The following is a 57,671-nucleotide window of genomic DNA, read 5'->3' on the forward strand; positions in this document are numbered from 1 at the left end:
ATGATGGCAAGAAGGACACACCTGTTCCCATGCCGAACACAGCAGTTAAGCTTCTTAGCGCCGATGGTAGTTGGGTCTTTGACCCTGTGAGAGTAGGACGTTGCCACGCGTGTCATATCAAAGTTATTCCGCCATAGCTCAGCTGGCAGAGCGCATGACTGTTAATCATGATGTCGTAGGTTCGAGCCCTACTGGCGGAGTCTTTTTTTTTATAAATATCTTTGCGCCGCCTTAGCTCAGCAGGTAGAGCGCTTCCATGGTAAGGAAGAGGTCGCCGGTTCAATCCCGGCAGGTGGCTTTCATAGTGATGAAACATTCAGATTAAAGGTTTTTTGGATAGGATTTAGTTCTAATTCTTTCCAAGGGGCTTTTTTATTTTGTCATAAAATTAGGAGTATTTTTTATTATTTAAGCCTTTTTATTATTTTAACTTGATAATAAAATGATAAAGAGCTAAACTGTAAAATGGAAATTAAATAACTTTTGAAGGAGTTACAGAATGAAAGAAAGTATCGTAAATGAATCGCAGTTTGTCAAAATCATTGAGTCTTCTGTTAATAAAAAGGTAGGCTTGTTTGAACAAAGTAAAGGCCGTTATTTTGTTCGTTCAATGTTTGCGGGGGCTATGTTAGTATTCGCAACTGCTATTGGTGTTTACGCAGCAGATTATATTAATGTTGGTGCACCAAATCTTGGAAAATTTGTTTATTCGTTCCTATTTGCCTTTGGACTTTTATTTATTTTATTTTTACACCAAGAATTAGTAACATCTAATATGATGTATTTAACAGCAGGCACATACCACAAATTTATTAGTCCTAATAAGACGGTTAAAATTCTTCTTTTTTGTACATTAGGTAATTTAGTTGGTGCAGTTTTAGCTGCTTTCCTAGTTGCTCAAACAGGTGCTTTTAGTCATCTTACCGCAGAAAGCTTTATTGTAAATACTGTAAATGGAAAATTGGGTAAAGATCTAGCTTTGATTTTCATAGAAGGAATCATGGCTAATATATTTGTTAATATCGCAATCCTTGGCTATCTTCTAGCTAAAGAGGAAATTTCAAAAATTATTATTGTTTTTGGTGCAATTTTTATGTTTGTATTTTTAGGTTATGAGCACGTTGTGGCTAACTTTGGATCCTTTAGTTTAGTTGCATTTAGCAATTATCAGGCTGAAGCTATTCAATTACTACCGGTTCTTTCAGCATGGATTGTGGCATGGATTGCTAACTATATCGGTGGAGGTTTAGTAATAGGTTTAGTGTATGCCTGGTTAAACGATGCTGGAATGGTATTACACGATTAATTTAAGCGTTAAAAATCCCTTGAAGCTAGGAAAATTTCTAGCCTCAAGGGTCTTTTGTTTTTTAGCTGTTAGGAATAACTGTGAGATCTTTATTAGCTAAATTAATTACTTCACAGCCAGTTTCAGTTACGATCACTAGGTCTTCAATTCGAACACCCATTTCTCCTGGAAGATATATCCCTGGTTCAATGGAAAAAACATTACCTGCTTGAACAATTTCATTATTATACTGACTGACATCTCCATATTCATGGACATCTTTACCAATAAAATGTCCGGTACGATGAGTAAAGTAGGGACCATATCCAGCATCTTCAATCACTTTTCTAGCTGCTAAATCAATTGAAGCAAAAGAGACACCGGGTTTAACGTGTTTAATTGCTTCTAAATTAGCTCTAAGTACGGTTTGATAAATTTCTTCATGTTTTTTTGATACTGTTCCAAAAAAAATGGTTCGTGTCATATCGGAACAATATCCTTTATATCTGGAGCCGATATCAATAATGACACTTTGACCCACGTGTGGCAAGCTATCGTCTGTGCTGTGATGAGGATCGGCTCCATGGGGTCCATATGCAATGATCGGCTCAAAAGAAAAACCGTCGCATTCATATTCTTTATATAATAATGCAAGATGATCTTTCATATCATTTTCAGTTGTGTGTGCATCTAATTTTTGAATGAGAGCTTGCATTACTTGATCATTGCGATATGAAGCTTCTCGCATTTTGTCAATTTCTTCTTTGGTTTTTATAGCTCGAATTTTATCAATAAGGAAGCTTCCATTAACATAATCATATTTTGGTTGGTGGGCCATAAGTTCAATCAGAAAATGGCTAGGCCAGTTTTTGTCAATACCTATTTTAACAGCAGACAAGTTCTGCGCTAGTTTAGGGATTATTTGTTCTCCATCATGGTAGCGTTGAATGCTTAAATTTGACCTCTCCTCAAATGCTGGGAATAACCCATTTAGGATCAATTCTAGTTGACCATTATGCTTTATGGATAATAAGAGTAGTCTTTCTCCAGGGTCGGTATAATAACCAACTAAGTATTCAATCGACAAGGGGTCTGAGATTAAAAGCTGTGTGATTTTGGTTTCTTTCATTGAAGAAAGCAGCTTTGTAATTGCTAAATCGTTCATTTTCCCCCTCCTACTTGGTATCTTCTACTTAAACTATTATAATAGAAGAGAATGATAATTGTAACGATCGGAGGCAAAAAATGAAAAAAATATTCCTTGCTTTGATTAAATTTTATCAACGAACAATTTCGCCCTTAACTCCTCCCTCTTGCCGATATTCACCCACTTGTTCAAACTATACAATTCAAGCGATCGAGCGGTTTGGTGCTTTAAAGGGTCTGTTAATGGGGATTTCTCGCATACTAAGGTGTCACCCTTTTTGTAAAGGAGGTTTTGATCCGGTCCCAGATCATTTCACTTTGAGAAGACAAAAGGTGGTTAAATAAATATTGCCATTGACCATTGAGACTATGTTAAAATAGTAATTAAGTTGAAAGTAGGTGTGAGCATGTTAGAGTGGCTAAACCAGTTTCTAGGAAATCATCCTTTCGTAAGTATATTAGATATTCTTATTGTCTGGTTTATTATTTATCGATTAATTGGATATGCTAAACAGTCCCGAGCAATGAATCTTTTACAAGGAATAGGTTTAATTATATTTGCTAAATTCCTAAGCCAGGGAATAGGTTTGCAGACCATTGACTGGATATTAGGACAAGTTATTTCATGGGGGGTTGTCGCTCTTATCATTTTATTCCAAGCAGAGTTGAGGAAAGTTCTAGAAAATCTAGGGAAAATCCTTTTTAGAAATAGGCAATCTTCACGTAATCCCAGTGAAGAATTAATTGAAGATCTTAAAAAATCCTTATTATACATGTCTAAGCGTAAGATTGGAGCTCTTATTTCAATTGAAGCGGAGGATTCTTTAGCAGAATATATTGGTACAGGAACAAAATTAGATTCGGAAATTTCTAGTCAATTATTAATTAATATCTTTATTCCTAATACTCCCTTGCATGATGGGGCTGTTATAATTACGGATTTTAGAATTGCATCAGCATCTTGCTATTTGCCACTTTCTGAGAGTAAGTTGATTCCAAAGGAATTAGGAACTAGGCATCGGGCTGCAATTGGATTAGGAGAAAAGACGGATGCTCTGACCTTGATAGTCTCAGAAGAAACAGGAGCCATTAGTATTGTAAAAAATGATTTTCTTCATCGTGACGTAGATAAAGAAGAACTTCATGAATTACTTAATAAGTACCTCTTCACTGAAGTAGAAAAGGATAATCAAGAAAACGAGAATTCGCACATTATTAAAAACCTCCTTACCATGTTACGGTCAAGTAAAGGAGGTAAAAAAAATGAATAAGCTTTTTGAAAAAAATTGGGCTGTAGGAATTATTTCGCTCGTTTTTGCACTATTTATTTATACATTTGTCACCAATGAAAATAATGCTCGTAATGCAGCAATAAATTCACAATTGGCTTCCAGCTTTAATACTTCAGAAACACTTTACAATGTACCCTTGTATCTTGGTGATCGTCCTGATGATATTTATGTCAGTGATCTCAAAGAAAATGTCACCGTTCGCTTAGATGGACCCAAAAATATTTTAAATCAGGTTACACGCGAAAATATTATCGTACAAACAGAGAAGATTACTAAAGGACATATTGGTAATCAGGAATTAGAGTTATTGATTGATGGGCTACCTGACGAAATCACCTATACAATATCACCTGCGAAGGTCAAAGTGGAAGTTCAGCAGCGGAAAGTAGTGACAGCCCCGGTTGAGGTTTCCTTAGAAGCACTTCAATTAGAAGCCGACTATAAAGTAGAATCGGTAGATATTGATCCTAAAGAAGTGAAGTTAGTGGGAAGTCAAAAAGCTATTGATGCAATTGATTTTGCAGGCATTAGTATTCGCTCTAACCAACCGGTTGCGGAATCATTCGCAGGAAATTACCGCTTACAAATTTTAGATAAGGATGGGAAGCTTCTCGACGTCAATTCAGAGACGATGGATATAAAAGCACAAATAAATATCGTTCAAAACTCAAAAGAGTTTCCTTTAAAAATTACTGCCATAGGAGAGGACAATACAAAAAATAATTATCACTATGCAATTACCGGTCAAGATAAGGTGACTCTATTCGGTAGCCAAAAAGTTCTGAATCAGATTAAAGAAGTTGAATTAGTTGTCGATGTATCTAATCAGAAAAAATCGGGGCAAGTAGTAGGTTTATTAAATTTACCAAGTGGTATTTCAAGTGCGAGTTTTAATGATGCGAAAGTAGAAGTTACGATTGAACCTGTTAAGTTAAAACCATAAATGATCAACTATTTATCATATTTAGCGAGAATATTCGCTCAAAAAGAAGAATAAAGGAGAAAACAATGGGAAATTATTTTGGAACTGATGGTGTACGAGGAGTTGCTAATCAGGAATTGAGTCCGGAACTAGCTTTTAAATTAGGGCGATGTGGAGGATATGTACTTTTACAACATGCAGACTCTATTGAAAACCCAAGAGTATTAGTTGCCAGAGATACGCGGATATCTGGACAAATGTTAGAATCGGCTTTAACAGCGGGCCTTCTATCAGTTGGTATTGAAGTCATGCACTTAGGTATTGTTCCGACTCCTGCAGTTGCATATCTAACAAAAACACAAAATGCAGTAGCGGGTGTGATGATTTCCGCCTCACATAACCCCGCAGAAGATAATGGCATTAAATTTTTTGGGTCAGATGGCTTTAAATTATCTGATCAGCAAGAAGAAGAGATAGAAATGCTACTGGATAATGATACAGATGATTTACCAAGACCCTCTGCAGAAGGACTTGGTTTAATCGATGAATTTCATGAAGGGACTATTAAGTATCTCAACTTTTTACAATCAACTATTTCAGTCGAATTGAATGGTTTGAAAGTGGCAGTGGACGCTGCCAATGGAGCGACTGCTCCTTTGATTAATCAGTTGTTCGCCGATTTGGAAACTGACTTTTATACCATGGGTGATCGACCAAATGGTTTGAATATAAACGAGCAAGTAGGCTCCACTCATCCTGAAGCATTGCAAGTGTTTGTTAAAGAGAAAGAAGTCGATCTAGGACTTGCTTTTGATGGGGACGGTGACCGTCTCATTGCTGTTGATGAAAAAGGTAATATTGTAGATGGTGATAAAATTTTATTTATCTGTGGTAAACATCTAAAACAAAAAGGACGCTTAAACGATAATACGATTGTTTCAACCGTCATGAGTAACATTGGGTTTCACAAAGCCTTAGAAGAAAATGAAATGGTTGCTCTTAAAACTAAAGTGGGGGATCGATATGTAGTTGAGGCAATGCGAGAAGGGGGTTATACGCTTGGTGGTGAGCAATCAGGCCATATTATTTTCTTAAGTTTAAATACGACAGGTGATGGCTTGTTGACGGCTGTACAATTGATGGCTGTTATGCGAGAAACTGGCAAAAAATTATCTGAATTAGCTGATGAAGTAACCATCTATCCACAAAAATTGGTAAATGTACGTGTAAGGGATAAATATACTGTGTTAGATGAGCCAAAGGTTAAAGCTGTTATTGAATCCGTAGAATTAGAAATGGCAGGTGAAGGCAGAATTTTGGTCCGCCCGAGTGGGACAGAGCCCTTATTAAGAGTAATGGCTGAAGCTCCTACAGATGAACAAGTTGATCGTTATGTGCATCAAATTGCTGATATCATTCGCGAAGTCAGAGGCGTCGATTAAAAAAGGCTCTTCATGAATTGTTTCATGAAGAGCTTTTGTTATTGATGTAAATTAGAAAATTTACGGCGATACGCAGATGGTGTCATGTGATTGCTTTCTTTGAAGGTTTTAGAAAAATGTGAGGGCGAATGAAAACCAACAATATCTGATATTTTTGAAATCGTAATTGAAGTTTGCGATAAAAGTTTTTCTGCTTCCGATAAACGGACATGAATAAGATAATCAATTGGAGACAAGCCAGTTTGCTGTTTAAATAATCGAATCATATAGTATTTATTAATATTGACAATGTCAGAAAGCTGTTCAAGTGTTACTTTCTCAGAGTAATGTTCACGAATATACTCTTTGATTGTTTCAATTTCTTGGTGACGAACTTGAATAGAAGAGTCTTTTATGGATAATTCGTGATGCCTAAGAACATGGACCATCACACATTCGATTAGTTTTCTTAAGACAAGCTCTGACCCTCTAAAAGGTTGTTTATATTCATATAAGGCAAGGTCAAGATAACTTTTGATCGTTTGAGATTGGTCAGTTACAATGAAGATATTCTCCATCGATTCAATTTCGGCAGAAGATGTAAATAAAATGCCAGAAATTTCAACCCGTATCCATTCTAGCTTTCGAATCGGTTGGATTTCAATGGAATGATTTGGATTTAAAATAATAATGTCCCTTTTTTTAAAACTGCCAATTTTCTCACCGGCTAAAAAGTCAGCTGCTCCTTTATGAACATATATTAAAACCAATTTATCTGAAGAACTAACTGTAAACCTTTGACTAGCTGAGATTCTCTCGGACTTAATACCATCTAACTTAACAGAAGCTGAATTAATATTCGAAATGTACATAGCTACCCTCCTTATAAACTGTTCCTTACAATATATCATTTTAATGATATTATACACTATCTTTTTACCGAATGGTATACTTAGGAAGATAAATTTTTTTATTATATATTAATATTAAAAAGCTTGACCCGTTATGGGTCAAGCTATTATGTATATTAAACTGTAATATTAAACCAAATAGGTAAGTTTGAGAAATAAAGATAATTTATTGATCGTTTAATAATATACAAGGGATAGAGTCATTAAATAAATTTTTTAAAAATTTAATGAGGCTTTCACCTGTTTCTTAACTATGCAAACAAGAATTTAATGAGTTTCGGATTGGATGGAATATTCAATATAATAATTTAGCCAGCGGAGAATTTGATGATCCACTATGCCTAAAATATCTGCATCAGGAATAATTAATAGGTGTCGGATAAGGAAAGCACTTTGATAATAAAAGGTTTGGATAATATTAGAATTTTTGTAAAGCTGGGTAGCAAATTTGCTAACTAGATAATTTAAAGGAATTGCATCTTTTTTTACAACGACCAATTTGCCTGCTTCAATGATAGAACCGTTTTTTGAAGAATGAGGTTTACCTTTAGTAGTTTCGGTTGGAGTCGCTATTTTTTGACTGGTGGTAGTTGGCTCTGGTTTAGAATTATTATCATCTTCTTGTCCGTTACGCTCTCTTGTTGTTACCCGAGTAGTTTCTACTGGTTCATTATCCTTGCTAGTCTGACGACTGGTTTGCGTGGTTTCTTCATTTGGATTAAAAGTAATGGGTGGGGTTGGGGCGATAATTTCGGTAGTTGTAGTGGTTTCCTCACTACTCTCATGTGTATTGGTGGTCTCTTCCTCATCTTTTTCCAATATTTGATCGGAATCAGAAGGTGGTGATGCTTTGGAATAACCAGACGCTTGCACATTATTTACGGGGGAGCCCATTACAAATACAAAAGAAGCAAATATCATTAATAAACATAGAAGAGTCACTGAAAAATTATTAGTCGTATTCGTCTGTTTATTCATTTTGGTACTCCCTCCTTTTCATTGTGTTATGGCTAGTTTATCATTATTTAATTAATCTATGTAGTTTGTTACCTGAATGTTGCCAATTTGAGAAAAATGTCATGTTTCTTGAAACTTTTTTTAATACATTATTAATGATAAAATATTTTAGAAGAAAAAGCATAATACTTAAGGAGGATTTTTATGAGAGTTGAGGTTTATAGAAGCTCAGAAGAGGCATCCTTACGTGCCTTGGAAATATTTAGCAGTAGTCTACAAGAAGGAGCTGATGTATTTGGTATGGCAACCGGCTCTACTCCCGAACGTTTATATGAGTTGTTAAGTCAGTCAGATATCGATTTCAGCAAAGCTGTATCAATCAACTTGGACGAATATGTAGGGTTAGATGAGAGCAATTCACAAAGTTATGCTTATTATATGAAGAAGCATCTTTTTAAGGACAAGCCTTTTAAAGCAACTTATATACCTAATGGGCATACCCAAAGTATTGAGGAGGAGTTAAATCGATATGATCAAATAATTGAAGAAAACCCCATTGATTTACAATTGTTAGGACTAGGTTCAAATGGACATATCGGTTTTAATGAACCCGGAACAGATTTAGATGCGCCAACCTCCTTAGTACAGCTAACCCAATCAACCATCCAAGATAACCAACGCTTTTTTGACTCGAAAGAAGAGATACCAACGCAAGCAATCACAATGGGAATTGGGAGTATTTTAAAAGCAAAAAAAATAATTGTTATGGCTTTTGGGTCTCAAAAAGCGCAAGCGGTTAAAGGAATGATTGAAGGGCCTGTTACGTCAGATTTACCAGCAAGTGTTCTTCAAAACCATCCCAATGTATATGTTCTATTGGATAAAGCAGCAGCTAGCTTGTTAAAGCGCTAACGCTCTTTATATTTTCCAGCTTTTTATAACGCTTGTGTTTTATTTTTAAATTCCCCAAGACACAATTCGTCCATTCAAATTAAGTTTATGTTCACACTTTCTGTGTGATGGCTTATAATGTAAGTAAATGAAAGGAAGTGCTAATGTATGTTTATGTATATTCTATTAGGTTTGATAGTATTAGTGGCGTTATTTTGGGTAGGAGTTTATAATAATTTAATTAAAGCTCGTAATGGGGTTGAAGGATCTTTTAGCCAGATTGATGTTCAATTACAAAGAAGGAATGACCTAATACCTAATTTGGTTGAAACAGTTAAAGGTTATGCAAAACATGAAAGTGAAACACTCGAAAAGGTAACTCAAGCTCGGCAACAACTTATTAATTTACCATCGGATGCAAGTCCTGAAATGATTAATAATAAGTCAAACGAACTAACTTCGGCCTTATCACGTTTACTCGTTGTCTCGGAACAATATCCTGATTTAAAAGCTAATAGTAATTTTCAGGAATTACAGCGAACACTTGAGGACACAGAAAATAAAATAGCTGTTTCACGTCAACTTTATAACTCAAGTGTACAAACCTTTAATGAGAAGGTTCAAGTATTTCCTAATAATTTCGTAGCTGGTGTTCATGGTTTCAATGAAAAAGCTTATCTGGAAGCTCCTGAAGCTGCTCGCCAAGCCCCACAAGTTTCTTTTAATTAAAATTTGATTACCTTCTTTAAAATAAGCCTTTGCATTGAAAATTAAAGAGAGTAGAATGTGAGGTATCGAACTTTGTTGGAAAGGAGGTAGAGAATGAGTCGAATTAATCTTTATGTTCATTACGACGCAGTAACAAATTACTTTATGACTCGTGGAATCACTTTAAAAACGATCGATTTTAATCGTCAATATTTACCCCAGAACATTATTTTAGCAGATGCGCCTGAAGAGTTTGGTCGGTTTGATGTTCAAACCGACTTTAAAATACTTCGCAACCAGACAGAAGTGTTAGACTATTTTGAACTTTGTCAAAAAGAAGGTCGTCGCATGTCTAATTGGATTGATTTTGACAGTATTGAAATGATGCATCAGTTAACTCCTGTTGAAATTTCAGAATTGCTCTACCTTTTTCACGCAAATAAAGCCTTGAGGTCACCTTTCTTTTATAAGTTACAAAATAATTATGTCTACTTAACTATGTCGAATGGCTTGAATAAAACATACTACCGACATATGTCTCATTTTTATGGGCGGTTTGCGCGATCATTAAGTGAGCATGTAGCAAATATGATTAATGAAAATATTCATTGGTTGACAAGACGGAAGAAAATAGTCCAACCCATCCCAATTAACTTGGTTGAAGAGTTGAGTCCTTTATTCATGAGTGGTTTAAAAATTGATTTTAGACAAGCAATTAAGGAAATAGATGCTTGGAGTATTCCACTATATATAATTGAGGATGAATTGACCTATCTAACCCGAAATTTCGATCGTAAAGATGCTGTTGGTCAGATAATCTATCAAGAATCAGGCAGCCAATGGCGAATCGAAAATTTGAACCAAGAGCTTGAAGATAAGACGGAGGAAACTCAATGAAGATAATTTTATTATATGGTGGGCAGAGTGCTGAACATGAAATATCCATTATTTCAGCCCATAACATAACCCAAGCGATTATGTATGATTTATATACTGTGCAGCCAATCTATATCACTAAACAAGGCCAATGGATTAAAGGACCTGAAATGAAAGAGCCTTCTATAGGGGACCAGCAATTAATTTTTCAAGAGTCAGAAAAAATGGAATGGTCAAGTACGAATGCACCTTCCAAAGGTATCTTAATTAGACCAGGGGATATTCAAGAAAAGGAAGCTATTGTTTTTCCTGTTTTACATGGTCCTAATGGTGAAGATGGTACGGTTCAAGGTTTTGTGGAAGTTCTCGGTATGCCTTATGTAGGTGCAGGTATAACCGCTTCAGCAAATGGAATGGATAAGATTATTTCTAAAGCTCTGTTTACCCAAGCAGGCATACCACAAGTTCCATATGTTTCTTTTGATGATGTGGAGTGGAAAAATCAACAAGATAGCCTCATTATTAAAGCAGAGGGAACCTTGCTTTATCCACTCTTTGTCAAGCCGGCAAATATGGGGTCTAGTGTTGGGATTTCAAAAGCTCATGATAAGTATGAACTCATTAAAGCGGTTGAAGAAGCCCTTAAATACGATCGTCGAATTGTTGTTGAGCAAGGTATTACGGCAGATGAATGCGAAGTGGCAGTACTAGGGAATGAAGATATACACGTTTCTTGTGTGGGCCGTTTGGTTAAAACGCAGGACTTCTATGATTATTCTGAAAAATATATCAACAATACAGTAGAGATGGAAATTCCAGCTCAACTACCAGAAAGTTTATGTGAGCAGATTCAAGAATATGCAAAAAAGGCTTATCAAGTAATCGACGGTTCAGGTTTAGCAAGAGCTGATTTTTTCGTGACTTCAAATCATGATGTTTATATCAACGAGTTGAATACTATGCCAGGCTTTACGCAATATTCAATGTATCCAAGTTTGTGGAAGGCGACCGGGTTAGAGTATAGGGATTTAATCGAAGAATTGATCCAATTAGGTTTGAGTCGTCATAAGACAAGATCGCAAATGAAAAGTTTTGAAAGTTAAGGAGCGATCGTTTGAAAGCAATCCAAATTAAAGAAATTATTAAAACGTTGCAACTTAATCAAGCAGACTATCACTCTGTCTTAGATCGAGTCGTTTCTAATGTAGAATTTGACTCGCGTAAAGTTCAAGCGGGGAGTCTTTTCGTACCTTTGGTAGGCGGAACAACAGATGGACATGATTATATTCAAAACGCGATTGAAAATGGAGCGGTTGCTTGCTTTTGGTCACGTCCAATGGAGGAAGCTCCCCATGATCAAATAATTGTCATTGAAGTCAATGATACCTTACTGGCTTTTCACCAATTAGCTAATTACTATCGTCACCTCATCCAACCTATAGTGATTGGAATTACCGGGAGTAATGGCAAAACGACGGCTAAAGATATGACAGCTATGAGTTTGACTTCAAAATATATTGTCTATAAAACACAAGGGAATTATAATAACGAAATTGGTATGCCTTATACACTATTGCAAATGCCTGAAGATACGCAGGTATGTGTCTTAGAGATGGGGATGAGTGATTTTGGAGAAATTAGTCGATTAAGTAAAATCGCTGAGCCGGATATTGCAGTCATCACGATTATCGGTGAAAGCCATTTAGAATTCTTAGGTAGTCGTCAAGGAATTGCCCAAGCAAAATTAGAAATTCTAGACGGATTGGCTTCAAACGGCATTTTCTTATACCCAGGCAATGAACCTTTAATTAAATCTGAGCTGAAAAAAAAGAAAAAGCAGCTACAAAGTTTTTGTTTTGGTTTCCAAGAAGAGTTTGATTTCTATGCATACGCAATTAATCAAGAATACAATAAAACATTTTTTCGCACAAATATTGATGAGAATGTTTTGTGCTCAATACCAATCATTGGTGCCTATAATGTAACTAATGCCCTTATCGCTTTAAGTATTGCTAAGTTATTAGAAGTTCCAACTGAGCAAGCTATTTTTCAACTCTCACAATTCAAACTGACAGCCAATCGTGTTCAATGGTTGACCACTAAAAAGGGGGCAAGACTCCTAAATGATGCATATAATGCGAGTCCAACTTCGATGCGTGCTATTTTAAAAACTTTAGCGGATGTTGAAGTTGAAGGAACAGGACGTAAAATTGCTGTATTAGGTGATATCAGGGAGTTAGGGGTTAAAAGTGAAGAATATCACCGCAATTTAAAAGATTCACTGGACGTAAGTGTGTTGGATAAGGTATACTTGTTTGGCGACCAGATGGCTTTCTTATATGAAGAACTGCAAAAGACCTTTGCAACGGAACAGTTATTTTATGAAAAAGCAGATCATCAACGTTTGATAGACGCTCTTAATAAGGAGACATCAAATGAAGATGTCATCCTAGTTAAGTCAAGCTTCGGTGTTGACTTACTAAGCGTTGTGACGGCGTTAACCGGAATTGAAACACAATGATCAACCATAAGGTTTAAATAAACTTTATAAGCAGATGATAGTGGGGCTGGGTTAAATACCCAGTCCCTTGTTAAAATTCTAATCAACTAAAGAAAAGGAAGAATTATTTGAAATTTAAAGATTTAAAATTAGATGAACGATTAGTTAAAACACTTGATGAGTTAGGCTTTGAGGAGCCGACTCCAATCCAACAGAAAGCAATTCCTGTTGCACTTGAGGGCCGCGATTTGATCGGTCAAGCTCAAACGGGAACAGGAAAAACTGCAGCCTTTGGTCTGCCTCTATTAAATAAGTTAGAAACTAACCATGATAATATTCAAGGCTTAGTCGTAGCACCAACCAGAGAGTTGGCGATTCAGGTTCAGGAAGAATTATTCAGATTGGGCAAGGGCGTTCGCTCACGTGTTTATGTTGTATATGGCGGATCACCAATTGGTAAACAGATTGAAAGAATTAAGCGCAATAAGCCACAAGTAATTGTAGGCACACCTGGACGCTTATTAGACTTAATTAATCGTAAAGTCTTGAAATTAGAACATGTAAAAACATTAGTTCTAGATGAAGCCGACGAAATGTTAAATATGGGTTTTATTGAGGATATCAAGTCTATTGTTTCTAAAACTCCCGAAGCAAGACAGACTTTACTTTTTTCTGCGACCATGCCTCCAGCTATTCGTAACTTGGCGGATCAATTCTTAAAATCTCCAGCCCATGTTCATATTGAAACAAAACATGTGACTGCTGATTTGATCGAGCAATATTATGCAAAATGCCGTGACGATGAAAAGTTTGATGCTTTATCAAGATTTCTCGATGTTCAAATGCCTAAGCAAGCGATTATCTTTTGTCGAACTAAGAAACGTGTCGATGAAGTTGGTCGTGGCCTAAACTTAAGAGGCTACAATGCTGAAGTCATCCATGGGGATATTACCCAGCAGAAACGTTCGAGTGTAATTAATTCCTTCAAAAAAGGTGATGTAGAACTTTTAGTTGCTACAGATGTGGCAGCTAGAGGGTTGGATATCTCGGGAGTAACTCATGTCTACAATTATGATATTACTCAAGATCCTGAGTCTTATGTTCATCGAATCGGTCGAACAGGGCGTGCAGGCAATGAGGGTATGTCGTTAACGTTTGTTTTGCCGACTGAAATGCCATACTTAAGAACCATCGAAAAATTGGTAGGTAAACAGATGCAACCCATGAAACCACCGACCCTTCAAGAAGCTCAACAAGGTCAAATTCACCAGATCATCGAACAAATTAATGATCAATTAGAAGGAGATCAAGTGGATCAAAGCCGCCAAAATGCTAAATTATTATTGGCGAATTTTGAAGCTGAAGATTTAGTTGCAGCACTATTAGGCCAAATCGTCTCTGAAAGTAGAGAAGTGGCTGTTTCGATTTCACCGCAGAAACCTTTACCAAATGCAGATCGAAAAAAACGTGGCAGCCGAGATAATTATCGTAAGAAGTCTGGCAGATCGTCACAAAATAAATATTCTAAAGGCAATAAATCGAATTATTCACGGTCTAACAATAAAAACTTTAAAATGAAGAAAAAAGAGCGTTAAAATTTGAGGTTATAAGATGGAGATAGGAATTGATATTGTAGAAATTGATCGGATCGCTAAAGCCCTAGATAGACATAAAGCTTTTCCCAATAAAATATTATCAGATCAAGAACTACGAGTATTTGATAAATACCCTTTCCAGCGGCAGCTCATTTACTTGGCTGGCCGCTTTTCTGCTAAAGAAGCCTATGCTAAAGCTATTGGAAAAGGAATCGGTCGCTTAAGGTTTACTGATTTAACGATTTTGAATGATCCTATGGGCCGGCCTAAGCTGGTTGAAGGGCCAATAGTTGAAGCAGTTAAAATATCTATTAGTCACAGTCATGCCTATGCAACTGCTATGGTAGTTATTGACTGTGAGCAAGAAATAATTGATCAAGCATATCTAAAATTTATTAATCAGTCTTAAGGAGTCACAAAATGTATCGAGCAAGTGAACATCGTCCAACTCAAGCAGTTGTAAATTTAGAAAATATTAAACATAATATCCAGCTCTATCAGACAAAAAAAGCGTCCCACCAGCAAATATATGCTGTTGTCAAAGCGAATGCCTATGGTCATGGTGCTATCCCTGTAGCTAAAACAGCTATTGAAGCAGGTGTGACCGGTCTTTGTGTCGCAACAGTAGATGAAGCCATACAATTACGTAAAGCGGGTATTAGTAATATCCCTATTTTAGTGATGGGCTTAACTTTACCTTATGGGATTGCAGAAATCTTATACTATGATTTGACCGTCACGGTGTCTGATTTGAGTTTTTTTATGCTCGCCCTAGAGCAACTGAAGAAGAATCAACAAGAAACCTTACTTAAAGATAGACAGTTAAAAGTTCATCTGAAGTTAGATACAGGAATGTCACGTGTTGGTTTACGAACAAAAGAAGAAGTGATAGCTTTCGTAGATGGAATTCAGGCCTTTCCATGGGTAGACTGGCAAGGGGTATTCACCCACTTTTCAACCGCTGGAGGTGGCCCTATAAGCTATATTGATTTTCAATGGAATCGGTGGCAAGAGTTAGTCGATTTAATCCCAGCTTCGGTAACTTTAAGACATTTTGATAATTCTGCTATGGGTCTCTACAAAGCGATCGGCGGTCAATCGGATATTATTCGCTTAGGTATTTCTTTATATGGTTTAAACAGTCGTGATACAGTACCTAATGATTTGGTCTCTGACCAACAGTTAGCAGACTATCATTTCTCTCCTAGCGAAGTTCGTAATACAGAATCTCAATTAGATCTTAAACTAAAACCAGCCTTTCAATTAATTACTGAATTATCTTATGTCAAAAAGGTTGAAAAGGGCACCTGTATTTCTTATGGGGCTAGTTATGTAAGCCAAGAAGATGAGTGGATTGGGACAATACCAATTGGTTATGCGGATGGATGGCTTCGAGCATATTCACAAATACCTGTTTTGGTAGAAGGGCATGCATGTCCTGTGTTAGGGGTTATCAATATGGATCAATTAATGATCCGTTTACCTAAGCAATTTCCACTTGGAACAGAAGTCACTTTAATCGGTCAAGATGGTAAATATTATAATCACCCTTCATTGCTTGCACGAATAGCAGGTACCATTTCTTATGAAATGTTAACTTGTATCAGTGAAAGAGTCCCTCGAATTTATATATAGGAGGATAATATGTTAGAAGTAGCTATGAAAACAGTTGGACCAATGCGGGAAAATGTTTATGTTGTAATTCAATCTAATAAAGAAGTATTAATTTTTGATCCAGGTGCAGAAGCTGACCAGTTAATTAAATGGATTGACGGTAATGCATGGAAACCTACAGCAATTTTGCAAACACATTGTCATTTTGACCACATTGGTGGCTTAGATCAGTTAAGAGAGTATTACAAAATTCCGGTCTATGTCCATGCTTTAGAATCTGATTTTTTGGAGGATCCAACTTTAAATTTATCTTCAATGACTATGGAACCTATTTCCCAGCGGAAACCAGAACACATCTGGGAAACAATGGGTGAAGTGTCTTTAGGAAACTTCAAGTTTAAGGTGAGGCATACGCCTGGGCATAGCCCCGGACATGTCATCTATCTTTTTGATGATGATGAATTTGCTATTTCTGGTGATCTGGTCTTTGCAGGAAGTGTGGGACGAACGGATTTACCTAATGCAAACCACCAACAATTAATGGAAAGCATTCATCATGAGATCATGACTTTGCCTGAAGAATTTATGCTATATCCAGGACATGGGAATCCGACTCTTTTAGCAGAAGAATTACACAGTAACCCGTATTTTCCTAATCATGAATAAAAAAACCTAGTTCAGATATCTTGCTTGATGCAATGATTCTCTGAACTAGGTTTCTTTTTAAATAAACCACTGTTCAACTGAATATTTGCGACGTTGGAGATCTTGAACTAGGTTTTGAAAGGTAAGACGACTTGTATCTTGATGGATTTGAAAGAGAATATAGGATCGATTATTATATTCTGTCTTATCAATCGTCATTGAAGAAGAAATATCGCAATAGCGATTCACTAAGCGAGCAATCTTAGCGAGGTCTCCTTTTTGGCCTAGCGCTTCTACTTTAAGAATATATCCTACTACTGGCATATCCCAGGCTTGATTTAAAAAATTGAGAAACCTAGTGTGCTCGACGATCCCCATAAAGGTGTTTTCCTGACTTAGAACTGCAACATAAGGGAGGTCCTTGATGGCAAAGAATAATTCTAAAATGGAATGGTGAATACGGATAACCTTAGTCGTATTTTTCAGAAAACGAGTGACAGGCATCACCTTTAAATCTGCTTCCGGATGATGAAATTTATATTGATAGATATGATAACGATAAATATTACCTCTAAAAATTGATTGACTATCGTCAACAACGGGGGCACAACGGAGATTGTTTTTTTCTAGCAATTCAATTGCTTCCATGCAAGTGTATGTTTCTGGTAGAGTAAGAATGGTATTTTTTGGCTTCATAAGTTCTTCAATCATGAGTGACTCCAATTCATTAGAAGTTATTAGGCTATTCAATAGCCGTTACTCTTTATTTTATCATAGTTATTCATTTGCGCAATCAATCTCTCATAGCTTTTTAATAATTCGCTGGGTTCTATTAAGATAAAGTGTTGCTTTTTAAATTGAAATTACCTATTATAAAAGTAGTCGAAATTTTTAAATGGAAAAAGGAGAAATGAACTTAACTATGGACTCTTCGGAGAATTCACTGATATCGCAACTGGTTTTAATTTTGTGTTTGACAGCGATTAATGCATTTTTTGCTGCAGCAGAAATTGCCTTTGTTTCAATTAACCAATCAAGGATGAGAACATTAGCCGAAGAAGAGCAAAATAAAAAAGCTCAACGGGTGCTGAGACTGATTGATAATGCAGATGACTTTTTAGCCACAATCCAAGTAGCGATTACTTTGGCTGGTTTTCTTTCGAGTGCGTCAGCTGCAACGAGCTTTGCCGATTATATTGCAAAGTGGATTCCTATTTTCCCGGGAGCACATACTCTTTCAATAGTGATTGTTACAGTTTTGCTTTCATATGTCACCTTAGTCTTAGGGGAACTTTATCCTAAACAGATTGCTTTGCAAATGCCAGATAAAGTAGCTATGGCTACGAGTGCGATCGTTGAGTGGGTTCAAAAATTATTCACTCCATTTGTGGCTTTGTTATCGGTTTCTACTGGCTTTTTAAAGCGGTTAACGCCTATCGATTTTAATGCAGATAATGATCAATTTACTCGTGAAGAAATGGTAGCGATCTTAACCCAAAGTCAACAAGAAGGAACAATCGACTTAGCGGAATATTCGATGCTTGAAGGGGTCCTATCTCTTGATTCTAAACTTGCTAGAGAAGTGATGGTCCCTCGAACAGATACTCAAATGATTGATATCGAAGATGAATATGATGAGATTTTAGCAACAATTTTAGATAGCCCTTTTTCGCGTTTACCTATTTATGAAGAGAGTAAAGATAATGTTATCGGCGTTCTTCACGTAAAACAGCTATTGAAAACAGCTAGCCAACAAGGTTTTGATAAGATTGATTTTCTAGAAATTGCCAATGATCCTCTTTTTGTCCCTTCTACTGCTTATATCGATGATTTACTGCTTGAATTCCGTCGCGAGGAGACCCACATGGCCATTTTGCGGGACGAGTATGGTGGTGTAGAAGGAATTGTGACACTTGAAGACTTGATTGAAGAAATTGTAGGCGACATTAATGATGAATCAGATATAACTGCGACTGTAGTTCGTAAGATTGATGACATGAATTATTATATAAATGGCGTCATGACTTTAGAAAAGTACAACCATTATTTTGATGAAGACTTAGACTCAGAAGAAGTCGACACGATCGCTGGCTTAATGATTCAAGTTATCGGATATGTTCCCGATGATGATGAGCGGATCTCAGTAAGGATGAATGATTATGTGTTAACAACAAGTAACGTTGAAAGCGGAAGGATTCGCGGTATTCAAGTGACCCATGATTCAGCTTATGCTTTGGAAACGGATTATAGCCTCTATGATTTTGAGCATGATAGTGATCGTCGTGATAATGATTATAGTATGGATTCGGAAAAAAAGTAATATAAACATAAGTGAACGAGTGGATAAGACCTTCTCGTTCATTTTTTATTTATAAGGAGAAGATAATATGTTAAATGAAATGATGCATCGTCCAGTTGTGATGGAAACGGTTGTAAAATTTATGCGAGAAAGTCAATTGCCTTTTCAAGGCCAGGTAGCTGAAATAGAAGCTTACGCGAATGAGAGAGGGATTCCAATTATTCCTCATGAGACAGCGAAATTTATCGATTTTTTTTGCGCTACTATTCAACCTCAACAGATTCTGGAAATTGGAACAGCGATCGGTTTCTCAGCCAGCTTAATGGCTCAGCACTTAAAAACCCAAGGGCACTTGACCACTATTGACCGATATCCAGAAATGTATGAAAGAGCAAAAGCTAATTTTGCCAAACAAGATCTTAATGATCGGATTGAGTTGCTTGAAGGAGATGCAGCCGATATCTTACCAAGCTTGACAGGAAATTATGATTTAATCTTTATGGATTCAGCTAAAGCAAAGTATATTGAATTCCTGCCTGAATGTATGCGTTTATTAAAAATGGGAGGGGTATTAATTATTGATGACGTCTTTCAAGGGGGTACAATTTTAGACGATGAAAAGGAGATACCTAAACGGGTTCGGAAAATTCACCGCAAACTTAATGAATTACTTCAATTAGTCTTGCCATCTAAGAACCATCGATCCTGCTTAATTCCATTAGGTGATGGGTTATTAATGATTCGTAAAGAGAAGGAAACATCTGAATTTTAAACAGAAATGTACACAAAACATCAAGTTCGTCTTTTGACTATTTGTATGATAAAGGTATAATATGCTTAGAAGAAAAAATGAGTCGCACGCTAAATAATAATCCTGCCTGATTTTGCTTTATATTACTCAGGAGGAGATAAGGAGTGAAACAGCATGAAATTAATTCTTGTTGTAGACGATGAAAAACCAATTTCTGATATAATAACATTTAATTTAAAAAATGAAGGTTTTGAAGTAGAAACCGCTTATGATGGCGAAGAAGCTCTTGAAAAGTTTGCCGAAAAATCACCAGATCTTATTCTTTTAGACCTGATGTTACCTAAAATCGAAGGCTTGGAGGTCTGCCGTGAGATTAGAAAGACCAGTTCTGTTCCGATCATTATGCTCACTGCAAAAGATTCGGAAATAGATAAAGTGTTAGGCTTAGAATTAGGTGCAGATGATTACGTAACAAAACCGTTTTCCAATCGTGAGTTAATTGCACGTGTTAAGGCAAATCTTCGCCGCAATACCGTACGAGAAGAAGAACTGGAAGCCGCTCAAACTAATGATATTGAAGTGGGCGATTTGACGATTCATCAAGATGCATATATCGTCTCAAAGAATGGGACAGAGATTGAGTTAACCCATCGCGAATTTGAATTATTACATTATCTTTCTTTGCATATTGGTCAAGTAATGACACGTGAGCACCTGTTAGAAACAGTTTGGGGCTATGATTACTTTGGCGATGTGCGGACAGTAGATGTGACTGTTAGACGCTTGCGCGAAAAAATAGAAGACCTACCAAGCCATCCCACCTATATTATTACTAGAAGAGGAGTAGGCTATTTTCTTAAGAACCCAGAACAGGAGTAGGGAGCAATTTAATGAATCGATCTTTTTCATGGATTCAATCGATTTATGTTAAAATTCCTTTATTATTTGTGGTTATTTTAGTTATTGTTTTTCAATTTGTAAGTATCTATTTTATTGATCAATTAGAAACACAAAGCGTTACAGCAATGAAGGAACAAATCAACACTCAAATCGATTTTCTTACAAATAATGTTGTGCCGATTTTAGAAGACCAGCAACTGACTACAGAAAACCGAAACCAGCGCCTTGAACAGGCGCTGGATTCTTTCAGTTCCACTTATGCTACAAAAATTCAAATAGTCAACTCACAAGATTATTTGCTTGCTACTAATGATTTGGCTGAGCGTTCTTCAATCGGAACCAGAACGAATGATGAACTTGTGCGTAATGTTCTCATCAATCAACGTCCTTTAGAAGACGATTATTTTATTCGTTTTCAACAGCCCTACCATGTGGTTAAGCCCATTCTTTCAACCAAAGGTGATCGGACGATTATGTTGGGAGCCATCGCTGTGCGAACAGAAATGGATCGAATGAATGAGCAAAGAGAAAAAGTAACAGATCTCTTTTTAAGGGCGATTTTGATAGCTATCTTGGCAGGGTTTATCCTAGCTTTTGTTCTTTCTCAAGGGATAACAACTCCTATTGAAAATATGCGACAACAAGCTTTGCGTATTTCAGAAGGAATCTATGATTTTCCGGCCGAAGTATTTGGCCATGATGAAATAGGCGATTTAGCCGTTACAATCAATGATCTCGCTGTTAAAGTCAGGGATGCTCAAGAATCAACGGAGTCTGAAAAACAGCGTCTAGATGGTGTTTTACGCCACATGACCGACGGGGTCATTGGAACAGATCGTAGGGGTAATATTCTTTTAGTCAATGATCGTGCTTTATTATTACTAGGCATGTATCAAAATGAAGCCGTAGGACAGCCTATCTTAGAAATATTAGGTATTGATGAAAACTATACCTTGGCTAAATTCTTAAAAGGGGACCATGAAGTCTTAGTTAATAAATTCAATGATGGAATAAAAACGGTTCTGAAATGTGAATTCTCTGTTATTAGACGTGAGACAGGTTTTGTTACAGGGTTAGTATGTGTCATTCAAGATGTAACGGAACAGGAAAAAAATGAGCAAGAACGTCGTGATTTTGTATCGAATGTTTCCCACGAATTAAGAACGCCTTTGACTAGCATTAAGTCCTATTCAGAAGCTTTGATTGATGGGGCATGGAAAGATCAAACGATCGCTCCTGAATTTTTAGAAGTAATTCAATCGGAAAGTAATCGAATGATTCGGATGATTGGTAATTTATTAGACTTATCTAAATTAGACGGCGGCCAGGTAAAGCCTAATTTTGAATATGTAGATTTCAAACGCTTAGTTAATTATATTTTGGACCGTGCAGAGTTTACTCTAGAGAGTGAAGATAAACCAAAATATAAAATAATACGCCAATTGACGAGAAAAGAAATATATGTCGAAATTGATCAAGACCGTATTACACAGGTGATTGATAATTTGATGAATAATGCTATGAAATACTCCCCAGATGGAAGCGAAATTGTTGTAACCTTGGCTGATTATCGTGATCACGTGGTATTTAGTGTGCAAGATTCTGGACTCGGAATTCCACAAAAGGATCTTCCATACCTCTTTGACCGTTTTTACCGCGTAGATAAGGCTAGATCGCGTCAACAAGGTGGAACAGGTTTAGGATTAGCTATTTCTAAAGAAGTGATTGAGCTTCATGGCGGTAAAATTTGGGTCAAGAGTGAAGAAAATAAAGGATCAACTTTCTTATTTTCTCTTCCATATACTGAGCTTGAATTTGAAGATGATTGGGAGGAAACCTAATGAAAAAGCGTTTTTGGATTTCAGTTTGTTTGGTACTGGCAATTTTCATTAATATTGTCTTTTCATACTTTTTAATTAATAATCAAGCTTTTAAAACACTTTATCAGAAGTATAGCGATTTTCCGAAATCAGATATGCAAATTGGAGAGGTGACCATTGATCAACCCTATTTTCAAACCCACCAATTAGATCTTGCTGGTATAGTAGCGCCCTACCAATTAATCATTAAAGAGGCAGGTAAGTACTATCACGCATACCAATCTCAAGTTATTCAAGAAATTCATGAATTAACTGATCAAACGATTTTGGAATTGACCAATAATCAGCCTCAAATTGATCCCATTAAATTAGATGAGATAATGAGTAAGAATCACATCCAATTTATATATTTAACAAAATTATCTTTATCTTTGTTAGAAGATATGGTAGAAATACCGGAGGGGTTATCTACCCAATTTAAAGTGAATCGAATTATTTTACCTAAAGATCAAACTGGAAGAGTCTACTTTGTGGATTCTATCAATAAATCGTTTTTAGAAGGTCGAATTAACCCTTCAATTAATAATAAGAAATTATTTTCTGCCATTGAATCCGGATCACAGGATCGGATTGAAATGCTTGAATATGATATTAATCGAGATACGGTTTATTTACCTAAAGAATCACTTGCTTCTCCAAGCCAAGTTTATTCATTAGAGAAAGTACCAGAAAATAATTTTATTGATCCTGTATTTGAAGGGGCTAATTTTGATATAACTCAACCGGACTTGAACAATGTGCGCTCATATCATACCTATAACAGTAGTTTGATGATTGATGACGATACAAACATTATGACGGTGACACACCATAATAACCAAAATAACCTTCGTTTAAGAAATGAAGAGGATCTAGTTACTCAAAGGGACTTATTGCTCAAGAGTCTTGAGCTAAGTGAACGGTTTAATTATTGGGGGAAAGATATAAGAGTTTTTTCAGATCATAATAATCAACTCATTTTTCGTCGTTTTTTAGCGGGGATGCCTATCTTTTCGGATCCTACCTTACCGGATTATGGTGCTAGTAAATTGAACTTCGTTTCCCAATATAATCAATTAAAATTAGAAAAATTGCAGATGCCTTTGATTGTTTTGGGGGTAAATATTACCGATTTATCTTCTCCACAACTTGTTGAATCAGGAGCAGAAATCAAGGAATTATTAGAGGAACAGAATCTAAAGTTCTCTAAATTTAATCAGATAATTCTAGGTTTTGAATGGCAAAAGGATATGGAAAATTTTAAGAAAGTTAATTTAGTACCCAAGTGGTTTTTTGTCGTAGGCACGCAAGTTTATTCAATTGATCAGCTTAAAGATGGTAGTTTGCGGATTATGTTACAACAAAGAGATGCTAGAACCAATGCTTAATTCTTGAAGATTAGAAAGGAGAAAAAATGGACTTTAAAAGAATACAAATGATCTTATTAGTCTTTTTTGTAATTTTTGATTTATTTTTAGCCTATCTCCTGATTGAGCGTGGAGCATTTGGTTTGAATTTTCAAGATCCAACCGCTCAAATTAATCCGATTCAAGAAATGAGAGATCGTGGAATCAAATTTAATCCTTCTGTTGAACTAAATCAAACGGCGCCTGAGTTGGCAGTTCTAAAAAACACGCCAAACAACGAATTGTGGGGAAAACGTCAGCAACTACAAAACCAGTCAGTCTCAATTGATCCTGATGGAGTCTTAATAAGTGAATTTTCTAGTCCGATTGAATTAGATATCTCACTTGGAGAAGAGACACTTAGTTTAACCACTGATGATTTTGCCTGGATTCATGAAAATATCCTATCGAATCCAAGCTATTTTATTCATGGAAATCTTTATTTAAATCACTGGTATTCTCCACAGGATCGGATGATTATTATCCGCATGGTTACAAAAGAAGGTGGCGATCTTGAAGATCCGTCCATGAAGTCAGCAGTACCAATATCTGATGGAACAGCTGAAATTAGAATATTATTGGATGATAATTACGATATGGTTTCTTATACGCAAACCTATCAAGATCCTTTTACTCGCTTAGAAGACCATCGGAAACTCATTTCAACGAATGAAGTCATAGCAGTTATTGAAAATCGGATTGACACGACTTTACCTAATGATGCAGAGATTGTTTCGATGACATTGGGATATTTTCGTTCAGTTGAAACCAAACAATTTAATTTATATTTGCCTGCTTGGGAAGTCATTTATTTTCGTAAGGAAAGCGGTCAGACAGTTTCAGTGTTAGTGGATGCGATTAAAGGCAATGTTATAAATACCAAGTCTAAGAGTTATAATAACTAACCAATGGATGAATGTTATAAGAGATAAGGGTGTAATGAATGAAGAGAACGGATGATGATCAATTATTTAGATTACTAAGAAGCATAACATTTGGGATCATTCTCTTTGTTATAATGGGTGGATGGGTTAATAGTCTTAGCGTTTCTGGACAAGAAAATGAGTTTGAAGTAACAAATCAAACGATTGATGCGACCATTGATGCGAAAGGGAATACACATGTACGATTAAATTACGAAATTGATGCTCATGATTTAAACCAACTCGAGATAAGTATTCCTACTGATGATCAAAAATTATCATCTTACCGGGTTGGAATCATTGAGCAAGACAAAACGATCAATTATTTTTCAGAAACGAGTAGCGGTGTGGCGGGGAGCTATCAAATGACCCAAAACCCCATAGAAGCAAAAGTGAGAATTACTTATCCGGTTGTTAACAGTAAGGTTCATTATCTTATTGAGTATGATTTGGATCAAGCAGTGATTAATTATCAAGATGGTGCCTATTTTGAGGGAGCTTGGTTGCCTTTATTAGATTCTAATAAGGGGAAAAACACTAACATCACCTTAAATCTCTCGTTTGCAGGACAGTTGAAAGAGGAGAATATCAGTTACTGGCTTCATGATACACAAGTGAATCATTTTGAATATAAAAACGAAGAGGGTATAACGCTCTTGGTAATGAAACTTTCCTCAAAAATAAAAGAAAATCAGCCTATTTCTTTACATGCTTTTTTCCCTAAATCGGTCACACCCAACAATCCTAATCAGATTGATATTAAAGGTAAACAATCGATCCAGACGAAAGAAAAGAATATTCAACAAAAATTAGCCGAACAAACAAAACAGCGAGATTATCACTTATTGATGCGAACTGGCTTGGCAATTTTGGTACCTTTCTTAGGAACAATGATTATTTATCAAAAGTATAAGCAAATTAAAAAGAATAAAAAAGCACCGATCGTCGAGAAAACAAAACTAGGAAAACTTCCGGAACCGATTGAGTCCTGTTTAATTAATTCTTTAGTTTATCAGCAAGAACCCGGACCGAATGAATTAGCAGCTAGCATTTTAGAGTTAGGGCGTAAAGGATACATAAAATTACTTCCAGTAAGGATGTCCACTCGGAGTCATAGTCGCGTTAGAAGTGGTTTCACTTTGGCTTTTCGTCTCTTAGAAGATATGCCTAATCAGACGCTTTTACCAAGTCATGAACGTTACGCCTTGCAACTTATCAGCTTAGATATGGGGGAAAAGAAGGTTATTACCCTTGAAGAAATCATTGCTAAAATTCGCCAGCGAAAACAAAATAAAAAAGCCTACCAAGATTTATGGAAAAAATACTCAGATGCGATTAAAGTAAAAAGTGTGACAGCAGACTATCCAAGAAGGAAAAAGAAAAATTATTTAATCATTTTTAGTATAATCGTATTGATCTTTACACTGTTGTTAGCAGTTGGAATTACACTTGATTTGATTAATCAGGATCGGAGTCAATGGTTAATAGGAGTATTGGTGATTATTGGAAGCCATATTCTAGTTCAATTAGGATTAGCCTTTTTACTAATCAGAGAATACTTATATCGAAAATCAACCAATCAGCAAGTAGCGATTTGGGATTCCTTTAAGAGCGATTTGAGGACGATAAACCGCATAGATTTAAAGCAATTTGCGGATATTGATCAATGGGAAAAACTATTGATTTATGCTGTGAGTTTGGACGAAATAGCCACTATTCAACAAGCTTTTACTCATTGTTTTGATATGATGGATTTAGAAAAAAATAGTAGAAGTCAAAATGCTGATTTTTATCGCGTCCATGGCTCTGTAGCGAACATTTTACAACCAGCTATTAAAGAATGGATTGAATTGATCGATCCAAAGGGAAGATGGTTGCGCAAAATTTCTGAAACCGATTAAAAGGAGGACTTCAAATGTCTAAGAATCGTATCCAAAGTATACTGAGTGTTATATTTTCTATACTCTGTTTATCGTTTTATCTGATTCCGCAAATAACTGCTCAAGAAGTTGACTTTTCAATCACCGATCAGTTTATCAATGTAGAAGTTAATGAGGATGGGAGTGTAGATTTTACTGATTTTCAGTATTACGATGCAGAGTTTATGAACGGTGTCTTGTTTGACTTGGATCATAAAGGCTATGATTTGTCTAATTTTACAGTTGGGGTGAGTGATAATAAGGAAGGTACCATTACTCCTTTAGAAAGATCTACTAGTCAAAGTAAAAATACCTATCTAACAGAAGAACAAGATGGGATTCTCAAGACCAAAGTCTTCTACCCCTTAGAAAATGAAGGTAAATACTTTGTATTTCATTATAAATTGGATCAATTAGTGACTAATTACCAAGATACGGCAGAATTACTCCGTCAGTTTGGACGCTCAGAGCATACCACGGATGTTGAAATACGAATCGAATTACCTGAAAAAGCCTCTCGAAAAGAGGATGTGAGAGCTTGGGGCTATGGAGCGCCACAAGGGCAGGTGAAGATTGTTGAAGAAGCAGGAAAGAGTGTAATTTATCTAAATGTACCCAATCGAACAGCCGCTCAATTTGTAGAAGGACATATTGTTTTTCCTAATTCATGGACAGCAAGTAATCCAAATAAAGTCAATGAAAAACGGTTAGACCAAATCATTTCAAAGGCAGAAGCCCAAGTTGAAAAAGATGCGAAACAAGCCAAACAGACAAGTTTTTTAAGAGCGGCATTAGCTATAGCGGCCTCTATCTTTGCTCCCATTATAGCTTTACTTGCTTTGCTGAGGTATTTCCATCAATTTAAAAAACTTAATCCCCAACCTGTTTATGTACCAGATTATTTATATGATTTACCGGAACGAATTAGTCCTGGCCAAATGGCTACTCGCTATTTGCGGCACCAACCGACAGAAGATGATTTCGTAGCAACTCTATTACACCTAGTTCAAAAAGGGTGGCTTAAACTTGAAACGATTCCGAGCGGGAAAAAATCAGATGAAACAATCATCATCACTCCTCTTTACTCAGAGTCAAATTATCCTGAAGGAATGTTGGCTCACGAAGAGTATGTTTGGGATTATTTTACATCTGCTAAAGAAAATGCCGGAGTTACTTTAGCTGAAATCGACCAACTAGCAAAAAAGAATGCAACTTTTCGTAAAAAGCAGTTTAGCTATTGGACTCGATTTAAAAATAAATTGACGGTAGAAGGCGAAAAATACCGTGGGGCAGCCTTAGAAATGACAAAAAAAATAAATGGTATGCTCTTAATGGCCCTTTTTATGATGGGAGTATCGATCGGTTTAACTATATATTTTCTTTATAAACAAGATGAAGCGGGTTTGATTTCTGAAAATTCAACTTCGACAGCATTTGTTATCTTATCCATTAGTATTCTTTTGACTGTTGGTTTATTGATTTTGGTTTATAGTCTTTTAAAGTGGCGTCCTCTATTAACCACTCAGCAGCAAGAAATGGGTGACAAATGGAAGGCTTTTGCTAAAATGTTAAAGGATATTGGTCGTTTTAAAGTTCGTGAAATTGCCTCATTGCCTTTATGGGAAGAATTTTTAGTTTATGCTACGAGTTTAGGAGTTGCCGACAAAGTAGTAAAAGCTATTGAAATGGAGTTTGATGCGAGTGAAATTCAAGCTCAGGGACAAAGTCTCCAGACTCTAAGTCAACCTTACCTATACAGTCAAATACTTAGAAGCCAAGTTAGCCAGTCTATACATTCCGTGACCCCCCAACCAAGTAGTCAAAGTAGTTTTTCAGGTAATAATAGTGGAGGTTTTGGTGGAGGCTTTTCAGGCGGGTCTATGGGTGGTTCTGGAGGAGGAACACATTCAGGCGGCTTTTAATAGAAACAAGAACAGGAGTGAATGTAAATGGAAGAAGCCAAGTTGGATTTTGAGCAAGCATTTGATATCAAATATCACAGCCAAACAGCTAGAGAAAAAATAGAAGAAATATCTGCTCAACGAACTGACTTAAGCTTCTCAATTTTAGCCAGTGGATCAACCGGAAATTGTACATATATTGAGTCAGGGCAAAAGCGTTTTATAGTCGATGCAGGGTTAAGTGGCAAAAAAATTGAGTCATTATTTAAACAAATTGATCGTGATATTAGTTTGGTGGATGCTATTTTTGTCACTCATGAGCATAAAGATCATATTCATGGAGTGGGAGTCCTTTCACGTCGCTATAACTTACCTGTTTATGCGAACAAAGCGACTTGGAAAGCCATGGATCGCATGATCGGTGAAATTGCTCCCGAAAACAAGCAATACATTGAACCAGAAACTATGTTGCAGTTAGGTGACATTGATATCGTGAGTTATAATGTTAGTCATGATGCAGCGCATCCACAATTTTATGCATTTCAAAAGGGAAAAAAACAATTCGTGATGTTGACAGATACAGGCTATGTCTCAGAGCGCTTGCGTAGCCAACTTAAGAATGCAGATGCTTATCTGATTGAATCAAATCACGAGATTGAGCTTTTACGATACGGACCTTATCCTTGGTCAGTTAAGCAAAGAATTCTTAGCGATAAGGGTCATCTTTCCAATCAAGATGGTGCTTTGGCTATCAGAGATTTAATGGGAGCTAAGACAAAAGATATTTACCTCGGTCATTTAAGTCAGGATAATAACACCAAAGAGCTAGCCATGTTAACGATGGAAGAAACGTTACAAGGGTATGATGTAGATACAAGAAATGAATTGATTCTTCATATGACCGATCCAAAAGAGGCGACCCCCATTCAAAAGTTATAAGTAAACTTCAACTTTTCGCAATTAAAAAGAAAAATTAGCGATGATAATTCATACTTTCTTAAAAAAACAGTGCTATAGTTCATCCTGTAAGCCGAATAGAAAGGACGGATATGATATGAAAGAAGAACTTAATCAAAATGATGGAACAAAGCGTTGGCGTAAAATTTTTGTTGGTCTTTCTGGAATGACCCTATCTTTACTACTCGCTGGTAGTCTAAGTTTTAACAATGATTTTTCAGCCTTTTCGCAAGAACCCAGTAAAGTAGAAAGCTCTATTAAGACAGCTGAGCCTAATCAACTACCGGATACAGAGCAAAAGATGGTGGATATGGTAAATCAAGCAAGTGAGGCAGTTGTATCAATTGCCAATAAGCAAAAGAGCTATCATGGTCTGGATCCTTTCTCTGAATATCAATATAATCAATATTTCATGCCGGATGAAGAGGATAAAGACTTACAAGTCATTGGTGAAGGATCTGGAGTTGTCTATCGAATTGATGGGGATAAAGCCTATATAGTTACAAATCACCATGTGGTAGAGGATGCTGATGCTTTAGAAGTACGCTTAAAAAGTGGCGAAACAGTAGAAGCAGAACTTGTAGGTAGTGATACATTAAGTGACCTCGCTGTAATTACGATTGATGCTTCTGTCGCAAGTAAAGCTCTAGAATTTGTTGACTCGGATAATGTTCAAGTAGGTCAAGTAGCGATCGCGATTGGCTCACCTTTAGGTAGTGAATTTGCTACTTCAGTTACCAAAGGAATTGTTTCTGGACTCGATCGATCAGTTCCAGTCGATTTAAATGGGGATCGAGTACCTGATTGGGATATGAGTTTATTGCAAACAGATGCAGCCATTAACCCAGGTAATTCAGGTGGAGCTTTATTAAATTCATCAGGACAGTTAATTGGGATTAATTCTAGTAAATTATCAGCAACTGGTGTAGAAGGAATGGGCTTCGCGATTCCATCTTCTGATGTGGTTGATATTATTGGTCAACTTGAGAAAAATGGCGAAGTCGTTAGACCTGTACTGGGAATCAGCTATACGAGCTTGAGTTTAGTTCATCCGGATTATCGAACACAAGTGATGGGCTTGAGTGAAGACGATGTCAAGGGAGCCTTTATTCGTGAAGTCGATCCCGATGGCTCAGCTGCAAAAGCAGGTCTTAAAGAATATGATTTAATTAAAGCGATCGATGGTAAAGAAATTGAGACGATTAATGATTTGAAGAAATTTCTCTATGAATACAAGGTCGGCGACAAAGTAAAACTATCTATTCGTCGAGCAAAAGAAGACATCGAAGTAGAAATAACGTTGGAAGCGGCTGTGGAAAACCCTTCTCAGATTCAACCTTTCCCAGCCGAAGAGGAATCTAAAGAAAACGACGGGATTCCATACTAGTTGTTTATGCACAGGCAAGAACACTTATCCACAACTTAATTGTAAGTCTGTGGATAAGTCTTTGTTTTGTTCACAGTCTCGATATTATCAAGGGGGTAATTCATGCTACATATTGATCTCATATGTGTAGGTAAAGTGAAGGAAAAGTATATTAAGGCCGGAATGGCGGAGTATCTCAAAAGACTTTCTTCATATGCCAAAATTTCTGTTCATGAAGTATCAGATGAAGCGACTAAGGAAGAGATGACGGATCTAGAAGTGGAACAAGTTTTAAATTTAGAAGCAGACCGAATCGAAAAGAAATTAAACAAGCAAAGTAAAGTGATCGTATTAGCAATTGAAGGAGAACTTACTTCATCAGAGGAGCTAGCAGAATCAATTAATCAATTTGCTACCTATGGCCATTCGCATATCAGTTTTATTATTGGTGGATCATTGGGCCTAGCCGAAAGATTGAAAAAAGTGAGTGATCGATCTATTTCCTTTGGGCGAATAACACTACCACATCAGTTGATGCGACTTGTTCTTATTGAGCAAATATATCGATCTTTTCGGATAATTAATGGTCACGCTTATCATAAATAGTCAAAAATAAAACACTCCGTTGCTTAACTGAACTGCCCCTTTTAAGTAGATAGGTAATAAATCAAGATGATTGACGAGTTCTGCGGAACTCGTCTTTTATGATAGAATCCTTACTCCCATAGACAATGTAACTCTCTCTTTATTGTAGAAACGGATGTATTCATCAGTGGCTTCTGTTAATTCTTCATAGGGTTCAAAGGTGTTTAATCGATATTTTTCTTCTTTTAAGGTTCCCCAAAAAAGTCTCCAGTGGCCTATTATCATTGCATTTACCGGATGTGACATGCTTTGAATTAACGCATAGTCTTCAATTTATTGATTAAAGAAAGGGGAAGTATATTGATAACCGCGATCACTATGTAACATCGTTATAGATGGAATCCTTTTCCCAATTAAGGGGTCGAAAGTTGCCCTTACCAAGCTATTATCATTACGTTTGGATAGCTGATAAGCTACGATTTTTTTGCCACCATAATTGAGTACCGTATTTAAATAAGCTTTCTGATTATTACCATACTTCATTTCAATGATGTCCGTTAATAATCGTCCATCGGCTGATAGGCTTGGTTGAACTCGCGATTAAAAATGTTCTCAGCCACGTGTTGTGGGCGAAGCGCTTTATAGCGATAATTTTACGATGAATGACCGCTTGAAGCCCCATCAGCTTCATTAATCGGCAAACATACTTATGATTCACTTTCGCATGGTGATAATAATTTAGATAGATGGTAATGCGACGATAGCCATAGATACCTTCGATAGAATCATAGGTAGACTAAATCAAAAGCATGAGGTGTTAACGTTTCCCTCGAGTATCAATGAGTCCATCAGGACCATGTTATTGGTACTTTTTAACCCATGTGTAAATATTGTTATAGGATACGTGATGCTTTTCAGCTATTGCTATATAATTAAGTCCATTCTCAATACATTCTTTGATAATATTAATCTTTTCTTATTATGTGAATTTTTTTGATTTCATCGCATGCAGTCCTGGCTTGGGATGATAGGCTTTTAGCGCTTCACCCTTAGTATACTTGATAATCCAATTATGAACCGTTGAATGATTGAGAATATTGTAGTTGCTCACTAGCACTTTGATTGGAGTACCTACTTCAAAATATTCGGCGATATTACTTTCTTTAAATGTTTGAGAGTATGTGTTGTTTCGTTTCTTGGATTCTAATGCAACTCTTCCATGTTCTTGATATTTGAGTACATACTGATTAAAGGTAGACTCAGAAAGCAACAAAACACCTTCTTTATATAATTGGGGGTAAGATACCCCAGATAAATATGCTTTGATATATACTTCTAATTCCTCGACTGTATGTTTTCTATTAGAACGCAAAAAATTCCCCCTTAAGTAGTTTACTTTTTTAAGTATCTACTTAAGGGGGAGCATATCAAACTACCCGCTGAGAATTTTGCTTTTATGATCGGTTTTGGTATACGGTTTTAGCAAGTTCGATGAGATAAAATTCAGCGCCTTCCAGACTTGGATGAATATCATCTTCGCGGAAATACTCCGGATGACCAGATGAAATAGCTCGCCAATCGACTAAATGAACATTGGAATATTTCTGAGTCAGAGTTTGAATAACTTGATCAATTTGGTCTAAAAATTCAATATCAGAGTTTGAATTCACAAGGTAAATTTCCCGTTGACCAGCCATTTTTATTAATTCTTCAGTGGCAGGAACATCTAAACCACCATTGGTTCCTAAATTAATGACTAAATTATCTTTAACTAATCCCTGATCAAGTAGGGATTGGAATTTATCATAGGAATGCCAAATATTTAAGCTTACATAGCCAAAAGCATTTGCTTGGTCAAAGAGTTGATTAATGCTACCTCCAATGAATTGAGCTACTGAATCACCAAAGAGTGTAAGCGGAAGTTCATTAGCATAGAGAATCTCTTGAGGAGATAGAATGGTTGCAAGCTTAGGTAACTGATTTTGAATTTCTTCGAAGCGCTGTCTTTTTTCCTGAGAGAGGTGTCCTATTTGGTTTAAAATTGAATCTGCTTGAAAAGACTGAATCGCTTGGTCAGTCATCGATGTGACGGATTGAGTGTGTGAAAAATTACTACCAGACAACTGATCAAAGCCAGTTAAATAATATTGATTATTTTTTAAGGTTTGGTCTATTTTATAAAAAGAGCTAAAAGGATTAGGATGAGTGGTATAGATACCATATTCAAGATCAAATAAAGCAACTGGTTTATCATTTTTGCTTCGGGCTAAGCCGATAAGACTCAAAAAGATTAAAAGCAGATAAGTTATGCCAGTGCTAAAATCTTTGACATTCTTAATGGGAAACTGAACGTGCTCTTTGATCCAATAAAGTTTTTTCTTAAGACTCAATGTGCTAGAAAATAATGGATGGAAATGATTGGATTCGAAAAGATAGTAAAAGATCGCGGATAAAAAAATGATCAAACCAAGACTTAGTAGTTTAAGTCCATCAATATGATTAGCAAATACCCGTTGGAAAGAATAAGTAACAACTAATAGTGGGTAATAGCATAGGTATAAACTATATGATCGCTTACCTAACCAAGCAAAAACCTTATTGCCTAAAAGTTTTTCATAGATTAAGAATTTTTGGCCAGCTCCAATAATGAATAAGGCAGTAAAGATATTTGAATAAGGGAGACCTAACATATAAGCAGCGGCCTCTTGGTCAGACAGAGACAATATTTGTAAGAGTAACATCATTAAAGCGATGAGGACAGAAAAAAAGTAATGTATTCTCAACTGATCCTGAGAAAGCGATAAGGCCTTTTGGTTAAAAGTTTGAATAAGATAATAACTAGCAACACCTATTGCAAATGAGGCATAACGAGTGTGAAAACCATAATAAATATTTGAAGGGTCAGCTTGAAATTGGAAACCAGTGGCAGTTAGAAAACTACAAGTAATAAAAACACATAGCCAAAAAATACTTAATATTTTGGGAGCGATTTTCATGTTTTTACTTAAATAAACTAAGGTTCCGGTAAGTATAAACGATTGCAAGTAAATAGCAACATACCACAGATGAGTTAAGTAGGACGTTACCGCCATATCCGTGAAATAAGAACGACCATTTAAAATTTGAAAATAATTATTAACAAACAAAAGGCTAAAAAGTAATTCCGTCCGCATTGACTTCAATAAATTAGGGTCAAAAATCTGGATAAAAAATAATAGCAGTATCACTAACCAGATCATGGGAAAGAATAAACGAGTTACCGTTCTTTTAAATTGAATGAATAATGCAAACCAGCTATTCACCACTCCAGAATCATAGATTTTAAGAGTTAAAAAGTAGGCACCTAGAACTAAAAAGATGTTAACCGCTAGGAAACCACCTGGAAAAAGATTGGGCCAGAGATGGTAGAGAATAATAAATAAGATAGCAATTCCTTTGAGACCATCAAAAGATTTAACGTGAGGCATAAAATCCTTCCTTTACTGAGTGTTTGAGCAATATTTTACCATAGAATTTTGACGGAAATATGAATTTTACAAATAGATTACATAAAACTGGCCTATATGTTTATAAGGTTACAGATAGAAATCAATTGATTAATTTGCAAGAGTAAAGCTTGTTAACATATGAGGATTGATTTAAACTGTATTTACTTGAGGAAAATAAACTAGAAACTAAAATTTTATGAGGTGTATATAAAAATGAAATTCAATAAGAAAGTGAGTTTAGGAGCGTCGTTATTATTGATGCTAACGCCAATAGCGATTACTTCCGCTCAAGAGTGGAACGCGCGAACTGTTGAAGAGATAAATGCTGAGTTGATTTTAGATGAAGAAAATAAAATGACCTATGTTGTAAAGTATGGGGATACGCTTGGAGCGATCGCTGAAGCAATGAATATTGATTTAGCTTTTCTTGCTGAAGTTAATCAAATTGAGAACATTAACTTAATTTATCCTGGTACAAAATTAGTTGCAGAATATGACGCCAATCAAGCCGTTGAAAAATTGAATATTGAGGCTTCCAGTGGTGAAATTTATGAAATGGATGTACCAGTGAGCTTAACGCCTCAAACAGAAACCAAGGTTCAAAACAATCAAACAGACCAAGTTGTCACTTCTAAAGAGCCAATTTTAAATGTAAATGAAGCTGAAGATTTTGAAGTGGTTGAAGAAGTTTCTGAAATGACTACTGCCCCTTCAGAGTCAAACAAAGAAGCAGTAATTGAAACCTCTGCTGTGTTATTAAATGAAATTCCTGAAGTGACGGAAGCTGTCGTAGAAGATGTATTGACTGAAGCACCTACATTTGAGGAAGCTTTAGCTCCTCAAGCGGAAGTAAGTACAACAGAAATTGAAGAAGCAGCGCAACCAGATGCTGCTGAGTTAACAGTAACAAAAAAAGAGCAAATAAAACCCGAAATGCCTTCAATTGAGACGACACAAATAAGTTCATCTGAAATAGAAACTATATCTGCTGAAGAAGTCGAACAACCAGTAATTTCTGAAGAATTAGTTGAAGCGCCTGTTACGTCTCTGGCAACAACTGAAGAAGCAGTTGAGACTTATGAGGAAACACCTGTTACAGAAGAAGTAATTCCTAATTATACTACTCCATCAACTTTAGCTGGCGTTTCAGCTTCAGCTGCGAAATATGGCAGTCGCATTGTTAATGCGTATGGGGTAACAGCTTATGGACTTCGCCCAGGTGATTCTGGCGATCATGGGAAAGGTTTAGCGGTAGATTTTATGGTGCCGGTAGGATCAACTATTGGAGATCAAATTGCTTCAGATGCTGTTGCTAATATGGGTAATAGTAATATCTCATACGTTATCTGGAAGCAACAAATTTATGGAGACTGGACAGGTGGACAATGGCAATCGATGGAAGATCGTGGAAGCGTTACACAAAACCACTACGACCATGTGCACGTCTCCTTTAATCGTTAATTGACATTCAAAAGTTCTCACTAATTATAGTGGGAACTTTTTTTATTTAAAACGTTTAATGAAATTGCTTTTTGTAAAATTTATTGGTATAATAAATAGTTAAGTAAATGAAGTTAGGGAGGGGGAAAATAAATGAGAAAGTTATATACACAAGATTTACAAAACTTATTAGATAAAGCTAAAGAAATGTTTAACCTAACGCAAAAAATATTTGCTAGTACCATTGAATGTGTAAATGCTTCTGATACGGATATTGCAAAGACGATTCTTAAAATGAATGAGAAAATTGATCAATTGTCTGTTGAACTCGAAAAAGATGCTTATGTGATAGTTGCTTTGCAACAGCCGGTTGCTGCAGACCTTCGTTTTATTTTTGCGTTGTTAAATACCAGCGTGGAATTGAAACGTATTGCTGAGCACACAACAACAATTGCTAAGCGTGTTAAACGGAATAAGCCTGATTTTTCAAATTATCAAGATATGGTATTAATCGTTAATCAGATGGCTGAACGTTTGCAGTTAATGTTTGAACCACTAGCTTCAATTATTGAAAATGGTGATATTCAAGGGGCTAGTCAGATTGCTTGTATGGATTCAGAAATTGATAATCAATATGACCTCGTTTTCGACGAAGTTACACTTAGGATGTCAAATAATGAAGATTGTATTCCAGCAGGAATATTCATCATTGACTTGGTCACTAGTTTTGAGCGAATTGGTGATTATATCACCAATATTTGTGAACACGTTTTGTACTTAGAAACGGGTTCGACTGTTTATTTAAACTAGATGAACTTTTAATACGGAGCATTGGCCAATTAATCTAACATCTACGTTAGATTAATTGGCTATTTTAATCGTTAAAATAAATTATGTAGCATAAAGTTTTATTAGGTGAGTATTGAGTGATCGTTATGATAAAATATAAAAAATGGAGGGATATTATGCAACTATACATGAAGCAAAAAATGTGGTCATTCAAACAAGATTTTGATATATATGATGAAAATCAACGTCCTGTATACCGTGTTGACAGTAAATTGATTTCATTTGGGCGTAAAACGAAGATTCTCGACGTTCAGTCAGGCCAAGTGCTTTGCGAAGTTAATCAGAAAGTTTTTTCACTTTTTCCAACTGTGGATGTTATTCAAGAGGGTGAGTTCTTTTGTCGCATTCGCAAACAATTTACTTTTTTTAAACCTAAGTACTCTGTCCAAGGGGTTGATTGGGTAGTAGATGGCAGTATTTTTGAACATGACTATACGATCTGGGATTCGAATGGCGATAAAATCGCCCGTATTAAGAAAAAGTTTTTAGCATGGTCTGATACTTTTGAAATGGATATAAAAAATGAAGAAGTGGATACGGTATTAATTCTTGCGACGATTCTTGCGATCGACTTAGCAATGGATTTGTCGTCAAATTAAAAAACACTTGAATTGATCAAGTTTTCAAAAGCAATTATGATTTAATAGCTTTGAGCACTGGATTAATTCAGGTGTTTAATTTTTAAGAATTCGTTGCGATCTTTCTTTCGATTTTAAAGGCATCCATCATCTCAATGGTAGCCTCACTAATTGGCACCTTTTCTTTAAGTTCACCTTGGACGATAATCCGGTCAACAAAGTCTTGTGTACAAGTGACTAAAGTAACGATTGGTTCCGAAGATGGATTTAACACTTCAACGGCTGAAGGATCAACAACTAGGACGGAGGAGATTTCATAAACATAGACATTGTCTAAATCGGTCATAAAAATTTTCTGCCCCTTCTTGGCATCTTTTAAAGGTGAAAAGAGTAAGCTTTGATCATACATATGATGACTAGCCAAGGCATAATTTGATTCGCCCATCTTTTGATCAGCCGACAAGGTCCCAGCCCCAAAGAACATTCCTTCATTCGATGTTCCTTTATTAATCGGTAAGTTAATCTTTAATTCAGGGATAGAGATTCCTCCGATTACCGGCAAGTCTTTAGGGTTAACGCTACTTGAAATAACTGTAAATGGATCGACCGATTGGATATCGGTGAAGTCAAAAGAGACGTCCTTTTGTTGATTAGCGACTATTTGCTCACGCGTTAGGTTAGATATTTGAATATCATTCGTTTTGTTTTGAATGAGGTAATTTTTCAGAGGATTTACTAAAAGTAAACCAAGGGCAACAATAATTAGTAAAATGCCTAGAAAAGTTGAAAAAGAAAAACCACGCTTTCTTTTTCGATGTTTACGACTCCTTGAGGGAGTATGTTGTTGATTACGACTCATATCTATTCCTCCTATATTAACAACTAAATAATCTTAACAATTAATCTCATATATTTTACCACTCTTAATCTCCAAGGGAAATAAATGAGCTCATTTTACAAAGTTAATTCATATTCTTCAAAGTAAAATCATAATATCATATTTTTTACGGTTATTGTCAATAGTGGATGCAATTTTAAAAGAAAAGTTATAGAATATTAAACAGAAAGTATAGAGGTGAAATATGAGTAAAACAAAACGTTTTTTTAAAGAAGTTTTTTCTTGGTTATTGTATATGGCAATATGGGTAGCTGTTTTATTTACTTTTTATCATTTTGTTGCTCAACCTTTCTCAGTGGATGGTTCATCAATGGAGCATAGTTTAGAAGATGGTGAAAAAGTTTGGATGTGGAAATTATCCGATATTGAGCGATTCGATGTGGTCATCTTTCCGCAACCAAATCCACTACCAAATCAAAAGCCTAAACTATACGTCAAGCGTGTGATCGGTGTTCCGGGCGATAAGATTGCCTATAAAGATGACCAGCTTTTAATTAATGGGCAGGCTGTCGATGAGTTTTATTTAAATGAAAAGGCTCAAGAATATAAAAATGCATTTGGTGGTCTTTTCACTGAGGACTTCGACATGTATACTTTTACAGGTGAAGAGGTTGTTCCTGAAGGTAAATTCTTTGTTATGGGAGATAATCGTCAGAATTCTGTTGATGGTCGAAGCTTTGGTTTGATTGATTCGGACTCCGTATTAGGTAAGGCCACTTTTATCTATTGGCCGCTTAAGAACTTTGGTAAAATACCCGATTACGATCTTAATTCTAATGGAGATGCAATTGTAGAGGAATAAACTTAGACTTGTATTTATCACTTAATTCCTTATAATAGGAAGAGAAAATAGACTAGTAATTTGTGGATGGTTCCCAGCAAGAGACAGATGATGGAAGTGTCTCCCCACTCAGCAAATGAACCTACTATCTTATTAAGAGAATTAGGTGGCTCCTTTATCGCCTTGAGTGGGCATTTTAAGATGCAAATAAGGTGGTACCGCGGAGACTAACTGTGCTTCGTCCTTGATAGGATGAAGGCAGTTATTTTTTATTTTTAGGAGGAAAATAATGGTAACACGTAAAGAAGATTTTTCAAAATGGTATCTTCAAACAATACAACAAGCAGATTTAATGGATTATTCGCCAGTTAGAGGGTGTATGATCTTTAAACCGAATGGTTATGAGATTTGGGAGCATATTCAAGACTACTTCAACAAGCGTTTAAAAGAAGAAGGGGTGCGTAATGCCTACTTCCCAATGTTAATTCCTGAATCTTTCTTCACTCGTGAAAAAGACCATATCGAAGGATTCAGCCCTGAACTACCATGGGTAACCGAGGCGGCCGGCGAAGTTTTGGAAGAAAGATTAGCGTTGAGACCGACTTCAGAAACAATGATTGGGGATGCCTTTTCTAAGTGGATTAATTCTTATCGGGATCTACCCTATGAGATTAACCAATGGGCCAATGTCTTTCGTTGGGAAAAACGCACACTGCCATTTTTAAGAACCTCAGAATTTTTATGGCAAGAAGGCCATACTGCTCATGCCAACGAGGAAGATGCGCGTCAACGTACCATGCGTATGTTGGGAATATACGCTGAATTATTAGAAGATTTATTAGCTGTGCCAGTGTTTATGGGAGAAAAGACTCCATCTGAACGGTTTGCCGGTGCTGTACAAACTTTTTCAGTGGAAGCCATGATGCAAGATGGTAAAGCGGTTCAGGCGGGCACATCGCACTATATGGGCACTAAATTTGCCGAAGCCTTCAATATTCGTTATTTGAACCAGGACAATGAACATGTCTATGCGCATACGACTTCTTGGGGCGTTTCTACCCGTTTAATTGGATCCGTGATCATGACCCACTCTGATGACCAAGGCTTAGTCTTGCCACCGGCCATAGCCCCTCAGCAAGTAGTTTTCATTCCAGTAGGACCTAAGAAAAAATTAGCCGAAGTAATGTCAAAAGTTGACGAATTAAACGAACAACTTAAAGCTGTTGGATTGAGAACTTATATTGATGATTCAGATAACTCAGCAGGTTATAAATTTAACGAGTGGGAGCTGCGAGGAGCGGCCCTTCGAATTGAAGTTGGACCAAGAGATATTGAAAATAATCAAGTGATAATGAAAGCACGCGACGAAGATGAAAAATATGCTATTGCAATGGACAGCCTATCAGAAAAAGTTCAACAAGCTTTAGAGGACATGCAAAAACGTCTTTTACAGAAAGCGCGACAACGTAACCAAGCTAACATGTACACAAATATTGATACCCTTGATGAGTTGGTCAGCCATATAGAAAGCAAAAAAGCAGCCAATGAGGTGCCTGGTTGGGTACTCATTGGATGGGATGGTAGCGAGGAGTCTGAAGCTAAAATTAAAGAATTGACCGGCTTTACGACTCGTAATATACCATTCAACCAGTATTTTGAAGGAGAAGACGCACTGGTCAAGAAAGAGACCTGTATTGTAACGGGGAAACCAGCGCAAGAAACAGTCTGGATTGCTAGGGCTTATTAAGATAATTATTAACACTGAGGATGAAAGGAGATGAACATGAGGAGTTTAGCATTAGATACATCTTCCGATGTTTTGTCTTTAGGACTTTTTGAAGAGGGACAATTAATCATTGAAGTTAATTCAAATGTTTCAAAACAACACGGAGCCTTTCTCTTACCGTTAGTGGAAAATCTCCTCCATTCAGTTCATTGGAAGACGGAAGAAATTGATTGCATTTGGTTAGGAAGAGGGCCGGGTTCTTATACCGGTTTGCGTATTGGAGCAACAATGGCTAAAGTATGGGCTTCGACCAAAAACTGTCAATTAGAAAGTTTTTCTAGTTTAGCAATCCTAGCAGCCCAAGTTGCCGATGATTCCGGAGAGGGATGGATCGTACCGCTGATAGATGCGCGCAGGGGGACTGCTTACACTGGAGTTTACCAGTGGCAAGAAGGGCTAATAAAGAACCAAATCAAGGATCAACATGTCGATTGGCAGACTTGGATCGAAGACACGCTTTTACCAGAAATTAGACATCATCAAGTTAGTCAGCTGATTATGGTTAGTTCTCAGGAAAATGAATTGACCGATTTTATCAAAGAAAGACTGTCTAAAGAAGGGGTTCAGTTTAAGCTTCTTTTAGAACAATATGCTTGGCCTAAGGTTGGGAAAACGCCTTATATTGAAAAAGAGGTGGTTGAGGATGTTGATGTTTTTGAGCCATTTTATGCTCATCTAACTCTAGCCGAACAAGAATGGGCTGCTAAGCAATCTCATAAAGAAAAGAATGAAAGTTATGTTGAACAGACTAATGAAACGCGTATTTAATACCCTTAAAGAAGAAAACACTATCAAACATAAATCAATGATGCAAATTGATCCGTTTATTTCTGCTTTGGATCCAATTCAACTTACACTCAACGATAAAATAACTTGTCAAATAAGATTGGCAGAAAAAATTGATCTACCTGTCTTAGTTGATTTGGAGCAAAGAGGCTATGCAGGCTATATAGCTTGGGATCTGGAAGATTTTGAAAGAGACTGGCACAGAAATCCGCAGCTTCTTTATTTAGTCATCGAAAAGAAGGATCAATCAAGGGATGAAAAAAGTATTATAGGCATGGTCACGGGACGATGTTTATTAAAAAACACCCATATTAGTCAGCTGGTGATTGATCCAACATGGCAATCGCAAGGTTTAGGGTCTTATTTATTAAAGATCTGGTTACAGGTAAGTCGTGAATTAGGTAAGCAGTCTGTTACTTTAGAAGTTAGGGAAAGCAATACCCGTGCCCAAAAAGTTTATTACCAGCAAGGGTTCGTACTGGAGAATAAAAAGCCTTTTTACTATGAAGATAATGGTGAGTCGGCTCTCTTTCTCCGTTGCCACCTTTAAGGAGAATAAAGTTGATTCTAAAAGAGATATCGAAAGAGAATAAAGAAAAAAAGCTTCGGCAGCAACTTTTAGCGATTGCGCATAGTTTTCATTGGTCAGATCATGCAACACTTAAAGAATGGGAAAGTCCTTATTCAAGGTTATGGGTGTGGGTCCACGATCAAGACTTGGTAGCCTGCAGTGGCGGACAAATTATCTATGAAGAAGCCAACATTCACTATTTTTGGATTAATCCAAGTTTGCGAGGTAAAGGTAAGGGGAAAGCTTTTTTGGCGGCCATTCTAGATTATATTGAACTTGAAGCGGTTGAAAGAGTTAATTTAGAGGTGCGAGTCACAAACAAGGCAGCCATTGCCTTATATGAAGCATTAGCTTTTGAGGTAATTGATCGACGGCCAAACTATTACCGTGATCCAGTTGAGGATGGATTAGTGATGCAATTGGAATTATGTAAGGGGAGGGATAGCAATGCAAGAGAATAATTTAATATTAGCGATCGAATCATCTTGTGATGAAACGAGTGTCGCTTTGATAGAAAATGGTGCTCATATTAAATCAAACATCATTGCCTCTCAGGTCAAAAGTCATATGCGATTTGGTGGGGTGGTGCCAGAAGTAGCGAGTCGCCATCATGTGGAGCAAATTAGCCAGGTATTGAAATTGGCTCTAAAAGAAGCACAAATTCTTTCGATAGCTGAAGTGGATGCTATCGCCGTTACACAAGGGCCGGGTTTGGTTGGTCCGCTTTTGATTGGGGTGACAGCTGCTAAAACTCTATCCTACTTATATAAGAAACCTTTGATTGGAGTCAATCACTTAGCTGGACATATTTATGCCAGTCGCTTTATCAACGATTTAGTATTCCCTTTAATGGCTTTAATCGTTAGTGGAGGGCATACTGAACTAGTTGTTATGACTGATGAGGATGACTATCAAGTAATAGGTGAAACACAAGATGATGCGGTTGGAGAAGCTTATGATAAAGTAGGTCGTCTATTAGACTTGCCTTATCCTGCAGGAAAACATCTGGATCAAATGGCAAAAGCAGGGAATCCTACTAGCTATCCCATTCCAAGAGCTATGCTTAGTGAAGATAATCTAGACTTCTCTTTTTCGGGTATGAAAAGTGCAGTGATGAACCTAGTTCATAATGCCAATCAAAGGGGAGAAAAGATTCATCCTGCTGATTTGGCCGCTAGTTTTCAAAGAGCTTCAGTAGAAGTTTTAATAGGGAAAGTTAGTAGAGCCTTAGATACGAGGTCTGAGATTAAACAGTTTGTTTTAGCAGGAGGGGTAGCGGCTAATAGTGAGCTGAGAAGCAAGATGCAGGAATTCTTTCAAAAACAGTATCCAGCTGTTGAACTATTAATACCGCCTTTGTCTTTGTGTGGGGATAACGCTGCGATGATTGGGGCGGCAGCCTATCCGAAGTTCTTGAAAGAAGATTTTATCGACTTAGGTATGAATGCAAGACCAGGAATGTCCTTATAAAAAGAAAGAACACACTGAACAATTGGCAGTGTGTTCTTTCTTTTATTGTAAATCAGGATATTTTTCAAGATAGGCTTCAATGGCGAGACTATATTCTTCCCACTGGGCGATAAGTTGGTTACTGGTTTCTTGCTTTTGATTGATCTTTTGATCAAGATCAATCAAGGCTTGATGATCATTCGTATTGGCCGCATGGAGCATTGCTTCTTTGTCTTGGGCGATGGCTAATTCTAAAGACTCATTGTCTGCCCATGCTTCATCAGCTAGTTTTTGTAATTTTCTTAATTCGCTCTTTATTTTTTTGTTCTCTTCATAAGATAGCTGTCCAGCGGAAATGGTGTCAGCTTGGTGGTTGTTTTTTTCTTGCGCTCGTTCAAGGTCAGCTTCTTTAAATGCTTCAAGTTCTTCTTTCTTAGCTAGATAGTAGTCATAGTCCCCTAGATAAAGTTGGCTTTGTTCAGGTGAGATCTCAAACACGTGGGTGGCTATGCGGTTAATAAAATAACGGTCATGAGAAACAAAGAGTAGGGTTCCATTAAAGTCTATAAGGGCTTCTTCAAGTACTTCTTTAGAGTCGATATCTAAGTGGTTGGTTGGTTCGTCTAATAGCAATGTGTTATCATGATCCGCAGCTAAAAGAGCCAATGCGAGACGCGCTTTTTCTCCACCACTGAGGAGACTGACCTTTTTCTCAACTGTTTCTCCACTAAAGAGAAAAGATCCTAAAATAGAGCGGATTTTCCACTCATCGGTAGTGTCATGAGCTTGCCAAAGTGTTTCAAGAACAGTTACATTTCCGTCTAGATGATTAACGTTTTGATCGTAGTAGCCAATTTGGACATTGGTGCCAATCTTAATCTTACCGTTAATGGCTGGCATATAACCTTGTAAGGTTTTAAGAAGGGTGGTTTTACCAACACCATTAGGTCCGACAATGGCGATCGCGTTTTGCTTAGTCAGATCAAGATTGATGTTTTGACATAAAACATCCGTAGGCGCATAGCCGATGCTTAAGCCTTCCGCATGAATAACTTTGTCACCAGATTCTTTAGCGACCGAAAATTGGATACGCGGAGCTTTTGAATCTTCTTTAGGCGCTTCAATGCGCTCCATTTTTTCTAATTGTTTTCTACGACTTTGAGCCCTTTTAGTCGTAGAAGCGCGAGCTATATTTTTTTGCACGAAGTCTTCTAAGCGATTAATTTCTGCCTGTTGTTTAAGAAATAATTTTCTGGCTTGTTCCATGCGAGTTGCTTTTTCTTTGACGTAGAAGGAATAATTACCATGATAATGGTGGAGGCGGTGGTCACGGATCTCATAAACCTGTGTAGCTACCTTATCCAAAAAGTAACGATCATGGGAAACAATCAATAAAGCCCCTTGATAAGCCGTTAAAAATTTCTCTAACCAAGTCAGTGTCTGCATATCTAAATGGTTAGTTGGTTCATCGAGAATTAATAAGTCATAGTCTTGCAATAAGAGTTTGGCTAAGGCTATTCTGGTTTTTTGACCGCCAGATAGACTTTGAATCGGTTGATCATAATCTTCGGGATAGAAACCGAACCCATGGAGGACGGTCCGAATAGTCGATTCGATCTGATAGACATTTTTAGCCTGCATCTCAATTTGAATTTGATCGTACCGCGAAAGAGTCTCTTGATAGAGATTCGATTGTGTATCCCCTTGTTCAGCTAAGGAAGCTAGATGATTGGCGATATCTTGAGCATGGCCTTTCAATGCGATTTCTTTAGTAAACAAAGAAAGCATCTCATCCCAAATCGTTAAGGAAGAATTAACCGCAATGTGTTGTTCAAGGTAGCCAATTTTAAGGTTCTTTGCTCGGCTAAATTGTCCATCATTAATTGGTTCTTCACCAATTATTTGTTTAATCAATGTCGACTTGCCGGTACCATTGCGTCCTACCAAGGCAATGCGATCTCGTTCTTGGATCGAAAAATTAACACTTTCATATAAGGTGACATCGGCAAACCGACGACTAATATTATTTGCTTGTAGTAAAATCATGGGCTTTCCCCCTTTGTTCAATCCCTCATATTATAGCATGGAAATGACCGCCTCACTAGTTAGGATCTGAAAGCAGAAACTACTGAGTTTGTGAAAAAAATTTAAAAAATTGAGTCTTCTAATTGGCATTAGTTTGATTTGATGATATACTAAGCGTATAAAATTGTGATAAAACACACAAAGCTTTAAAAGTTTAGGATGAACGGAGGAAGTAGAATGGTGAAAGAAATCCCACGAGCGACGGCTAAGCGCTTACCTATCTATCATCGTTATTTGCGCTATTTATATAATGCGGGTAAGACGCGTATTTCATCAACCGAACTCAGTGATGCTGTCAAAGTTGACAGTGCGACCATTCGGCGTGATTTTTCTTATTTCGGAGCACTTGGTAAAAGAGGTTATGGCTATGATGTTGAGTATTTGCTCCAATTCTTTGGAAAGACTTTAAATCAGGATCGTTTGACAACTACCGCCCTAATTGGTGTAGGATCGTTAGGAAATGCTTTATTGAATTATAATTTTAGAAAATCTAATAATGTCAGAATAGGGGCGGGGTTCGATATTAACCCAGATATTATTGGAACGGTACATTCAGGCATTCCAATTTATTCAATTGATGAATTAGAAGAACAATTAGAAATGCAAGCGATCGAAGTAGCTATTTTGACTGTTCCACAAGAATATGCAGATGGTATTATGGAAAGGTTAATTGCAGCAGGAATTAAGGGTGTTTTAAATTTTACGCCTTTACGGTTTGAAGTACCAGACACTGTTCGAGTACAAAATGTTGACTTAACGAATGAATTGCAAACCCTGATATATTTTATCAACCAAGAAGATATAGCGGACCAGTTATCCAGAGATTAAAGAGTAATAAAAGCTTCTTACTTTTGGGGCCGACCCTTAAGTGAGAGGCTTTTCTTATGGATAGAAACTTTCAGTGAAAGATATTTGTTTTTTTTTAGTTGTATTTCTTGCTTTTTAATCAAAGATGGTCTAATATATTAGTTGTGATTAGCACTTGAATCATTCGAGTGCTAAATATAAAAATTTGGAGGGATTCTCATGTTAAAACCTTTAGCAAAACGTATTGTGCTTAAACCAAAAGAAGTAGAAGAGACAACAGCTAGCGGCTTTGTGTTACCGAGCTCTGCCCAAGAAAAGCAGCAGATCGGTGAAGTGGTAGCAGTTGGACCTGAAATTGAAGCAGAAGATGGTGTTAAAGTTGGCGATCAAGTTATCTATAAGTCTTATTCTGCAACAGAGATTGAAGATCAAGGTGAAAAATACATTATTATTGAATTAAAAGAAGCCTTAGCAATCATCGAATAATAGATACTAAATACAATAGATAAAGGAGCGATAGAGATGGCAAAAGAATTAAAATTTTCAGAAGATGCACGTGCAGCTTTATTACGTGGAGTAGATTTATTAGCAAATACAGTTAAAACAACAATGGGACCTAAAGGACGTAATGTTGTGTTAGATAAAACTTACGGATCTCCTTTAATTACCAATGATGGGGTAACTATTGCTCGTGAAATTGAATTAGAAGACCGTTATGAAAACATGGGTGCTCAATTGGTTCAAGAAGTAGCTTCAAAGACAAATGATATTGCTGGAGACGGAACAACTACAGCAACAGTTTTGACGCAAGCAATTGCGCGCGAGGGGATGAAAAATGTTACAGCCGGCGCTAATCCAGTCGGTATTCGCCGTGGAATTGATAAGGCGACTAGGACAGCTGTAGCTGCTTTGGAGGAGTTATCTCAACCGGTTTCTTCCAAAGAAGCCATTGCACAAGTTGCTGCTGTTTCTTCAGGGGATCAAAAAGTTGGCGAATTAATTGCAGATGCCATGGAAAAAGTAGGCAACGACGGTGTCATTACCATCGAAGACTCACAGACAATTGAAACGGAATTATCAGTGGTTGAAGGTATGCAATTTGACCGTGGTTACTTATCTCAGTATATGGTAACGGATAATGAAAAAATGATTTCTGATCTTGAAAATCCATATATTTTAGTTACTGACCGTAAGATTTCAAATATTCAAGATGCTCTGCCTGTATTAGAAGCAGTGATGCAATCAGGACGTCCATTATTATTAATTGCGGAAGATGTCGAAGGTGAAGCCCTTCCTACATTAGTCTTAAATAAACTACGTGGAACCTTAAATGTTACAGCTGTTAAAGCGCCAGGTTTTGGTGACCGTCGTAAAGCAATGTTAGAAGATATTGCCATTTTAACCGGAGCAACCGTCATTTCAGAAGAATTAGGTTTTGAGTTAAAAGACGCAACAATTGATCATTTAGGATCAGCTGGAAAGGTAACCGTTACTAAAGATAATACTACCATTGTTGAAGGAGCAGGTTCTTCAGATGCTATTAAAGAACGTGTGGCTCTAATTCGTCACCAAGCGGAAGAGACAACCTCAAGCTATGACAAAGAAAAATTACAAGAACGTTTAGCTAAACTTGCCGGTGGAGTAGCTGTGATTAAAGTAGGTGCAGCCACTGAAACAGAGCAAAAAGAAGTAAAATTACGAATTGAAGATGCTTTGAATGCAACCCGTGCAGCTGTTGAAGAAGGAATCGTCCCTGGTGGTGGAACAGCTTATCTCAATATTAAAGATCAAGTTGCTGCTACTGAAGCATTGACAGATGACGAAGCAACAGGAGTTAAAATTGTTGTACGTGCTTTAGAAGAGCCTGTTCGTCAAATTGCTGAAAACGCAGGTCGCGAAGGTTCAGTTATTGTAAATGAAATTATTTCTTCTGAACAGGGAACAGGTTACAATGCCGCAACTGATCAATTTGAAAATATGATCCAATCAGGTATCGTCGACCCAACTAAAGTAACACGTTCAGCTTTACAAAATGCCGCTTCTGTTGCAGCGCTCTTATTAACAACTGAGGCTGTAGTAGCTGAAATTCCTAAAGATGAACCAGAAATGCCAGCTCAACCTGGTATGGGTATGATGTAATGTTCTAACTATAAATAACTCGCAAACGATTGATAGTTTTTTAAAACTTGAATCGTTTGCGTTTTTTTATTTATAAATGATTATATTTAAAATAAATGTCTAAACACATTGAAACTGCGGAATAAGATAGGTAAAATGAGATAGAATAATGGCTACGCTCAAACAAGCATTACCAGACTAAATAAGAGGTAGCTAAATAGGAGATAGTGAGGAATGAAAAGATGCTGAAAAGGCAAGAAGAAGTATCCCGACGTTTCGTGCAATGGGTAGAGAAGCTTCCCTTAATTCATAAACGATTGATTTGGGCGATGAGTGATTTTGTATCTTTTGGTATAGCGACTACTATTTCATTGATCATTTTTTTAGGTATTTTGAAGGTTCCTGTGACATTTTATCTCGGACACCTAGTTCTTTCTTTTCTTTTTTACTTTTTTATTTGTAAGTATCTCAGAGTTGAATCGCGCATAAAACGTTATGCTACGATGATTGATATTATTTCCTTATTTTTAATCGTTCTTTTTGCTAATTTAATGAGTGGTTTGGTGTTATCTATTGTAATTAAATGGATCTCTTTTCGATACCTAGTGATTGTAGCGGGTTTTTCCGGCCTCTTTATAGTCGGTTTAAGGTTTTTGTGGCAAATCATTTATCTTAGTAAAAATAAAATATCTCATAAAAATACCAAAGATCGTGAAAATATCGTTCTGATTGGTGCTGGAGACGGAGGGTCTCTATTTATGCACACTTATCAACGACATCCCAGAAATGAAAAAGTAATTGCAATACTCGATGAAGATCCAGCCAAAAGAGGCATGAATATTGGCGGAGTCGAAGTGGTGGGGTCTTTAGAAAAACTGCCCGCTCTTGTTGATGGTTATCACGTTTCTAAAGCGGTTATCGCAATTCCTTCATTAAAACCAGAAAAATATGAAGCCATTTTAGGCTTTTGCAATGAGTTGGGAGTGAGAGTTTATAATATGCCGCCGGTTGAAGATGTTTTATTAGGCATTCATCAACCCAAAGGCACCATGCGTGAAATTAAAATTTCTGATCTATTAGGTCGTAAAGAAGTTGAATTAGATGAAACCGCTATGCGGAAGGAACTGGAAGGAAAGACAATTTTGATTACAGGAGCCGGCGGATCGATTGGTTCTGAGATAGTTCGGCAAGTATCCAAACATAATCCGGCTAAAGTGATTTTACTTGGACATGGAGAAAATTCAATTTACTTGATCTATCATGAAATGATCAAAACTAAGAATGAGAGCATGATTCAATATATTCCAATTATAGCGGATATTCAAGATTATGAACGCATAGTGGAAATTTTAAAAGAGTATCAACCTGATATCATTTATCACGCTGCGGCGCATAAGCATGTTCCCTTAATGGAGTCCAATCCGGTGGAGGCCTTTAAAAATAATATCTTAGGGACTTATAACGTTGCTCGAGCAGTTGATCAAGCTAAAGTAGCTAAAATGGTTATGATTTCCACCGACAAGGCAGTCAATCCCCCGAATATTATGGGAGCGACAAAGCGGGTGGCAGAGTTAATTATTACAGGCATGAATCAACAATCAAAATCGACTTATTGCGCGGTGCGCTTTGGAAATGTTTTAGGCAGTCGCGGAAGTGTTGTCCCTGCTTTTAAAAAACAAATTGCTGCTGGTGGGCCGGTTTCAGTAACGGATTTTAGAATGATTCGTTATTTTATGACCATACCCGAAGCCAGTCAATTAGTCATTTTTGCCGGAACTTTTTCCAACGATGGTGAGGTATTCATTCTCGATATGGGAGAGCCTGTAAAAATTCTTGATTTGGCCAAGAAGATGATTCTTTTATCCGGTCATACAATTGAAGATATTGGTATCCGTGAAACTGGTATCCGACCGGGTGAGAAACTGTATGAAGAGCTACTGACTTCTTCAGAGTTAGTGGAGAATAAATTGAATGATCAATTATTTGTCGGTAAAGTTGCCTCAATTCCTTTAGAGGAAACTTTAGCATTCGTCGAGAGTTTGAAAGAATTCGTTCATCAACCTAAAATAATGAAAGAAAAAATAATAAAATTTGCTAATGATAGCGCAAAATATGGAGGATAATATGCAACAGGAAGAAATCAGTTTAAAAGATTTATGGAAACTATTCACTAAGCATGCTTTTAAAATTTTCACTTTAATGGTGTCGGGGATTATTATATCGATTGGATTTATGATTTTATTTATATCCCCCAATTACCGGTCTACGGCTCAACTTTTAGTAAACCAATCAGAAGAGCGAATGGGTCAAACGCCAATTCAGTACAGTGAACTACAAGCAAACTCCCAGTTAATCAACACTTACCGAGATATTATTACTGGAGATAGTGTCTTAAACAAAGTCAGTGATGACATGAATAAAGCCTATTCTGTACCAGATTTAAAAAAATCAATTACAGTTGAGCAATCGCCCAACTCTCAAGCATTTTATGTTTCTGTTCAATTAGAATCACCCCAGGCTGCTCAAGATGTTCTTTATAAGGTGATAACGGTTTTTGAAGAAACGGTAAGTGATATTTACGGGGGTGAAGAGACAAATATCTTTATCCTTTCACCAGCTTCCTATAATCCAAATCGGGTCTCACCTAGTTTGCCGATCTATGCTATCATTGGTGCTTTAATGGGACTTGCCTTAGCTGTTTTATTAATTCTTTTATTAGAAATATCTGATACTACGGTCAAAGAGGATGAATTTATGGCAAGTTTGGGAATTAATGATTTAGGCCATATTTATGAACTTTCAAATAAGGAAGTAAAAGGTTCTCGTATCGTAAATCACAACTCACAAAAACGTACCAGAAAGAAGGTTTAGGATGTTTAATAGTCGTAAGAAAAAAGAATCCAAGTTATTAAAAGATCAAGAGATTGGAACTTCCTTAATCGCATATACCTCTCCACAATCGATCAATGCAGAGCAATTTCGTGCCATCCGTACGAATATCGAATTTGCGCAAGTGGATCGCAAATTAAAAAGTTTACTCATTTCATCGTGTATTCCAGCAGAAGGCAAGTCCACCGTTTCAGCGAATCTAGCTATCGTAATGGCTCAAACCGAAAAACGTGTTTTGATTGTTGATGCGGATATGCGGAAGCCAACTCTTCACCGTACCTTTAGAATTGACAATAAAGAAGGATTATCAACCTTAATCGCTAATTCTGAAGTCAAGTTTAATCAAGTAGTGCAGCATAATCCTGATACAGGTTTATACCTCTTACCTTGCGGGCCTATCCCGCCCAATCCATCTGAGTTGTTAGGTTCTGCACGTATGACGGCTATAATGCATGAATTGAATCAGTATTTTGATTTAATCATTTACGACACACCACCAATTACAGCGGTAGCAGACCCTCAAATTTTGGCTACTCGGGTAGATGGCGTTTTACTGGTTACACGCTATGGATATGTTCGTCGTGAAGAAGTACGACAAGCCAAAGAAATCTTAGACAATGTCAATGCCAATATTTTGGGATATGTCATGAATGGGGTTCCTCGTGAAGAAGGAGCTGGCTATTATGCATATTACGGTTATGGCTATGGACATAGCAATGAAAATAAGGATGAGATATAATCATGATTGTTGATTTGCATTCACATTTAATTCCAGGAGTGGATGATGGAGCTCAGACACTTGAAGATTCAATTCAGCTTGCTAGAATAGGGCAAAAAGAAGGTGTTCAACATATCGTACTGACCCCACATCACCGCAATGGTCAATATATTAATCATAAGCACGAAGTGATTGCTTTTGCTAAGCAGTTAAATTTAGATTATGAGCAAGCTGGGATAAAAGTTCAGGTTTATCCCGGCCAAGAAATCCGATTAACCCAGCGTTTTATGGATGATTTTTATAATGATGACTTGTTATCCTTGGATGAAACGGGAAAATACTATCTGATAGAATTTCCTACAGCCAAAGTACCTGACTTTGCTCATGGGATTTTATCACAATTAATCGAGCTAGGAATTACCCCTTTAATTGCACACCCTGAGCGTAACCATCAATTGGCTGCGAATTTTGATGATCTTTACAAATTAATTGAAATGGGTTGCTTATCACAAATCACATCTTCCTCATATGTAGGATTATATGGAGCAAAACTACAAGAAATAGCTCGAAAAATGATTCAAGCAAACCTGGTCCATGTCATCGCTTCTGATGTCCATCATGTTGACTTTCGTCCCTTTAATATGCGGGCAGCTTTCAGTCAATTAGAAAATGATTTCGGCCAAGAAAAAGTGAATTATTTCCTTCAAAATGCTAAAGATATTTTTAATGGTGATCCGGTTCAAGCTTTAACACCCCTTCACACTAAAGTAAAGAAGAAAAAGAGATTCTTTGGGCTATTCTAATTAAAAAACCTTAAGTTTTTGTGTTTGAAAAAACCACTTAACTTAAGGTTTTGTTATTTTTATACATGGGACAGAAATTCTAACTGATATTAAGAATAATATATAGGATTAATTTATTTTAAATTAGGTTAATGTTAAATTGTTTTTTAGTTGAATGTATTTGGCTATTAGTTTGAGAAGGAAGACAATAAAAAGATTTGCAATGAATGGAGAGTGGATAAATGAAGGAGAGATCTCGATACGGATTTAAGTGATAATAGAAAAGACCATAGTTGATAGCTGTTTGAGGATTAGATTCATCTTGAAACATTTGAAAATATGAACAATATCGGACATTAAGCCATAAAGGACTTCCTAAGCATGAATGAAAGGGGACAAAGCAGTGTTGGTCTTGAAGAACATTTTGCGACAGTAGTTGTAAAGGTCTATGAGAGTACCAAATATCACCATTGTTATCAATGATTAGACTTTGAGCAATAAGATGATAGGGCCGAATATCACAAAATAGAATTGGAACCACTTTATAATGGGGAGGAAGATAGTGGGCATGCATAAGGGCTTGTTGGAGAAAAACAGTATAATGACGATGACATGGAACGACTTGATAACTCATCCGAAACAATGACGACAAGAATATCACCACCAAAAAGTATTTATCAAACAAGATAAAAATACCATATACTTAATATGGTTTCAATAGGATCAAATACTTATTAATAAAATTTTATATATTATCGAATTTATAGAAAAAGATTGATAACTCTTATGAGAAAGAATTATTAATAATAGATGAAAAAAATATGAATCCCAAGTGATTTCTGAGGGAATGGCTTTGCGTAGATATAGGGGCATGTTATACTATAGTTACTAAAGTAAACTAAATTAAAGGGGGGCTCATCTATGAAAAAAATTATGCAACAATTAATCAGCAAATCGGCCATTTGTTTGTCAATTATCTCTTTAATCGGAATGTCTCACGTTGCCGCAAATACCATTCATGTGGTTGAAAAAGGAGACACGATCTATAGTTTGGCTCGTAAGTATGGCTTATCTGAACAAGAATTGATGAACTTAAATGGGTTAACCAGTTCACGGATTGATTTAGGTGACCAATTAATCGTAAGTAAACAAACAGAGGATAGTACGGATAATCAAGGAACAGCTGGTTATTATGTGGTCCAAAAAGGCGATACACTTTATTCGATTGCTAATCATTTTGGCTTAAGTGTCGATCAATTACGTGCAATCAATGGTATTTCAGGCAACTTTATTGATGTGGGTGACCGTTTAGCCTTAAGTGGGTCTAATCAACCGAGCCAACCACCGGTAGTATCAGATGATCCAGCAACCTATGTGGTTCAAAAGGGAGACAGCCTCTATAAAATTGCTAATGCTTATGGTTTAACTGTAAGTCAATTAAAGGCATTGAACGGACTGACTTCGGACTTCTTAAATGTAGGTGATTTACTAGCGGTCGCAGATGGGGGAACTACTTCAGTCTCACCAGGCGTTTCAAACCAAGGATCAAGCAATCAAGGATCCTATGTGGTGAATAAGGGTGATAGTCTCTATACGATTGCTTTAGCTTATGGTGTAACTGTTGATCAATTAGTAGCGTGGAATGGTTTGGTTTCAGATTTAATCTATCCAGGCGATCAACTTGCCGTCACAGCTAACGGCACAAGTCATGTCACCCAACCTACCCAACTGGCTACTCCAAGTCAACCAAATATTTCCTCCAATGCCTATACGATTGTACCTGGAGATAACTTTGACACGATTGCTCAAGCGTACGGCATGACCGGACGTCAACTTATGGCCTTTAATGGTAGAACAGATACGATGATTTATCCAGGGGAAGTGATTTATTTACCTGATTCAGGAACGATTAACGTACCTAATCAACCAACACCATCGACAGAAACCAGTGGCAACGCCACTTCAGTGACAACAACGCCAGCAGTTGATCATGAAAAGCCAAAATCACCAGACAAAGAGCCGCGCGAAGTCAATATTCGCAAACCAAAATCATTACAAAAAGATAAGGAAGAGCTCGCTGATCCAAGGACGAAGGCAATAGATCCTGAAACGATTGAATTGCCAACGCATGAGGTGGCTGAAGGTGAAAAGTTAGCTGAAATTGCTAAGGATAACGATATCAGTGAGAAAGACTTGCGTAAATGGAATGGCCTTTTAAATGATGAGATTAAAGCGGGTGACATCCTTTATTTGAAGGATCCAAGTCAAGCCATCACCTTCTTCAAACAAGCGCGACCACTTAAAGATATTTATCCAGTAAAACACACCGTAAAGAAAGATGAAAAAATTCAAGATTTATTAGAAATTTATCCAGTTACTGAAGCTGAAATTATGGAGTGGAGTAAGCTTGAAGAAGGAAAGGCCATAGAAGAGGGAACGGAATTAACGCTATCTCATCCGGAAAAAGCACCTGAGATTTATACGGTGACAGAAGAGGATTCTTTAGACAGTATTGCTAGAGAGTACGAAGTGTCCGTTGAAGCTCTTCGTGCTTGGAATGGTCTACTTGATAACGTGGTTTATATTGGCGAAGAACTAGCAGTAAGTAACCCATGGGCTCAATACCATCAAGTAGCTCCTGGTGAGACACTGGAGGTCTTAGCAGATAAGTATGAAGTAAGTATCGACCAATTAAGAGAATGGAACAAGTTGCCAGCTGAATCAATGGTGGTCAACGGTGTCTTAATCGTATCCGACCCGCAGGCTTTTGAAGAAAAAGAAGATTCAGAAAAGACAAGCAGCAGTGAAAGTACTACAGAAACTAGTTCAGAAGTAGAAGAAACGAGTGCGGAGTAAAATAGTTAAAATAAAAAACAATCATCACCGTCTGATTGCGGTGCTGATTGTTTTTTTTTATTGATTAAAAGTTGAATCAATTAAGAGGAAAGACTTGCCCAAGCGGCATGTTGACCCGCAACGGCTCCGGTCGCAAATGCTGCGGTAATGTTATAACCACCGGTATAGCCATTAATATCAATCACTTCACCGCAAAAATAGAGGCCTTTCATCTGCTTAGATTCCATGGTTTGGGGAGTGATTTCCTTCAGGTTAACTCCTCCTCCAGTAACAAACCCCTTCTCAATTGGTTGACTGCCATAAACAGTAAGTGGGAAATGCTTGATACGGTGCCAGAGAGCTTCTTGAATTGAGTGGTTGACTTGCTTATAGGCGAATTTCGGTTTTACGCCAACTTGCGTTTGAATTAAGTGGCTTAATTTATCAGGTAACCACTGGCGCAAGATATTATCTACTTGCTTTTCTCTTTGGTCTTCGGCGTTTGCTTTTAAATCTTCAATGGACGAATGGGGTACAAGATCCACTGCCAAGTGGACCCTCTTTTGTTGGGATTCTTTAAGGTAAAGATTTACATGACCAGAACATCTTAAAATTGCAGGGCCGGAATAACCAAAATGAGTGAAAATCATATCCATTTGGTGAGCAACAATCGTTTTTCCTTGTTCATCGAATACTTTCACATTGACATCACGTAGGGAAACCCCCTGTAGTGATTTATCTTTAATAAAGGGATCATTGGATAATAATGGCACCTCGGTGGCGTAAAAATCAGTCAGAGTATGACCAGCTTGCCTGGCCCATAAGTAGCCATCCCCTGTTGACCCTGTTCGCGGATAGGCTTTACCGCCTGAAGCTATTATGACAGCTTTAGCAGTGTAGCTGGCTTTGCTAGTGCGAACCCCCTTAACATGGCCTTCTATCTCGTCATAGAGAATTTCTTCAACTGGTTCGCCGGTTATCATCTTTATGGAGTAATGCTGCATTTCATGGATCAGACAGTCTCTAATCGTGCGAGCGGAGTCAGTAATCGGAAACATTCGACCATGATCCTCCTCCTTGAGGAGAACACCTCGGGATTGAAAAAAGTCTACAATATCCTGCGGATCAAATTGATCTAAGACGGAATAGAGAAACTTACCATTACCGGGAATATGTTCAATT

The 57,671-nt window shown here is 36.9% G+C and carries 54 protein-coding genes, 2 tRNA genes, 1 rRNA gene and 1 pseudogene (1 of these 58 running past the window's edge); 45 read left to right on the forward strand and 13 right to left on the reverse strand.

Translation table 11 applies throughout. From position 1 onward, the window contains the following. From rrf to HF969_RS03600, 4 genes are all read left to right on the forward strand, one after another. Positions 1–109: ribosomal RNA gene (rrf, locus tag HF969_RS03585) — 5S ribosomal RNA — on the forward strand; the annotation flags it as partial. 18 nt (positions 110–127) lie between these two features. After that, positions 128–200 (forward strand) — tRNA-Asn (locus tag HF969_RS03590). A 25-nt stretch (positions 201–225) separates the two neighbouring features. Further along, positions 226–298: transfer RNA gene (locus HF969_RS03595), tRNA-Thr, on the forward strand. A 201-nt stretch (positions 299–499) separates the two neighbouring features. Next, positions 500–1,306: a formate/nitrite transporter family protein gene (locus HF969_RS03600; RefSeq protein WP_090289689.1), complete on the forward strand. Its 807-nt coding sequence runs from the start codon at positions 500–502 to the stop codon at positions 1,304–1,306. A 61-nt stretch (positions 1,307–1,367) separates the two neighbouring features. Here the strand turns inward: HF969_RS03600 and HF969_RS03605 are convergent, their stop codons facing one another. Continuing rightward, a complete protein-coding gene (locus tag HF969_RS03605; RefSeq protein WP_090289688.1) occupies positions 1,368–2,450 on the reverse strand; it encodes a M24 family metallopeptidase in 1,083 nt (360 codons plus the stop codon). 80 nt (positions 2,451–2,530) lie between these two features. On the opposite strand from HF969_RS03605, the gene yidD reads away from it, so the two are divergent. From yidD to glmM, 4 genes are all read left to right on the forward strand, one after another. Next, positions 2,531–2,776: a membrane protein insertion efficiency factor YidD gene (gene yidD, locus HF969_RS03610; protein ID WP_090289687.1), complete on the forward strand. Its 246-nt coding sequence runs from the start codon at positions 2,531–2,533 to the stop codon at positions 2,774–2,776. Positions 2,777–2,838: 62 nt separating this feature from the next. Beyond that, a complete protein-coding gene (cdaA, locus tag HF969_RS03615; RefSeq protein ID WP_090289686.1) occupies positions 2,839–3,702 on the forward strand; it encodes a diadenylate cyclase CdaA in 864 nt (287 codons plus the stop codon). Then, entirely contained in the window at positions 3,695–4,666 is a 972-nt protein-coding gene (locus HF969_RS03620) for a CdaR family protein (protein ID WP_090289685.1), read from the forward strand. The genes cdaA and HF969_RS03620 overlap by 8 nt, the downstream gene beginning before the upstream one ends. Positions 4,667–4,731: 65 nt before the next feature. Further along, positions 4,732–6,087, forward strand: a complete 1,356-nt coding sequence (glmM, locus tag HF969_RS03625) for a phosphoglucosamine mutase (protein WP_090289684.1) — start codon at positions 4,732–4,734, stop codon at positions 6,085–6,087. Positions 6,088–6,125: 38 nt separating this feature from the next. On the opposite strand, the gene HF969_RS03630 is transcribed toward glmM, so the two are convergent. Both HF969_RS03630 and HF969_RS03635 read right to left on the reverse strand, forming a co-directional pair. Next, complete coding sequence (locus HF969_RS03630; protein WP_090289683.1) at positions 6,126–6,938, reverse strand: AraC family transcriptional regulator; 813 nt, start codon at positions 6,936–6,938, stop codon at positions 6,126–6,128. Between the two features lie 306 nt (positions 6,939–7,244). Then, a complete protein-coding gene (locus HF969_RS03635; protein ID WP_090289682.1) occupies positions 7,245–7,955 on the reverse strand; it encodes a hypothetical protein in 711 nt (236 codons plus the stop codon). 183 nt (positions 7,956–8,138) lie between these two features. Between HF969_RS03635 and HF969_RS03640 the strand changes: the two genes are divergently transcribed. The 9 genes from HF969_RS03640 to HF969_RS03680 all read left to right on the forward strand — a co-directional run bounded on the left by HF969_RS03640 (position 8,139) and on the right by HF969_RS03680 (position 16,784). Continuing rightward, on the forward strand, positions 8,139–8,846 hold the full coding sequence (locus HF969_RS03640; RefSeq protein ID WP_090289681.1) for a glucosamine-6-phosphate deaminase: 708 nt from the start codon (positions 8,139–8,141) through the stop codon (positions 8,844–8,846). A 147-nt stretch (positions 8,847–8,993) separates the two neighbouring features. Continuing rightward, positions 8,994–9,554, forward strand: a complete 561-nt coding sequence (locus HF969_RS03645) for a LemA family protein (RefSeq protein ID WP_090289680.1) — start codon at positions 8,994–8,996, stop codon at positions 9,552–9,554. 93 nt (positions 9,555–9,647) lie between these two features. Next, positions 9,648–10,430: a hypothetical protein gene (locus HF969_RS03650; protein WP_090289679.1), complete on the forward strand. Its 783-nt coding sequence runs from the start codon at positions 9,648–9,650 to the stop codon at positions 10,428–10,430. Continuing rightward, entirely contained in the window at positions 10,427–11,512 is a 1,086-nt protein-coding gene (locus HF969_RS03655; protein ID WP_090289678.1) for a D-alanine--D-alanine ligase, read from the forward strand. Before HF969_RS03650 ends, HF969_RS03655 begins: the two co-directional genes overlap by 4 nt. A gap of 11 nt (positions 11,513–11,523) precedes the next feature. Continuing rightward, positions 11,524–12,930 (forward strand): UDP-N-acetylmuramoyl-tripeptide--D-alanyl-D-alanine ligase, encoded by a 1,407-nt coding sequence (locus HF969_RS03660; protein WP_090289677.1) that lies wholly within the window; start codon positions 11,524–11,526, stop codon positions 12,928–12,930. A 107-nt stretch (positions 12,931–13,037) separates the two neighbouring features. Next, the gene (gene cshA, locus HF969_RS03665) at positions 13,038–14,504 is read left to right on the forward strand and encodes a degradosome RNA helicase CshA (RefSeq protein WP_090289676.1); all 1,467 of its coding nucleotides are present in this window, start codon (positions 13,038–13,040) and stop codon (positions 14,502–14,504) included. 16 nt (positions 14,505–14,520) lie between these two features. After that, a complete protein-coding gene (gene acpS / locus HF969_RS03670; protein ID WP_090289675.1) occupies positions 14,521–14,913 on the forward strand; it encodes a holo-ACP synthase in 393 nt (130 codons plus the stop codon). 11 nt (positions 14,914–14,924) lie between these two features. After that, positions 14,925–16,139: an alanine racemase gene (gene alr, locus HF969_RS03675; RefSeq protein WP_090289674.1), complete on the forward strand. Its 1,215-nt coding sequence runs from the start codon at positions 14,925–14,927 to the stop codon at positions 16,137–16,139. Positions 16,140–16,148: 9 nt separating this feature from the next. Further along, positions 16,149–16,784 (forward strand): MBL fold metallo-hydrolase, encoded by a 636-nt coding sequence (locus tag HF969_RS03680; protein ID WP_090289673.1) that lies wholly within the window; start codon positions 16,149–16,151, stop codon positions 16,782–16,784. A gap of 57 nt (positions 16,785–16,841) precedes the next feature. Here the strand turns inward: HF969_RS03680 and cbpA are convergent, their stop codons facing one another. After that, positions 16,842–17,474 carry a cyclic di-AMP binding protein CbpA gene (gene cbpA / locus HF969_RS03685; protein WP_090289672.1) on the reverse strand — a complete coding sequence of 211 codons (633 nt, stop codon included), beginning with the start codon at positions 17,472–17,474 and terminating at the stop codon, positions 16,842–16,844. A gap of 211 nt (positions 17,475–17,685) precedes the next feature. Here cbpA and HF969_RS03690 point away from each other — a divergent pair, with 211 nt between their 5' ends. From HF969_RS03690 to rlmH, 11 genes are all read left to right on the forward strand, one after another. Continuing rightward, the gene (locus HF969_RS03690; protein ID WP_090289671.1) at positions 17,686–19,083 is read left to right on the forward strand and encodes a hemolysin family protein; all 1,398 of its coding nucleotides are present in this window, start codon (positions 17,686–17,688) and stop codon (positions 19,081–19,083) included. 67 nt (positions 19,084–19,150) lie between these two features. Then, a complete protein-coding gene (locus HF969_RS03695; protein WP_090289670.1) occupies positions 19,151–19,834 on the forward strand; it encodes an O-methyltransferase in 684 nt (227 codons plus the stop codon). A 153-nt stretch (positions 19,835–19,987) separates the two neighbouring features. After that, entirely contained in the window at positions 19,988–20,692 is a 705-nt protein-coding gene (yycF, locus tag HF969_RS03700; RefSeq protein WP_090289669.1) for a response regulator YycF, read from the forward strand. Positions 20,693–20,703: 11 nt separating this feature from the next. Further along, positions 20,704–22,554: an ATP-binding protein gene (locus HF969_RS03705; RefSeq protein WP_090289668.1), complete on the forward strand. Its 1,851-nt coding sequence runs from the start codon at positions 20,704–20,706 to the stop codon at positions 22,552–22,554. Beyond that, positions 22,554–23,960 carry a hypothetical protein gene (locus tag HF969_RS03710; protein ID WP_090289667.1) on the forward strand — a complete coding sequence of 469 codons (1,407 nt, stop codon included), beginning with the start codon at positions 22,554–22,556 and terminating at the stop codon, positions 23,958–23,960. The genes HF969_RS03705 and HF969_RS03710 overlap by 1 nt, the downstream gene beginning before the upstream one ends. A gap of 26 nt (positions 23,961–23,986) precedes the next feature. Further along, positions 23,987–24,883, forward strand: coding sequence for a two-component system regulatory protein YycI (yycI, locus tag HF969_RS03715; RefSeq protein WP_090289666.1), 897 nt, complete (start codon positions 23,987–23,989; stop codon positions 24,881–24,883). Positions 24,884–24,921: 38 nt separating this feature from the next. Further along, the gene (locus HF969_RS03720; RefSeq protein ID WP_090289665.1) at positions 24,922–26,802 is read left to right on the forward strand and encodes a DUF2207 family protein; all 1,881 of its coding nucleotides are present in this window, start codon (positions 24,922–24,924) and stop codon (positions 26,800–26,802) included. A 14-nt stretch (positions 26,803–26,816) separates the two neighbouring features. Next, positions 26,817–28,742, forward strand: coding sequence for a DUF2207 domain-containing protein (locus HF969_RS03725; protein ID WP_090289664.1), 1,926 nt, complete (start codon positions 26,817–26,819; stop codon positions 28,740–28,742). Positions 28,743–28,769: 27 nt separating this feature from the next. Then, positions 28,770–29,660: an MBL fold metallo-hydrolase gene (locus HF969_RS03730; RefSeq protein WP_090289663.1), complete on the forward strand. Its 891-nt coding sequence runs from the start codon at positions 28,770–28,772 to the stop codon at positions 29,658–29,660. A gap of 115 nt (positions 29,661–29,775) precedes the next feature. After that, on the forward strand, positions 29,776–31,065 hold the full coding sequence (locus tag HF969_RS03735) for a S1C family serine protease (protein WP_090289662.1): 1,290 nt from the start codon (positions 29,776–29,778) through the stop codon (positions 31,063–31,065). A 102-nt stretch (positions 31,066–31,167) separates the two neighbouring features. Continuing rightward, positions 31,168–31,650 (forward strand): 23S rRNA (pseudouridine(1915)-N(3))-methyltransferase RlmH, encoded by a 483-nt coding sequence (rlmH, locus tag HF969_RS03740; protein ID WP_090289661.1) that lies wholly within the window; start codon positions 31,168–31,170, stop codon positions 31,648–31,650. A 96-nt stretch (positions 31,651–31,746) separates the two neighbouring features. On the opposite strand, the gene HF969_RS10165 is transcribed toward rlmH, so the two are convergent. The 6 genes and pseudogenes from HF969_RS10165 to HF969_RS03770 form a co-directional block, all read right to left on the reverse strand. Next, positions 31,747–31,935, reverse strand: coding sequence for an IS3 family transposase (locus tag HF969_RS10165; protein WP_090289660.1), 189 nt, complete (start codon positions 31,933–31,935; stop codon positions 31,747–31,749). A gap of 27 nt (positions 31,936–31,962) precedes the next feature. After that, positions 31,963–32,190 (reverse strand): annotated as a pseudogene (locus tag HF969_RS03750) (DDE-type integrase/transposase/recombinase); the annotation flags it as partial. Then, a complete protein-coding gene (locus HF969_RS10170) occupies positions 32,174–32,410 on the reverse strand; it encodes a helix-turn-helix domain-containing protein (RefSeq protein ID WP_090289658.1) in 237 nt (78 codons plus the stop codon). The gene HF969_RS10170 and the pseudogene HF969_RS03750, both read right to left, overlap by 17 nt. 78 nt (positions 32,411–32,488) lie before the next feature. Further along, positions 32,489–32,599: a transposase gene (locus HF969_RS10175; protein ID WP_090289699.1), complete on the reverse strand. Its 111-nt coding sequence runs from the start codon at positions 32,597–32,599 to the stop codon at positions 32,489–32,491. Between the two features lie 9 nt (positions 32,600–32,608). Beyond that, positions 32,609–33,001: a hypothetical protein gene (locus HF969_RS03765; RefSeq protein WP_090289657.1), complete on the reverse strand. Its 393-nt coding sequence runs from the start codon at positions 32,999–33,001 to the stop codon at positions 32,609–32,611. Between the two features lie 82 nt (positions 33,002–33,083). Next, on the reverse strand, positions 33,084–35,096 hold the full coding sequence (locus HF969_RS03770; protein ID WP_090289656.1) for an acyltransferase family protein: 2,013 nt from the start codon (positions 35,094–35,096) through the stop codon (positions 33,084–33,086). A gap of 234 nt (positions 35,097–35,330) precedes the next feature. On the opposite strand from HF969_RS03770, the gene HF969_RS03775 reads away from it, so the two are divergent. The 3 genes from HF969_RS03775 to HF969_RS03785 all read left to right on the forward strand — a co-directional run bounded on the left by HF969_RS03775 (position 35,331) and on the right by HF969_RS03785 (position 38,005). Beyond that, the gene (locus HF969_RS03775) at positions 35,331–36,578 is read left to right on the forward strand and encodes a LysM peptidoglycan-binding domain-containing protein (RefSeq protein WP_090289655.1); all 1,248 of its coding nucleotides are present in this window, start codon (positions 35,331–35,333) and stop codon (positions 36,576–36,578) included. Between the two features lie 132 nt (positions 36,579–36,710). Then, positions 36,711–37,367 (forward strand): phosphate signaling complex protein PhoU, encoded by a 657-nt coding sequence (gene phoU, locus HF969_RS03780; protein ID WP_090289654.1) that lies wholly within the window; start codon positions 36,711–36,713, stop codon positions 37,365–37,367. Positions 37,368–37,522: 155 nt separating this feature from the next. Next, positions 37,523–38,005, forward strand: a complete 483-nt coding sequence (locus tag HF969_RS03785; RefSeq protein WP_090289653.1) for an LURP-one-related/scramblase family protein — start codon at positions 37,523–37,525, stop codon at positions 38,003–38,005. A gap of 82 nt (positions 38,006–38,087) precedes the next feature. Here the strand turns inward: HF969_RS03785 and HF969_RS03790 are convergent, their stop codons facing one another. Continuing rightward, entirely contained in the window at positions 38,088–38,843 is a 756-nt protein-coding gene (locus HF969_RS03790) for a class A sortase (RefSeq protein WP_090289652.1), read from the reverse strand. Between the two features lie 223 nt (positions 38,844–39,066). Here HF969_RS03790 and lepB point away from each other — a divergent pair, with 223 nt between their 5' ends. The 6 genes from lepB (at position 39,067) to tsaD (ending at position 44,276) form a co-directional block, all read left to right on the forward strand. After that, on the forward strand, positions 39,067–39,684 hold the full coding sequence (gene lepB / locus HF969_RS03795) for a signal peptidase I (RefSeq protein ID WP_090289651.1): 618 nt from the start codon (positions 39,067–39,069) through the stop codon (positions 39,682–39,684). A 268-nt stretch (positions 39,685–39,952) separates the two neighbouring features. Continuing rightward, positions 39,953–41,410, forward strand: a complete 1,458-nt coding sequence (gene proS / locus HF969_RS03800) for a proline--tRNA ligase (protein WP_090289650.1) — start codon at positions 39,953–39,955, stop codon at positions 41,408–41,410. A 36-nt stretch (positions 41,411–41,446) separates the two neighbouring features. Further along, positions 41,447–42,217, forward strand: coding sequence for a tRNA (adenosine(37)-N6)-threonylcarbamoyltransferase complex dimerization subunit type 1 TsaB (gene tsaB / locus HF969_RS03805; protein WP_168427152.1), 771 nt, complete (start codon positions 41,447–41,449; stop codon positions 42,215–42,217). Beyond that, complete coding sequence (locus HF969_RS03810; RefSeq protein ID WP_168427153.1) at positions 42,186–42,785, forward strand: GNAT family N-acetyltransferase; 600 nt, start codon at positions 42,186–42,188, stop codon at positions 42,783–42,785. Before tsaB ends, HF969_RS03810 begins: the two co-directional genes overlap by 32 nt. Positions 42,786–42,796: 11 nt before the next feature. Further along, positions 42,797–43,267, forward strand: a complete 471-nt coding sequence (locus tag HF969_RS03815) for a GNAT family N-acetyltransferase (RefSeq protein ID WP_168427154.1) — start codon at positions 42,797–42,799, stop codon at positions 43,265–43,267. Then, positions 43,254–44,276 carry a tRNA (adenosine(37)-N6)-threonylcarbamoyltransferase complex transferase subunit TsaD gene (gene tsaD, locus HF969_RS03820; protein ID WP_090289646.1) on the forward strand — a complete coding sequence of 341 codons (1,023 nt, stop codon included), beginning with the start codon at positions 43,254–43,256 and terminating at the stop codon, positions 44,274–44,276. The genes HF969_RS03815 and tsaD overlap by 14 nt, the downstream gene beginning before the upstream one ends. Positions 44,277–44,318: 42 nt before the next feature. Here the strand turns inward: tsaD and abc-f are convergent, their stop codons facing one another. After that, positions 44,319–46,301, reverse strand: a complete 1,983-nt coding sequence (abc-f, locus tag HF969_RS03825) for a ribosomal protection-like ABC-F family protein (RefSeq protein WP_090289645.1) — start codon at positions 46,299–46,301, stop codon at positions 44,319–44,321. Between the two features lie 216 nt (positions 46,302–46,517). Between abc-f and HF969_RS03830 the strand changes: the two genes are divergently transcribed. The 8 genes from HF969_RS03830 (at position 46,518) to HF969_RS03865 (ending at position 56,510) form a co-directional block, all read left to right on the forward strand. Then, positions 46,518–47,168, forward strand: coding sequence for a redox-sensing transcriptional repressor Rex (locus HF969_RS03830; protein WP_090289644.1), 651 nt, complete (start codon positions 46,518–46,520; stop codon positions 47,166–47,168). 198 nt (positions 47,169–47,366) lie between these two features. Next, positions 47,367–47,633 carry a co-chaperone GroES gene (locus tag HF969_RS03835; RefSeq protein WP_090289643.1) on the forward strand — a complete coding sequence of 89 codons (267 nt, stop codon included), beginning with the start codon at positions 47,367–47,369 and terminating at the stop codon, positions 47,631–47,633. 36 nt (positions 47,634–47,669) lie between these two features. After that, positions 47,670–49,286 (forward strand): chaperonin GroEL, encoded by a 1,617-nt coding sequence (gene groL, locus HF969_RS03840; RefSeq protein ID WP_090289642.1) that lies wholly within the window; start codon positions 47,670–47,672, stop codon positions 49,284–49,286. Positions 49,287–49,507: 221 nt separating this feature from the next. Beyond that, the gene (locus HF969_RS03845; protein WP_245694814.1) at positions 49,508–51,388 is read left to right on the forward strand and encodes a polysaccharide biosynthesis protein; all 1,881 of its coding nucleotides are present in this window, start codon (positions 49,508–49,510) and stop codon (positions 51,386–51,388) included. A 1-nt stretch (position 51,389) separates the two neighbouring features. After that, positions 51,390–52,136, forward strand: coding sequence for a YveK family protein (locus tag HF969_RS03850; RefSeq protein ID WP_168427155.1), 747 nt, complete (start codon positions 51,390–51,392; stop codon positions 52,134–52,136). A 1-nt stretch (position 52,137) separates the two neighbouring features. After that, entirely contained in the window at positions 52,138–52,893 is a 756-nt protein-coding gene (locus tag HF969_RS03855) for a CpsD/CapB family tyrosine-protein kinase (RefSeq protein WP_090289640.1), read from the forward strand. Positions 52,894–52,895: 2 nt separating this feature from the next. Beyond that, positions 52,896–53,675 (forward strand): tyrosine-protein phosphatase, encoded by a 780-nt coding sequence (locus HF969_RS03860; RefSeq protein ID WP_090289639.1) that lies wholly within the window; start codon positions 52,896–52,898, stop codon positions 53,673–53,675. 900 nt (positions 53,676–54,575) lie between these two features. Then, entirely contained in the window at positions 54,576–56,510 is a 1,935-nt protein-coding gene (locus HF969_RS03865) for a LysM peptidoglycan-binding domain-containing protein (protein WP_090289638.1), read from the forward strand. 80 nt (positions 56,511–56,590) lie between these two features. Here the strand turns inward: HF969_RS03865 and HF969_RS03870 are convergent, their stop codons facing one another. Then, positions 56,591–57,671, reverse strand: partial view of a BaiN/RdsA family NAD(P)/FAD-dependent oxidoreductase gene (locus tag HF969_RS03870; RefSeq protein WP_090289637.1) — the 3' portion only. The gene runs 182 nt beyond the window's last position; the window shows 1,081 of its 1,263 coding nt (coding positions 183–1,263); its start codon lies off the right edge, out of view; the stop codon is at positions 56,591–56,593.

Origin of the sequence: Facklamia miroungae (genome assembly GCF_012396555.1) — a bacterium.
Lineage (GTDB): Bacteria > Bacillota > Bacilli > Lactobacillales > Aerococcaceae > Facklamia > Facklamia miroungae.

Excerpts from the sequence above, each read along its gene's own strand:
- HF969_RS03640 (WP_090289681.1), top strand. The coding sequence starts at position 8,139 with ATGAGAGTTGAGGTTTATAGAAGCTCAGAAGAGGCATCCTTACGTGCC.
- HF969_RS03635 (WP_090289682.1), bottom strand. The coding sequence starts at position 7,955 with ATGAATAAACAGACGAATACGACTAATAATTTTTCAGTGACTCTTCTA.
- HF969_RS03720 (WP_090289665.1), top strand. The coding sequence starts at position 24,922 with ATGAAGAGAACGGATGATGATCAATTATTTAGATTACTAAGAAGCATA.
- HF969_RS03735 (WP_090289662.1), top strand. The coding sequence starts at position 29,776 with ATGAAAGAAGAACTTAATCAAAATGATGGAACAAAGCGTTGGCGTAAA.
- HF969_RS03860 (WP_090289639.1), top strand. The coding sequence starts at position 52,896 with ATGATTGTTGATTTGCATTCACATTTAATTCCAGGAGTGGATGATGGA.
- cbpA (WP_090289672.1), bottom strand. The coding sequence starts at position 17,474 with ATGATTGAAGAACTTATGAAGCCAAAAAATACCATTCTTACTCTACCA.
- HF969_RS03865 (WP_090289638.1), top strand. The coding sequence starts at position 54,576 with ATGAAAAAAATTATGCAACAATTAATCAGCAAATCGGCCATTTGTTTG.
- HF969_RS03650 (WP_090289679.1), top strand. The coding sequence starts at position 9,648 with ATGAGTCGAATTAATCTTTATGTTCATTACGACGCAGTAACAAATTAC.
- HF969_RS03810 (WP_168427153.1), top strand. The coding sequence starts at position 42,186 with ATGTTGAACAGACTAATGAAACGCGTATTTAATACCCTTAAAGAAGAA.
- HF969_RS03830 (WP_090289644.1), top strand. The coding sequence starts at position 46,518 with ATGGTGAAAGAAATCCCACGAGCGACGGCTAAGCGCTTACCTATCTAT.
- yycI (WP_090289666.1), top strand. The coding sequence starts at position 23,987 with ATGGACTTTAAAAGAATACAAATGATCTTATTAGTCTTTTTTGTAATT.
- lepB (WP_090289651.1), top strand. The coding sequence starts at position 39,067 with ATGAGTAAAACAAAACGTTTTTTTAAAGAAGTTTTTTCTTGGTTATTG.
- HF969_RS03770 (WP_090289656.1), bottom strand. The coding sequence starts at position 35,096 with ATGCCTCACGTTAAATCTTTTGATGGTCTCAAAGGAATTGCTATCTTA.
- HF969_RS03785 (WP_090289653.1), top strand. The coding sequence starts at position 37,523 with ATGCAACTATACATGAAGCAAAAAATGTGGTCATTCAAACAAGATTTT.
- abc-f (WP_090289645.1), bottom strand. The coding sequence starts at position 46,301 with ATGATTTTACTACAAGCAAATAATATTAGTCGTCGGTTTGCCGATGTC.
- phoU (WP_090289654.1), top strand. The coding sequence starts at position 36,711 with ATGAGAAAGTTATATACACAAGATTTACAAAACTTATTAGATAAAGCT.
- HF969_RS03710 (WP_090289667.1), top strand. The coding sequence starts at position 22,554 with ATGAAAAAGCGTTTTTGGATTTCAGTTTGTTTGGTACTGGCAATTTTC.
- proS (WP_090289650.1), top strand. The coding sequence starts at position 39,953 with ATGGTAACACGTAAAGAAGATTTTTCAAAATGGTATCTTCAAACAATA.
- HF969_RS03845 (WP_245694814.1), top strand. The coding sequence starts at position 49,508 with ATGCTGAAAAGGCAAGAAGAAGTATCCCGACGTTTCGTGCAATGGGTA.
- HF969_RS03705 (WP_090289668.1), top strand. The coding sequence starts at position 20,704 with ATGAATCGATCTTTTTCATGGATTCAATCGATTTATGTTAAAATTCCT.
- acpS (WP_090289675.1), top strand. The coding sequence starts at position 14,521 with ATGGAGATAGGAATTGATATTGTAGAAATTGATCGGATCGCTAAAGCC.
- HF969_RS03620 (WP_090289685.1), top strand. The coding sequence starts at position 3,695 with ATGAATAAGCTTTTTGAAAAAAATTGGGCTGTAGGAATTATTTCGCTC.
- tsaB (WP_168427152.1), top strand. The coding sequence starts at position 41,447 with ATGAGGAGTTTAGCATTAGATACATCTTCCGATGTTTTGTCTTTAGGA.
- yidD (WP_090289687.1), top strand. The coding sequence starts at position 2,531 with ATGAAAAAAATATTCCTTGCTTTGATTAAATTTTATCAACGAACAATT.
- HF969_RS10165 (WP_090289660.1), bottom strand. The coding sequence starts at position 31,935 with ATGTCACATCCGGTAAATGCAATGATAATAGGCCACTGGAGACTTTTT.
- alr (WP_090289674.1), top strand. The coding sequence starts at position 14,925 with ATGTATCGAGCAAGTGAACATCGTCCAACTCAAGCAGTTGTAAATTTA.
- cdaA (WP_090289686.1), top strand. The coding sequence starts at position 2,839 with ATGTTAGAGTGGCTAAACCAGTTTCTAGGAAATCATCCTTTCGTAAGT.
- HF969_RS03730 (WP_090289663.1), top strand. The coding sequence starts at position 28,770 with ATGGAAGAAGCCAAGTTGGATTTTGAGCAAGCATTTGATATCAAATAT.
- tsaD (WP_090289646.1), top strand. The coding sequence starts at position 43,254 with ATGCAAGAGAATAATTTAATATTAGCGATCGAATCATCTTGTGATGAA.
- HF969_RS03835 (WP_090289643.1), top strand. The coding sequence starts at position 47,367 with ATGTTAAAACCTTTAGCAAAACGTATTGTGCTTAAACCAAAAGAAGTA.
- HF969_RS03690 (WP_090289671.1), top strand. The coding sequence starts at position 17,686 with ATGGACTCTTCGGAGAATTCACTGATATCGCAACTGGTTTTAATTTTG.
- HF969_RS03855 (WP_090289640.1), top strand. The coding sequence starts at position 52,138 with ATGTTTAATAGTCGTAAGAAAAAAGAATCCAAGTTATTAAAAGATCAA.
- HF969_RS03775 (WP_090289655.1), top strand. The coding sequence starts at position 35,331 with ATGAAATTCAATAAGAAAGTGAGTTTAGGAGCGTCGTTATTATTGATG.
- HF969_RS03850 (WP_168427155.1), top strand. The coding sequence starts at position 51,390 with ATGCAACAGGAAGAAATCAGTTTAAAAGATTTATGGAAACTATTCACT.
- HF969_RS03680 (WP_090289673.1), top strand. The coding sequence starts at position 16,149 with ATGTTAGAAGTAGCTATGAAAACAGTTGGACCAATGCGGGAAAATGTT.
- yycF (WP_090289669.1), top strand. The coding sequence starts at position 19,988 with ATGAAATTAATTCTTGTTGTAGACGATGAAAAACCAATTTCTGATATA.
- glmM (WP_090289684.1), top strand. The coding sequence starts at position 4,732 with ATGGGAAATTATTTTGGAACTGATGGTGTACGAGGAGTTGCTAATCAG.
- HF969_RS03600 (WP_090289689.1), top strand. The coding sequence starts at position 500 with ATGAAAGAAAGTATCGTAAATGAATCGCAGTTTGTCAAAATCATTGAG.
- HF969_RS03605 (WP_090289688.1), bottom strand. The coding sequence starts at position 2,450 with ATGAACGATTTAGCAATTACAAAGCTGCTTTCTTCAATGAAAGAAACC.
- HF969_RS03695 (WP_090289670.1), top strand. The coding sequence starts at position 19,151 with ATGTTAAATGAAATGATGCATCGTCCAGTTGTGATGGAAACGGTTGTA.
- rlmH (WP_090289661.1), top strand. The coding sequence starts at position 31,168 with ATGCTACATATTGATCTCATATGTGTAGGTAAAGTGAAGGAAAAGTAT.
- HF969_RS03790 (WP_090289652.1), bottom strand. The coding sequence starts at position 38,843 with ATGAGTCGTAATCAACAACATACTCCCTCAAGGAGTCGTAAACATCGA.
- groL (WP_090289642.1), top strand. The coding sequence starts at position 47,670 with ATGGCAAAAGAATTAAAATTTTCAGAAGATGCACGTGCAGCTTTATTA.
- HF969_RS03725 (WP_090289664.1), top strand. The coding sequence starts at position 26,817 with ATGTCTAAGAATCGTATCCAAAGTATACTGAGTGTTATATTTTCTATA.
- HF969_RS03630 (WP_090289683.1), bottom strand. The coding sequence starts at position 6,938 with ATGTACATTTCGAATATTAATTCAGCTTCTGTTAAGTTAGATGGTATT.
- HF969_RS03655 (WP_090289678.1), top strand. The coding sequence starts at position 10,427 with ATGAAGATAATTTTATTATATGGTGGGCAGAGTGCTGAACATGAAATA.
- HF969_RS03645 (WP_090289680.1), top strand. The coding sequence starts at position 8,994 with ATGTTTATGTATATTCTATTAGGTTTGATAGTATTAGTGGCGTTATTT.